Source organism: Bradyrhizobium valentinum (assembly GCF_001440405.1).
GTDB classification, from domain to species: Bacteria; Pseudomonadota; Alphaproteobacteria; order Rhizobiales; family Xanthobacteraceae; genus Bradyrhizobium; species Bradyrhizobium valentinum.
On the sequence record NZ_LLXX01000162.1, the window covers coordinates 1 to 40,728 of the forward strand.

The 40,728-nt window shown below is 62.6% G+C and carries 41 protein-coding genes and 2 pseudogenes; 16 read left to right on the plus strand and 27 right to left on the minus strand.

Features of this window, described 5'->3' with window-relative positions:
• From CP49_RS28995 to CP49_RS29005, 3 genes are all read right to left on the minus strand, one after another.
• A partial coding sequence (locus CP49_RS28995) for a DUF3300 domain-containing protein (protein WP_057853562.1) occupies positions 1-1,065 on the minus strand: 1,065 nt, incomplete at its 3' end.
• Between the two features lie 29 nt (positions 1,066-1,094).
• Positions 1,095-1,397: a hypothetical protein gene (locus CP49_RS29000; RefSeq protein ID WP_057853563.1), complete on the minus strand. Its 303-nt coding sequence runs from the start codon at positions 1,395-1,397 to the stop codon at positions 1,095-1,097.
• 43 nt (positions 1,398-1,440) lie between these two features.
• The gene (locus CP49_RS29005; RefSeq protein WP_057853564.1) at positions 1,441-2,436 is read right to left on the minus strand and encodes a formylglycine-generating enzyme family protein; all 996 of its coding nucleotides are present in this window, start codon (positions 2,434-2,436) and stop codon (positions 1,441-1,443) included.
• Positions 2,437-3,401: 965 nt separating this feature from the next.
• Between CP49_RS29005 and CP49_RS29010 the strand changes: the two genes are divergently transcribed.
• Positions 3,402-4,376 (plus strand): helix-turn-helix domain-containing protein, encoded by a 975-nt coding sequence (locus tag CP49_RS29010; protein ID WP_057853565.1) that lies wholly within the window; start codon positions 3,402-3,404, stop codon positions 4,374-4,376.
• A gap of 228 nt (positions 4,377-4,604) precedes the next feature.
• On the opposite strand, the pseudogene CP49_RS29015 reads toward CP49_RS29010, so the two are convergent.
• Positions 4,605-5,622 (minus strand): annotated as a pseudogene (locus tag CP49_RS29015) (TrlF family ATPase); the annotation flags it as partial.
• A gap of 431 nt (positions 5,623-6,053) precedes the next feature.
• On the opposite strand from CP49_RS29015, the gene CP49_RS29020 reads away from it, so the two are divergent.
• Positions 6,054-6,800: a hypothetical protein gene (locus CP49_RS29020; RefSeq protein ID WP_057853567.1), complete on the plus strand. Its 747-nt coding sequence runs from the start codon at positions 6,054-6,056 to the stop codon at positions 6,798-6,800.
• A gap of 66 nt (positions 6,801-6,866) precedes the next feature.
• Here the strand turns inward: CP49_RS29020 and CP49_RS45320 are convergent, their stop codons facing one another.
• Positions 6,867-7,547: a hypothetical protein gene (locus tag CP49_RS45320; protein WP_156438724.1), complete on the minus strand. Its 681-nt coding sequence runs from the start codon at positions 7,545-7,547 to the stop codon at positions 6,867-6,869.
• Between the two features lie 8 nt (positions 7,548-7,555).
• Between CP49_RS45320 and CP49_RS29030 the strand changes: the two genes are divergently transcribed.
• Together CP49_RS29030 and CP49_RS29035 are read left to right on the plus strand one after the other, a co-directional pair.
• Positions 7,556-8,146: a winged helix-turn-helix domain-containing protein gene (locus CP49_RS29030; RefSeq protein WP_057853569.1), complete on the plus strand. Its 591-nt coding sequence runs from the start codon at positions 7,556-7,558 to the stop codon at positions 8,144-8,146.
• A gap of 10 nt (positions 8,147-8,156) precedes the next feature.
• Positions 8,157-8,960, plus strand: coding sequence for an SRPBCC family protein (locus CP49_RS29035; protein ID WP_057853570.1), 804 nt, complete (start codon positions 8,157-8,159; stop codon positions 8,958-8,960).
• Between the two features lie 223 nt (positions 8,961-9,183).
• Here the strand turns inward: CP49_RS29035 and CP49_RS29040 are convergent, their stop codons facing one another.
• The 3 genes from CP49_RS29040 to CP49_RS29050 form a co-directional block, all read right to left on the minus strand.
• Complete coding sequence (locus CP49_RS29040) at positions 9,184-9,405, minus strand: hypothetical protein (protein WP_057853571.1); 222 nt, start codon at positions 9,403-9,405, stop codon at positions 9,184-9,186.
• 160 nt (positions 9,406-9,565) lie between these two features.
• Positions 9,566-9,946, minus strand: coding sequence for a hypothetical protein (locus CP49_RS45325; RefSeq protein WP_156438725.1), 381 nt, complete (start codon positions 9,944-9,946; stop codon positions 9,566-9,568).
• A 73-nt stretch (positions 9,947-10,019) separates the two neighbouring features.
• Complete coding sequence (locus CP49_RS29050; protein WP_057853573.1) at positions 10,020-10,532, minus strand: copper chaperone PCu(A)C; 513 nt, start codon at positions 10,530-10,532, stop codon at positions 10,020-10,022.
• 388 nt (positions 10,533-10,920) lie between these two features.
• Here CP49_RS29050 and CP49_RS29055 point away from each other — a divergent pair, with 388 nt between their 5' ends.
• From CP49_RS29055 to CP49_RS29065, 3 genes are read left to right on the plus strand one after another with little or no spacing between them, the layout of a single operon-like run.
• Positions 10,921-12,021 carry a transporter gene (locus CP49_RS29055; RefSeq protein WP_057853574.1) on the plus strand — a complete coding sequence of 367 codons (1,101 nt, stop codon included), beginning with the start codon at positions 10,921-10,923 and terminating at the stop codon, positions 12,019-12,021.
• Positions 12,022-12,081: 60 nt separating this feature from the next.
• The gene (locus CP49_RS49450; RefSeq protein ID WP_197423271.1) at positions 12,082-12,330 is read left to right on the plus strand and encodes a type II toxin-antitoxin system RelE family toxin; all 249 of its coding nucleotides are present in this window, start codon (positions 12,082-12,084) and stop codon (positions 12,328-12,330) included.
• A gap of 30 nt (positions 12,331-12,360) precedes the next feature.
• Positions 12,361-12,609, plus strand: coding sequence for a type II toxin-antitoxin system Phd/YefM family antitoxin (locus tag CP49_RS29065; protein WP_057853575.1), 249 nt, complete (start codon positions 12,361-12,363; stop codon positions 12,607-12,609).
• Positions 12,610-12,656: 47 nt separating this feature from the next.
• Here CP49_RS29065 and CP49_RS29070 read toward each other — a convergent pair whose 3' ends face one another.
• Positions 12,657-14,354, minus strand: coding sequence for a methyl-accepting chemotaxis protein (locus CP49_RS29070; RefSeq protein WP_057853594.1), 1,698 nt, complete (start codon positions 14,352-14,354; stop codon positions 12,657-12,659).
• A gap of 214 nt (positions 14,355-14,568) precedes the next feature.
• Here CP49_RS29070 and CP49_RS29075 point away from each other — a divergent pair, with 214 nt between their 5' ends.
• The gene (locus tag CP49_RS29075; protein WP_057853595.1) at positions 14,569-14,892 is read left to right on the plus strand and encodes a hypothetical protein; all 324 of its coding nucleotides are present in this window, start codon (positions 14,569-14,571) and stop codon (positions 14,890-14,892) included.
• 193 nt (positions 14,893-15,085) lie between these two features.
• Here CP49_RS29075 and CP49_RS29080 read toward each other — a convergent pair whose 3' ends face one another.
• The 4 genes from CP49_RS29080 to CP49_RS29095 are packed head-to-tail and all read right to left on the minus strand — an operon-like array spanning position 15,086 to position 19,040.
• Positions 15,086-15,727 carry an arylsulfatase gene (locus CP49_RS29080; RefSeq protein ID WP_057853576.1) on the minus strand — a complete coding sequence of 214 codons (642 nt, stop codon included), beginning with the start codon at positions 15,725-15,727 and terminating at the stop codon, positions 15,086-15,088.
• 58 nt (positions 15,728-15,785) lie between these two features.
• Positions 15,786-16,799, minus strand: coding sequence for an amino acid ABC transporter substrate-binding protein (locus tag CP49_RS29085; RefSeq protein ID WP_057853577.1), 1,014 nt, complete (start codon positions 16,797-16,799; stop codon positions 15,786-15,788).
• A gap of 10 nt (positions 16,800-16,809) precedes the next feature.
• Positions 16,810-18,159, minus strand: coding sequence for an aspartate aminotransferase family protein (locus tag CP49_RS29090; protein WP_057853596.1), 1,350 nt, complete (start codon positions 18,157-18,159; stop codon positions 16,810-16,812).
• A gap of 5 nt (positions 18,160-18,164) precedes the next feature.
• Complete coding sequence (locus tag CP49_RS29095) at positions 18,165-19,040, minus strand: MurR/RpiR family transcriptional regulator (RefSeq protein ID WP_057853578.1); 876 nt, start codon at positions 19,038-19,040, stop codon at positions 18,165-18,167.
• A 101-nt stretch (positions 19,041-19,141) separates the two neighbouring features.
• Between CP49_RS29095 and CP49_RS29100 the strand changes: the two genes are divergently transcribed.
• Together CP49_RS29100 and CP49_RS29105 are read left to right on the plus strand one after the other, a co-directional pair.
• Positions 19,142-20,329: an amino acid ABC transporter permease gene (locus CP49_RS29100; RefSeq protein WP_057853597.1), complete on the plus strand. Its 1,188-nt coding sequence runs from the start codon at positions 19,142-19,144 to the stop codon at positions 20,327-20,329.
• A gap of 4 nt (positions 20,330-20,333) precedes the next feature.
• Positions 20,334-21,455, plus strand: a complete 1,122-nt coding sequence (locus CP49_RS29105) for an amino acid ABC transporter permease (protein WP_057853598.1) — start codon at positions 20,334-20,336, stop codon at positions 21,453-21,455.
• Between the two features lie 59 nt (positions 21,456-21,514).
• On the opposite strand, the gene CP49_RS29110 is transcribed toward CP49_RS29105, so the two are convergent.
• The 5 genes from CP49_RS29110 to CP49_RS29130 form a co-directional block, all read right to left on the minus strand.
• Entirely contained in the window at positions 21,515-22,339 is an 825-nt protein-coding gene (locus tag CP49_RS29110; RefSeq protein ID WP_057853579.1) for a phosphodiesterase, read from the minus strand.
• 81 nt (positions 22,340-22,420) lie between these two features.
• Positions 22,421-23,695, minus strand: coding sequence for an ABC transporter substrate-binding protein (locus CP49_RS29115; RefSeq protein WP_057853580.1), 1,275 nt, complete (start codon positions 23,693-23,695; stop codon positions 22,421-22,423).
• A gap of 35 nt (positions 23,696-23,730) precedes the next feature.
• Entirely contained in the window at positions 23,731-24,567 is an 837-nt protein-coding gene (locus CP49_RS29120) for a carbohydrate ABC transporter permease (protein ID WP_057853581.1), read from the minus strand.
• Entirely contained in the window at positions 24,564-25,466 is a 903-nt protein-coding gene (locus CP49_RS29125; protein WP_156438727.1) for an ABC transporter permease subunit, read from the minus strand. Before CP49_RS29125 ends, CP49_RS29120 begins: the two co-directional genes overlap by 4 nt.
• 40 nt (positions 25,467-25,506) lie before the next feature.
• On the minus strand, positions 25,507-26,664 hold the full coding sequence (locus CP49_RS29130; RefSeq protein ID WP_057853583.1) for an ABC transporter ATP-binding protein: 1,158 nt from the start codon (positions 26,662-26,664) through the stop codon (positions 25,507-25,509).
• A gap of 439 nt (positions 26,665-27,103) precedes the next feature.
• On the opposite strand from CP49_RS29130, the gene CP49_RS29135 reads away from it, so the two are divergent.
• Positions 27,104-29,362: a patatin-like phospholipase family protein gene (locus CP49_RS29135; protein ID WP_057853584.1), complete on the plus strand. Its 2,259-nt coding sequence runs from the start codon at positions 27,104-27,106 to the stop codon at positions 29,360-29,362.
• Between the two features lie 5 nt (positions 29,363-29,367).
• Here CP49_RS29135 and CP49_RS29140 read toward each other — a convergent pair whose 3' ends face one another.
• The 6 genes from CP49_RS29140 to CP49_RS29165 all read right to left on the minus strand — a co-directional run bounded on the left by CP49_RS29140 (position 29,368) and on the right by CP49_RS29165 (position 32,899).
• Positions 29,368-29,730 carry a DUF1428 domain-containing protein gene (locus CP49_RS29140; protein ID WP_057853599.1) on the minus strand — a complete coding sequence of 121 codons (363 nt, stop codon included), beginning with the start codon at positions 29,728-29,730 and terminating at the stop codon, positions 29,368-29,370.
• A gap of 41 nt (positions 29,731-29,771) precedes the next feature.
• Positions 29,772-30,599: a DUF899 domain-containing protein gene (locus CP49_RS29145; RefSeq protein WP_082646299.1), complete on the minus strand. Its 828-nt coding sequence runs from the start codon at positions 30,597-30,599 to the stop codon at positions 29,772-29,774.
• 15 nt (positions 30,600-30,614) lie between these two features.
• Entirely contained in the window at positions 30,615-30,956 is a 342-nt protein-coding gene (locus CP49_RS29150; protein ID WP_057853585.1) for an SRPBCC family protein, read from the minus strand.
• Positions 30,956-31,426: an ArsR/SmtB family transcription factor gene (locus CP49_RS29155; RefSeq protein WP_057853586.1), complete on the minus strand. Its 471-nt coding sequence runs from the start codon at positions 31,424-31,426 to the stop codon at positions 30,956-30,958. The genes CP49_RS29150 and CP49_RS29155 overlap by 1 nt, the downstream gene beginning before the upstream one ends.
• A gap of 157 nt (positions 31,427-31,583) precedes the next feature.
• On the minus strand, positions 31,584-31,838 hold the full coding sequence (locus tag CP49_RS29160; protein ID WP_057853600.1) for a DUF3551 domain-containing protein: 255 nt from the start codon (positions 31,836-31,838) through the stop codon (positions 31,584-31,586).
• Between the two features lie 83 nt (positions 31,839-31,921).
• Positions 31,922-32,899 (minus strand): Bug family tripartite tricarboxylate transporter substrate binding protein, encoded by a 978-nt coding sequence (locus tag CP49_RS29165; protein ID WP_057853587.1) that lies wholly within the window; start codon positions 32,897-32,899, stop codon positions 31,922-31,924.
• Between the two features lie 151 nt (positions 32,900-33,050).
• Between CP49_RS29165 and CP49_RS29170 the strand changes: the two genes are divergently transcribed.
• On the plus strand, positions 33,051-33,470 hold the full coding sequence (locus CP49_RS29170) for a VOC family protein (protein WP_057853588.1): 420 nt from the start codon (positions 33,051-33,053) through the stop codon (positions 33,468-33,470).
• A gap of 222 nt (positions 33,471-33,692) precedes the next feature.
• Positions 33,693-35,271, plus strand: a pseudogene (locus CP49_RS29175) (AMP-binding protein).
• Positions 35,272-35,374: 103 nt separating this feature from the next.
• Here the strand turns inward: CP49_RS29175 and CP49_RS29180 are convergent.
• A complete protein-coding gene (locus CP49_RS29180; protein WP_057853589.1) occupies positions 35,375-36,472 on the minus strand; it encodes an HD-GYP domain-containing protein in 1,098 nt (365 codons plus the stop codon).
• A 333-nt stretch (positions 36,473-36,805) separates the two neighbouring features.
• Between CP49_RS29180 and CP49_RS29185 the strand changes: the two genes are divergently transcribed.
• The 3 genes from CP49_RS29185 to CP49_RS29195 all read left to right on the plus strand — a co-directional run bounded on the left by CP49_RS29185 (position 36,806) and on the right by CP49_RS29195 (position 38,673).
• A complete protein-coding gene (locus CP49_RS29185; protein WP_057853590.1) occupies positions 36,806-37,594 on the plus strand; it encodes an alpha/beta fold hydrolase in 789 nt (262 codons plus the stop codon).
• Positions 37,591-37,935: a hypothetical protein gene (locus CP49_RS29190; RefSeq protein ID WP_057853591.1), complete on the plus strand. Its 345-nt coding sequence runs from the start codon at positions 37,591-37,593 to the stop codon at positions 37,933-37,935. The genes CP49_RS29185 and CP49_RS29190 overlap by 4 nt, the downstream gene beginning before the upstream one ends.
• A 63-nt stretch (positions 37,936-37,998) precedes the next feature.
• Positions 37,999-38,673 (plus strand): dienelactone hydrolase family protein, encoded by a 675-nt coding sequence (locus CP49_RS29195; protein ID WP_057853592.1) that lies wholly within the window; start codon positions 37,999-38,001, stop codon positions 38,671-38,673.
• A gap of 114 nt (positions 38,674-38,787) precedes the next feature.
• On the opposite strand, the gene CP49_RS29200 is transcribed toward CP49_RS29195, so the two are convergent.
• Positions 38,788-39,795, minus strand: a complete 1,008-nt coding sequence (locus tag CP49_RS29200; RefSeq protein ID WP_063791796.1) for a Bug family tripartite tricarboxylate transporter substrate binding protein — start codon at positions 39,793-39,795, stop codon at positions 38,788-38,790.
• Between the two features lie 350 nt (positions 39,796-40,145).
• The coding region (locus CP49_RS29205; protein WP_197423272.1) for a polysaccharide biosynthesis/export family protein at positions 40,146-40,728 on the minus strand (583 nt) is incomplete at its 5' end.

The window sequence follows — 40,728 nt, forward strand, 5'->3', positions numbered from 1 at the left end:
CTTGGCGGCGCGATTGCCGGCGCCTGGCTTCATCGCGTCCCTTCGCCCCGGTCCGGCCTTCGAAAGATCGCGCTGCCCGATGTTGCTGCGGCCTCGCGCGGCCTCGCGCGCCGCTGCCGTGTTGCCCTTGCCGAACCGCGCCGCAACGCCGGCGTCGCGATAAGCGACGGCGCCGCGATGAGCCGGGTTGTGCACCCAGGCATTGTTGACGATATTGGTGCGATTGAACTGGTTGAAGCGATTGACGTTGATGTTCACGCTTCTCCGCCACCAGTCGCATCCGCCCCAGATCGCAGCGCTCACCACGACGCCGGCGGTAAATGCGACCACGCCGCTTGCTACAAAACCGGGCGGATACCAGTAGAATGGCGAATAGGCCGGATATTCCCACGTGCCATAGGCGACGGCGGGATCGTAGACGGGTACATAATAAGTGCCGGGATCGACGGGTTCGATTACGATCGGCGGCTGCGCTCCCGCAGGTACGCTCACGCCCGCCGGCGGCGAGGCGCGCGATACCTTCTGCTGCGGTGTCGATTTGAGATTGCCCGCCGCCTCCGCACGCTCACGCAGCTTTTGCACGGCGCTCATGACATCCTCTTCCTGCGCGAGGAAGGCATCGCCGAGCTGCTGCGTCCATTCCAGCTTGTCGCTCATCATCTGCAGCGTCTGCGGAACTGCAGCGAGCGCCTTAACGCTCGGATCCCACGACTGTTTCTGCATGGCGTCCTCGAGCGTCCTGCCCTTGATGCTCGCATTTGCTTTCGACCAGCGCGCCGCCTCGACCACCTCCAGCGGATAGGTCGATGCCATCAGCACTTGCGACAGCAGCGCATCGGGATAGAGCGCAATAGGCGCCACAAGCTGCTCGATCTGCCCTTCGGGAAGCTTCGCCGAGGCGGGCGCTGGAGTGGCGGTCGGTGGGGTGCCTGAACCCTGGTTTTGCTCGGCCGGGGCCGGGGTCTGCGTTTGAGCGGAGCCTGGCGCGGCTGTCAGGCACAAGCCAAACGTGATAGCGGCACAGGCAACAAGCACGCGCTCCTTCGCGCGGACATTCGGCATCATGGCCTCGTCTCCTCTACTCACAAACAGCTTCACTTTGCGCCCGCCATCTGATTCTTGATGAGGCCGACAATCGCGGTCACCACTGCGCCGGCAACGCCGCCGCCGACTGCCTGACCGGCGAGCGCTGCGATATCGATGTTGCCCCCCGCCGCGCCCTGCAGCATCGGCAGCAACGCGGTAAGGAGCGTTCCGCCGCCCGCTCCGCCGAGCGCGCCGGCAATCGTGTTGCCGAGCGTGCCGAGATCGAGATTTTTCATCGAGGCGCCGGCGGCGTTGCCGCCGATGGCACCGGCGATGAGCTGGATGATGAGATTGATCATGGTAGCCGACATGTCAGTGCTCCCTGTCTTTGAGTGTTGAGTTCTCGCTCCCTTGCTATCTTGTCCTCTCGTTCGTCTTGCCTTCACGCATCACACACCTGAATCCGACGTGACTGGTCGAGGTATCGACCGGCTCGGCATGGCGCGCGGCCGGGCGATAGCGGCGGCAATAGTTCGGCGCGCAGAGATGCGAGCCGCCCTTCAGTACCTTGCGCGGAATTTTGACCTGGGGCTGGCACGGGTCGTAGCTGTCGGCCTCACGTCCGCCACGCGGATCTTGTGGAACGCAGCAGGCTTTCGGCGCGTCGCCTTCATGCTTTGACGACCACCAGTCGGAGGTCCATTCCCAGACATTGCCGATCATGTCGTGGATGCCGTAGCCGTTCGGCAGGAACGCGGTCACCGGCGAGGTGCGCTCATAGCCGTCGTCGTTGGTGTTCTCGACCGGGAAATTGCCCTGCCAGGTGTTAGCCATATGCTGGCCGCCCGGCGTCAAGGCGTCGCCCCAGGCGAATTCTTGATGCTCAAGCCCTCCCCGCGCGGCGAACTCCCATTCCGCCTCTGTCGGCAGATCCTTGCCCGCCCATTTGGCGTAGGCCAGCGCATCGCTGTAGGAAACGTGCACGACCGGATGATTGTCGAGCACATTGATGTTGCTCTTCGGCCCATACGGATGCCGCCAGTCGGCACCCTTCATGAAGGTCCACCACTGGCTCCAGTCCTTGAGGCCGGTGACCTGCCGCGGCGGCGAAAACACGAGCGACCCCGCATAAATCATATGCGGCAGAGCGCCCGGATAATCCTTCGGGTCAGGCGGAATTTGCGCCGTCGTGACATGGCCGGTCGCCCTGACGAACGCCTTGAACTGCCTGTTCGTCACAGGCGTGCGATCGATCCAGAAACCGTCGACCGACACGCGGTGCGACGGCGCCTCTTCGGGATAATGGTGATCCGAGCCCATGCGGAACGTTCCGCCGGGAACGAAGATCATATCGGCGGTCCTGCTGTCGTCTGGTGGGCGCTCTTCCGTTTCGGCTCCGGCTTGCAACATCGCGACTTCCCCGCGTACGTCTGCTACCTGGCGGCTTATGGGCAATAGTCCCAAAAGCCCTGCGTGCGGGATGGATCCGTGTAATACCAGCACATGCCCGGCGCCGGTGCGGAGCCCGCCCAGGCAGCAGCTGTTGCGGCAGTCACGAAGCCGATCGCCGCACCTGCCGCGATCGCCCCACCTCTCGGCCACCGGTACCAGCCGGGGCGCGCCCAACCTGCAGCAGGACGTACCGCGGGACGGACCACGCGCGTTCCTGCCCCATGAAATCCCGGCCGCACAACGGTCGTGCGACGGGCCACTACGCCACCACGCGGTCCGACAGCAACGCGGCCGCCCCGTCCGGCAGCGCGGACTTCAATCGCGTCGAGATTGGATTGGCTGGGGATAGCTTGTGCAGCAAGCAAACGGGTCGCGCCGATATTGAACGCTGACGCAGGGGTTGATGCGACGCCGATCCCAATCGTTACGGCGCAAGCGAGAGTGCCAAGTACCCTCGGTATGGCGCGTCTCTGACGATCGAACGTCGTCTTCGATGAACGCATTGGCGAGCCCTTTCATTTACAACTCCACCCAACTATCCGGTGAAGAAAACAAGTCAGCTCCTCTTACCTTTCATGCGCGCGCGCGGCGCAAGCTCCTCCTTCTGCGCGAGTGCCGGTGATGCAACGTCGGCGCGTGTCTGCATCTGGAAATTGCGACGATAGATCAGTGCCAAGCGTCTGTGATGTGCAGATCGTGCCAAATGTTGGCTGCGTCCCGCCACACCCCGTTCGCGATTCTACGAGGGTAAATATCCCCACTCGGGTCTTGCGATATCTTAATGAAAACTTGCGGGAGTCTTGCACGGGAAATGCGAGGGAAACGGTGCACGTCAAATCGCGCATCAGACGTATGCAGAAAGTCGCTATCGCCGGAGGGTTGCAGGTCTTATTCTACTCACGTGACAGTTAGGGGCTGATCACATGGGCGGTCGCCTTTCGGTCAGCAGTTGCGACCTAGATGGCTTCGAGGGACTGCACCATGCGGTGCAGGGCTCATATGTCGATGTCATGCAGCTCCGGCGTGGCAAGCTGCGCGGCACGCTGTCGCATATCGGCATCGGCGATTTCTCCCTCAGCGTCGGTTCGTTCAACCTCGGCGTCCGCACCCAGCGCACCTCCAGCGACGACAAGCTGATCGTCGGCATGTTGCTTTCGGCAGAAGACCGCGTCACCCACTTTGCCTTCGACATGCGCCCTGCGGACGTTCTGGCGATTCCGCCCGCGATCGAGCACGACGGCACTTTCCACGGCGCCTCGTCCTATGCGGCGCTGCGCTTCGATCTGTCCGAGGTCGCGTCCATCTTCGCCGGCGAAGCGCGCCTGAGCGATCCCGCGACTTGGTGCGAGAAGAATCGCTATCGCGCCGATCCCGCCGTCGCGGCCGTGACGGCGCGCCGCCTGTCGCAGATCGTCTCCCGCCTCGCGCAGCACCAGGACGCGCTATCGGAATTCTCCGCCGATTTCTGGAAGCGCGCCATCGTCGATTGCATCACCGCGACGATCTTCCAGTCGTTGCCGCTAGACGAGACCGGCACGCTGCCGTCGGCGCTGCGGCTCGTGCACAATGTCGAGGATTATCTCGCCGCCGCTGGCGCGCGTCCGGTGCATGTGTCGGAGCTTTGCGCCGCGTTTCGCGTGTCGCGGCGCGGGCTGCACCGCGCCTTTCATGATGTGTTCGGTATCGGACCGGTCACGTTTCTTCGTTACAAACGACTTTGCGCGATTCACTCGACGCTGAAGGAAAGTTCGCCCGGCAAGACCACCGTCGCCGAGGTCGCCCTGCAACAAGGTTTTGTCGAACTCGGGCGGTTCTCTCAATACTATTTCGCACTGTTCGGCGAATACCCCTCGGAGACCTTAGGGCTGCGAGGTCGTCGCGTGGCGCTGGCGGCCTGAACGCGTTACGGCGGCGCATCGCCTGAGCAATTCGAACATCTCGTTCGGCGCCGCGACGCACCGCTTGGAGGCCCGGAACAAGGCGGGAGGACCGAATCCGGAAGAGCATTCGCTGGAGAGCTACGACTGAAATCGCAGCAAGCCGATTCCAGATAGCGTCGAGTTTACCCCTGCTGGGCCAGCTATTGGGGGGTTCTTGCATTCCGCCGCTCCAGCTGTCGACGGGCCCCCCCTGTAGTCCAGCAGGAACGACGCCCACTGTTCCGCCGACATGCCACTGTGGGTATGGCGCGCCTGAGCCTGTCTCAGCGCTTCAGGAGCTTGGTTGCGCCGCAGATCCTTCACCTCGTCCTGCATTGCCAAGAAGGTCTGCCGCTGGCCGGCGAACTGGCGCAGCTTCGCCCGAACCTGGTTTGCGGCTCCCGCCAGTTCCGTGTGACGCTGGGCTCGCTTCTCGCTGCCGGCCGATACGAGCTTGGCGCGATCGGCCGTATAGGCGTCGACCAGCTTCTTCTTTTGCACAACCTGCCCCTCGTAGGTCGCGATCAGCTCTTCCTTCTCCAACTCGGTGCCGATGCGCTCGGAGATCTGCGACACGGCCTCAGCTTCGCGTTCACGCGCCAGGCGATGGCGCGATGCGCGGTGGTCGAGAAGCTCCGCGAAATCCGACGTGCCGTCCCGGGCATCGTCTGGATGGGCCTCAAAGATCACGCGTTCAATCTCGCGCAGGAGACCGTCGGTCAGCCCGCTCGACGAGCACAGTTCCTCCACGAACTGCTGCGACAGATACCGCACGCGCTCATAACTAAACGGCCCGTTGGCATCCGAGCCATCGAGCGCACGGACGCTCGGTTCTCCGGAAGCCCAACTCACCTTGACTTTCCCATCACCGACAAGGGGCCGGGCACGAACGAGAAAAGAGGGGTTGGTCCATTCCTCGGCGTTCCAGGACTCGTCCGAAATCGAATCGCATCCCGCCGCGATCATGTCCGCCAGTGCGGTCTTGCCGGAGCCGCGCGCGCCAATGATGGCGACCAGTCCAGAATTGAGCGGAATGACCGGGGTTGTCATCCAGGGCGCATCAAGGATCTCGATTCCCGAGATCACCTGCGACGGTGTTGCCGATGCCGGCGGCTCGGCACCCACATGCGCGGGGCCACTGGGATCGATGCACGCCTGGAAGCATCGAACTCCAACCGCCCTTGATCCACGAGAACCGGTCGCCGAACGGCGAGGCGACATCGTCGAAGGCAGCGCAAGGCCGGCGTGGTTGTCGATCCCAACTAAAATATCGAGAACAACTTCATGCAAAGTAGCCGGTGATCGCCCGCATGGATGCTTTGAGCGATCCCGTGAAAACATTTTGACACGTCGGGCAAATCAGCGGCACTGCTACATCATCGCGCAGTTTATAAGCGCCCATGGCCCTGCCCAACAAGGGCCTCACGGCCTCATCATGATCAGGCTGCGAACCCTGCGGCATGCGGCGACAATCGCGGGGCTGGAAGCTTTGCGGGAGGCGGCGCTCACCCAGCACGTCGCCGCCGCGAACACGCTAGAGTCGAACCCTACACTCAGAAATGATCCGCAACGACAATTTGCACGTCAACCATACGACGTGAAAGGGAATCAATTCCTTTTACGGTTCGTCCACGTTGCTCATGCTATGCTCGCGCCATGGCTATTCACAGACTTTACGGCGAGCTTGCCGCCTCGCTTGTGCGCGCGATCACGGATTGCTGGGCGCCAAGTGCGGTGCCCGCCCGCGCCGGGGCCAAACTCGACGATATGTGCCAAACTGCATTCGAATGCGCTCGCAGTACGCTCGCAAGGCTAGGGCTGGCGACTGATGAGTACAAATTGGCGATCGATGCTGACCGAGTTGCACAGTTCGTCATGGATCGATCACGGGCTGGCCAAATCACGCTGCCGCCCATCGACGATGTATTGACAGCATGGATATTGTTGTGTGGAAGCCAGTTGGGCCTTGCGTCTCTAAGACGCCTACCCTTTACGCCGCACGACGATATCAGGCCCGTCATGGATGCGCTTGCGGCGTTGGGCTACGCCAAGCCACTCGGCAATGCCTTCATATGGATGGACAAGATCGGCCCCGCGATGCAGATGAGCGGTTACTGGGACGAGAATAACCTGTCGCGTGAAGAGCTCGAACAACGGGACGTCGATTTGGACATGCGCAATGCTCTCGCCTCCATTCCCGAGGATGTCAAGCATGCTGCTCTGACGGACAATCGAACTGCCGTGGTCAAAGCTCTGGCCGCGCGTTGGGTCGACGGTGCGTGGCTGCCCGATAGCGTTGACGGGGACCCATGGTGGCGTTGGGCCGCACTCGCTCCTGAGGCAAAGCGATTGATGGAGCTGGTCCAGGGTGCTGACGGCCCACTGACGCGCGACGTCAACTAGTTGTCTCAAACGATGATCGATCAACCATCAGCACGCCTTCGATTGGCTGCGGAACTTGCCGTCGGCCTAGCGCGTCGCCTTTGGATGACGCTCCACCATGAGATCGCCGCGCTCGTCGAATGCGGATACGCCGAACGTTGTGGGAACATGGTCAAGTGGACTGACAAAATCGCTTCTGTGATGCGCGCAGAGCATTGTTGGGATGATCCCAGACCTCAGGTCAAAACGCTGCCACACGATGGCGCCGCGCTCGATGCCGATGCCTTCTACATACGCGGAGACGTGCCGGAGCGCGTGAACAGACTGGTGCAAGACGGCAACCCCATCGCGGCAATGGCTCTTATCCGGGCGGAAACGGGTGCCGGCCTCCTGGAGTGCAAGGCGTATGTGGACGACCTTGTGCGAAAAAGCCACCGGAGCGAATAAGAGCACCTGCCTTACGGACATATGATCCCTGAAACCGGCAGCCGGATAAGGCGAAGTTAGCTCTGGCACATCACGTCGATCCCCGGATTGATCGGTACGGCCGCTATCGAAGGGTAACCAGACTTTCGAAAATCGCGAAGACGCCCACCCATGAGGCGTGGTGCATCGCAGGCCGTCGCAGTTTTGCTGATTGGGACGCGGGCAGGCCCCGCTATCATAGGGAATGGCGAACGAATAGTGCCCATCTTCCATCGACGGTGGCGCGCCATTTCTGCGATTTTGAGTGGCCACGCCCTTGACAAAAAAATTTGTCAATGCCACTAGAGCGCATGCTTGAACTTGATGTCATTGAGGCCCCTGCGGCCGCGGCTCTCGCGCTGGACCCGATAAAGACCCGATTGCTGGCGGCACTTTCGCAGCCTGCCTCGGCTGCCGCGCTCGCCGGGCGGGTTGGCCTCACGCGCCAGAAGGTGAACTACCACCTGCGCGCCTTGGAGGACCACAAGCTGATCAAGCCGGCCGAAGAGCGCCAATGGGGCGGCCTCACGGAACGCCTTATGATCGCGACGGCATCGTCCTATGTCGTCTCGCCCGCTGCGCTGGGTCCAATCGGGGCCGATCCGGCACGCAACAACGACCGTCTATCAGCCAGTTATCTCATCGCCCTGGCGGCACGCATCGTCCGCGAGGTCGGCGACCTCTGGCGGACGGCCCGCCAGAACGACAAGCGTCTCGCCACCCTTTCGATCGACACCGTCATCCGCTTCCGATCACCTGCAGATCGCGCGGCCTTCACCTCCGATCTCACCAACGTCGTCGCGGCGCTGGCGGCACGTTATCACGACGAGAGTGCGCCGGGCGGACGACCCCACCGGCTCGTTGTGGCGTCCTATCCTGCGCCCCGCGACGCTCGGCCCTGAAAGGATCCCCATGCCCCTCAAGAAAGATGAAACCGGAAAGCGCTGGGTCGAGATGGAGTTGATCGTGAATGGCACGCCTGAGCAGGTGTGGCAGGCGATGGCGACGGGACCCGGCAATACGGCCTGGTTCACCAAGACCAGGATTGACGAGCATATCGGTGGCGCCATCCACTTCGACTTCGGTCCAAATGGAAGCTCCACAGGCGAAGTCACGGCCTGGGAGCCGCCATTCCGCTTCGGTTATGTCGAGCGCAACTGGAGCGAAGGCGCGCCGCCGGTCGCGACCGAGATCACCGTAGCCAGCAGGTCGGGCGGCCGGTGTGTCGTTCGCATGGTCCATTCACTGTTTGCCTCGACAGACGATTGGGATGATCAACTGGAAGGCTTCGAAAGCGGCTGGCCCGGCTTCTTTGAAGTGCTGCGCGTCTACCTCGCGCATTTCGCCGGCAGGAAGGCGGCGTCCTTCCACGCCATGGCCAGCGACGAAGGCGCCCAGTCCGGGGTCTGGAAACGGCTAACCGAGAAGCTCGGTCTCGCCGCCGCAAATGTCGGCGAAGAGCGGACGACACCACAACAGCCAGAGAGCCTGTCCGGCATGGTCGAACGCGTGCAGCAGGATGCCAAGCAGCGCTACATCATGCTGCGCCTGAACGCTCCGGCCCCCGGCATTGCCCTCATAGGCACCTACGGCACCGACAGCGGTACAAATGCGAGCATGGTTCTCTATTATTATGGCGACGACGCAGAACAGTACGCTGCAGCGAGCGAGCCGAGATGGCGGCATTGGTTCGGCGAGAGCTTCAAGCGGCCTTAGGTGCGGCAACGGCCGGACGGGGCAGGAACGGAAGTTGATAGGCGTGACGCGAATGACCGTCTAGCGGGACGGTAGCTTGACTGATCAAGCCATCCGCCTGGGACGGCGAAGGAACACAATTTGCCGGCTAATCTTGTCGTGCCGGCGGATCTCACCCCACGCCGCCGCAATTCTTAATAAACCCGAGGCGCGCCCCTTTCCGGAAACGCCCGCCGCCGTCAGCTTACGCTGCGCAGCTTGCGGAGTGGTTCGGCGCATTGCCCGTAGCCGCGTAACAGAAAGCCTCATAATAGGCTTCCAGCTCCGCAACGGCGCGATGTTCCCATTCCCTGGCTTGCGCCAGGAGGGAGCCGCTATGAAGCGGCCGGAAGGCTGCGGTTTGGCGGCACAACGATGCGATGGTGCGGTATCGGCGAACGTTTTCCATGATGGCCAGGCCGTTCATGTTCGGATCTCCCCTTTCTTTCCCGGCCACGAACTTGCGGCAGAACGATTTTCGATTAGTTAGCGGGACTGGAAGAGAATTCGTGTGGTTTCCGAACGGTTGACGGCGGACGCTCACATGCGGACGCGGCGCTCCCTCGGAGTCCGGAGGCTCGACAGCTTCACTCGTCCATGCGAGTTGTCTGCGGCGAGGTCGAAGAATTCCCGTTCGAACAGACGACGTCGTTCGGCAAGAAAAACGCGCTGGCCCCCTCGATCCCCCATGCGGGTAGCAGTGCGCGGGCACAAAATGCCAGCCCGATCCCAAGAAGCGATGCGGACAACATCGTGGCAGCGAACGGCCAGGCCACTCGCCTTCTTTGCTGCGATGGCTGCAGGCTGGCGGCTGCGATGGCTGACATCTGGTTCGAGCTGGACACTGGTGAGAATCCCGGCTGGAGAATAATGAAGAGTTCGAGACCAGCCATCGCCGATCGCGATGGCCCGGCGTTGTTGGTCCGGCGCGTGACGCCGAACACCATGCCGTCGCGGCTCGCGGACATGGCGCGATCTGCCGAGAACCTATTCGATGCTCAAGAACGGAGAGCCTTTCCCAGGCAGAGCAGGTGAAGCGCCCTAGTGGTGCTTGTGCTGCATGACGCCGCTGACGGCGGCTCCAGGATTTTCCTCAACGTTATAGACGATCTCGACAGGCCCGGCCTTCTCGAACACCAGCGTGGCCTTTATCTTCTGGCCGAGCTGGAACGGCTCCTTGAGTCCGAGCATCAGGAGACGATACGAGCCGGGCTTGAGCTCCACGGTCTTGCCTGGCTTGATCTCAATGCCGTTGGCGAGCGCGCGCGTCTTCGACATGCCGTCCACGTCGACCACCTCGTGCACCTCGATCTGACCAGCCGCGGGCGAAGCGCCTCCGATCAGGCGATCCGCAGTCTTGCCCTTGTTGGTGATGGTGAGATAGCCGCCTGCAATGTTGGCGTCTTTCGGGGTCGGGCGCGACCAGGGGTGGCCGATGTCGATGGCGCCGACCTTGAACTCGTGCGCGCCGGCCCCGGTCGCAATGAGCATACTCGCTGCGACAAAAATGGCCGCTGTGAGGAACACAAAGATATCTCTGACGATGGTTGTCATAATTGTCCTACTCCGATACGCGCGCTGGACCATAAGGCGTGTAGAGAAACAATCAGACGCGATTACGGCTGGTGCTCGCCGTGATTGCGGCTACTGCCGGACGTGATTGCGACTGCCACTACGCGGCGCGAGAAAAACGGAAGCACAACCGACAATCGGTCCACGCTCCTTTCGCCACTCGCTCGACACGCGACAGCCGCACCGATGCCGCGCCCGCGATGACGCCTTCGCTTTTTTGCTTCCCTTCCGTCGCGAGCAGGCCGCGCTTCTCGCATGATCCAGTCAATCTCGCGCCCGATTGCGATGGCTAATCGTCCGACAGTGAGTAAAGGGGGCGTATGTGTGTGCGTATCGTGTAAGGCCGGCTGCCGGCGTCTTTTCATCCATCATGTTTTTGCTCGCAGCTCCTGCGGAAGCGCATCATCCCGGCGGCGGCGGCAATACCGGTAGCGGCGGACCCATCAACACCATCTCGGCCGATACGCTTTCCGAAGGATTGATCGCCGCATCCATCCGCTACGAATTCATCCGGCTGGGCCAGCTCAGCGACGCCGACCTGCTCGCCGCGGCAGCTAAAGGCACGCACGCGCATTCGATCCGCTCGATCGACGCCGTCTCGATTTCGGCCGCCTACGGCATCACCAACGACTTCACCGTTGCCGTTCGCGCCGGCGGCGTCCGCCGCTCGGACATTCGCGAACCCGGCGAGGACATGCTGAGCGGCGGCCACATGGGCATGATGAATGCGGGCGACATGAGCGGCCTGATGAGCCCCGACGGCATCAACCGGCGCGGCAACTCGGCAGGCTTCGGCGACGTGACCATGCTGGGGCAATACCGCTTCCACAACAACGCGCAGACCGGAACGTCGGCCGCCGTGCTGTTCGGCTTCAAGGCGCCGACCGGCAGCACCGACCGGCGCGACGCCGCCGGCCAGCTTTTCCAGGCCGAATTTCAGCCGGGCTCGGGCTCGTGGGACGGCCTGTTCGGCGCCGCCTTCACCAAGCGCACGGGCCGCTGGTCGTTCGACGTGAGCGGCCTCTATTATCTGATCAGCAGCGGCACGCAGAACACCAATCTCGGTGACCGCTTCCTGTTCGGCACCGCGGTGTCGTATCGCCTGGTCGGCGCCACCGGGTCGGCAAAAGAGGTCGAGCTGCACGAATACTGTATGCAGCCCCGCAATCAGTTGCAGGAGCATTGTCTCTATCATGCCAACCACGACCACAGCGACATGAAGAAGACGCCCTACACGCTCGATCTCGTTCTCGAGCTCAATGGCGAGTGGCACGACAAGCAGCGTATCGCCGGCATTCCGGATCCCAATTCGGGCGGCACCACGGTCTATCTGTCGCCCGGCGTACGCGTAGGCTTCGATCGCTTCTCGGGCTTCGTCTCCGTCGGCGTGCCGATCATCAACCAGCACAACGGCATTCAGTCCAAGCCCGATTATCGCATTCTCACGGGGATCGGCGCGCGGTTGAACTGAAGCCTGCGATAGGTGATCGCCATTTGACGCCTCCGCCAATCTGGCTATAATCTGGCCAGAATGCCTTTCGCCATCATACTTGCTCCGGAAGCCGTCGAAGACCTCGGGAGGCTGACGGCGAATGTTCGGACAACGGTGCGGACTGCGCTCGAAACGCATCTTCGACACGAGCCCGAAAAGGTAAGCCGCAGTCGCATCAAACGGTTACGAGGATTGCGCCGTCCGCAATATCGGCTGCGGGTAGACGAAGTCCGGGTGTTCTATGATGTTTCCGGCACGACCGTCGAAGTTTTGGCGATCGGAGGCTGAGTCATGGCTCGCACAATTCGGAAATCCGGAATGAAGGAAGTCCCCCTATCGGAAATCAAGGACGATCTATCTCGATTCCTCCGCGAGGCGGAGACCCAGGAAATCGTCATAACCCGCCATGGTAAGCCGGCAGGCGTGCTGATCGGCTTTGAATCCGAAGACGACTGGTTCGAATACCGTCTCGAACATGACCCACGCTTCCTGCGCCGCATCGAACAGGCGCGCAGCAGCTTGAACGCTGGACTTGGGGTCAGGCTCGAAGACATCGAGCAGGAATAGCGCGCCTGCCATGATCCTCCGCCCGCCGCGCGAGGCTTAGCTGGACGTCACGCAGCGCGGATGTTGCCGAGGAATTTGCCGGTTTCGGTCTCAAGCTGCTCGGATTGCGAGGTGAGCTGCGCTGCGGCGTTCAAGACGAGAGTGGCGGCAGCGTCGACCTTGCTCGAAGCTTCGCGTACGCCCGTGATGTTCTGCATCACCTCCTGGGCGCCTTGTGCCGCCTGCTGCACGCTGCGGGCAATCTCGTTGGTCGCTGCGCCCTGCTCCTCGACAGCGGCCGCAATGGAGCCGGTGATCTCGTTCATTTGTCCGATCGTGGTGCCGATCTCGCGGATTGCGTTGACCGTCGAGCCGGTCGCATCGCGAATTTCCTGGATCTGGCTGGTGATTTCGTCGGTAGCCTTGGCGGTCTGCGACGACAGCGCCTTGACCTCGTTGGCCACGACGGCAAAACCCCTGCCGGCCTCGCCGGCCCGGGCGGCCTCGATGGTCGCGTTCAAGGCCAAAAGGTTGGTCTGTCCCGCGATGGTCTGGATCAGCGCCATGACCTCGCCGATCTTTTGCGAGGCCTCGACCAGGCGTCCGACCATGGCCTCGGTTCGGTTGGCCTGCCCGACCGCGTTCTGTGCAATCGACGAAGACTGGGTGACCTGCCGCGCGATCTCCTGGATCGAGGACGACAGCTCCTCCGCCGAAGCCGCAACTGTCTGGACGTTCGACGCCGTCTGTTCGGCGGCTGCCGCAACCTTCGCGCTCTGGTCCGTCGTCCCCACGGCGATCGTGGACATCGACGAAGCGGAATTCTGCAGCTCGTCGGCGGCGGTGGCGGTGCCCCGGATTACCCCGCCGATGCTGCGCTCGAATTCGTCGGCGATACGCGACAGATCCGTCCGCCGCTCGTCGGCCGAACGCGTCTTCATCGCTTCCTGCTCGGTGCGGAGCCGCGTCGATTCGACCAGATGATCCCTAAAGACCTGCAGGCTGCGCGCAATCCGGCCGATTTCGTTGGTCCGGTCAATGAACGGAATCTCGGCCGCAAGGTTGCCTTTGACCAGTTCGTCCATCGCCTCGCAGGTTCGATTGAGCGGGCCGACCAGGCCGCGGCCAAGCCAGAAGGCAGCGAATGCCGCGATGGCCAGTCCAGCCAGCCCGGCGATCCCGGCCCAGATCATCCGGCGGAAGACCACGGCGTCGATATCGTCGACATAGGCGCCCGCCTGAAGCGCCAGAAGCTTGTCGCCCGCGCCAAAAGCCCCGACATAGGAGACCTTGCGGAGTTCGGCGCCGCCGGCCGACCGGGGCGACAGATATTCGACAAAGCCGCCGCCGGCGCGCGCCGTCCGCACGATGTCCTGGATCAGCAGCTTGCCGCTTTTGTCCTTGAACTCCCAGCGGTTGACATTGATGTATTTGGGATTGGCGTGCACGTAGGTGACGCCGGCGTCAGCGCTTCCCGTGCCGTAAACGCCGATATAGTCGGAATATTCGCCCCAGCGCATGGCACTGATCGAAGCAAAGGCCATCTGTCGCGCCTGGTCGGGGCTGATCCTGCCGGCCTTGGCCTCGCCGTCATAGTGGGCGAGCATCTTCGTCGCGGCTTCGACCAGATTTCGGACCGTGGTGCGCCGCTCGTCCAGCACTGCATCACGCAACACCAGGATCTGCAGGGCGGAGACGGCAAACACCACGATTGTCAGCGCCGCGATGATCATCGCAAATCGCTGATAGACTGAGAGGTTACGCATGCCGCTGGTCATCCTGTTGGTTGATGACCAGTAGCAATACAACGTTAATCGACTGTTATCGGCGGGTTGCGCAGATGGCCCGCGACGTCCGATCGCGAGAATCGGCGCTTGAAATGACGGCGCTGCGGCGACACAATGGCGCACCTATCCTTCCAACATGCCGCGCCAGATCGCCGCACCTTGCGGACGGCTTGCCGCGGTAAGAGTGACCATAATGGCTGAAGCCGATCTCGACCTCGTCATCCGGCAAATCGCAAAGGCGCAGAACAAGAGCCTGATGGCCGCCGTCAAGAAACGGCGCGACCAGATCATGGCTCGCGCCGCCAAGGCCAAGGACCGGGAAACCCGGGACCAATTCCGGCTGATCGCCAAGAGCACGATGCTGCTCGGTGCGGCCGCGGCCAAGCGGCTGCAAAACTCGGCGGAGAACACCGCCGACAGCTACGCGCGGGCGATCAGGAGCGCGGCCGAGGAAGCGGCGGCGCAAAAACAGGCGAAAAAGCCGGCCAAAACGGCCGCCAAGAAGAAAGAAGCCTAGCCACCAGGCTAAACGTCGCGCCGCATCGCGAATTTCAAGGGGCGGTGATTTCGCGCGGCTCTCTCAACACGTCGTCCCTGCGAAAGCAGGACCCATACGCCGCGGCCGTCATGTCGAAACGACGACGGCAGACATATTCTTTAAGCAATTGCGCCCTGTGGTTATGGGTCCCTGCGTTCGCAGGGACGACTTGCTAGCCCGGCGCACCGCCCAGCATTTTCTTCAGCTTCAGCACCGCGCTGTCGGGCGTGGTGAGCACCGGCCGTCCTGTCGCTTCAGCGACCTCGTCCGCCGCCGGCGCCATGCTGTACTGGGCGAGCGCGATCAGGTCGCAGTCGCGCAAGCTCCTTGACGCTTCCACGACCAGGCGGTCGTGGGTGGCGCGGTCGCCGCGATCGAGCGCGGCCATCGCGCCCTCGGCCAATTTCGGCACCAGCTCAATCGACGGCGGAAATTCCGGCGGCATCGAGACGAGCGTCGGCGGGAACGTCGACAACAGGCCGACCTTGCGGCCGCGGCCGGTCGCCTGCTCGATCATCGCCTCATTGGGCTTGAGCACCGGCATCGGCGCGTGCGCACGGGCAACCGCCTCGATGCAGGGACCGAACGCCGAGCAGGTGAACAGGATCGCATCCGAACCGGTATCGGCCGCGTAACGTCCAAGCCGGAGGAAACGCTCCGTCATGGCATCAGTAAGCCCACCATCGCGCGCCAGATCGGCCGAAAGGCTGTCGTCGAGCAGGTTCATCAGCCGGGCTTCCGGCCAAAGCCTGGCGAACGAGGCTTCGATCGGCACAATCGAGTGTTTCAGGGCGTGGATCAGGGCAATGCGCATGCGCGTCAGTCTCGCTGCAGGACGGTTGGTGTCAACCTGCCGTGCCGCAGCGTAATTTTTACTTAAACGGCAGAGCGTACATCAGGCCGCCCTTGGTCCAGGTCGCGTTCAGACCGCGATCAAGCTTCAAGGGGCTTGCCTTGCCGACATTGCGCTCAAAAATCTCGCCGTAATTGCCGCCCGCCTTGATCGCCTGCAGCAGCCATTTGTTGCCGAGGCCGAACCGCGATCCAAGGTCGCCGGACGCCCCTAGCAGCCGCTGGATGGCCGGTACGCTGCTGGACTTTGCCATCTCGTCGGCATTGGCGGCGGTGACGCCGAGTTCTTCCGCCTCGATCAGGCCGTAGTGCAGCCAGGCGATAATGTCGGTCCATACGTCGTCGCCGTTGCGGGTGAACGGCCCAAGCGGCTCCTTGCTGATGGTCTGCGGCAGCACGACGTAATCGGCGGCGTTCGACGCCGCCGTCGTCACCGCGCCCGCAAGCGCGGAAGCGTCCTGGGTCATGGCATCGCAGCGCCCACCGAAGAACGTCTGGTACATGGTATCGATGCGATCGAACACCAGCGGCTTCCATTCGATCCCGTTGGCGCGGCCGTAATCGCCGAGCGTGACCTCGTGGGTCGTGCCCTGCGCGACGCAAACGGTGGCGCCGTTCAGGCCCTTCAGGTCCTTCACCCCGGCGTCGGTTCTCACGACAAAGCCCTGGCCGTCATAGAAATTGACCGGGCCCTGACGCAGCCCCAGCGTCACGCCGCGCAGATAGGTCTGGGTGGAATTGCGGTAGAGCACGTCGATCTCACCGGATTGCAGGGCGGTGAAGCGGTTCTGCGCCGTCAGCGCCACGTAACGCACCTTGCTGGCGTCGCCCAGCACACCGGCCGCTAATGCTCGGCAGTAGTCGACGTCGAGTCCCTTGTAGTTGCCTTGGGAATCCGGCGTGGAGAAGCCGGCAAAGCCGGCGCTCACGCCGCACACCAGCATGCCGCGCTGCTTGACCGTGTCGAGCGTTGCGGCCTGCGCGCTCCAGCATGACGCGACGAGCAAGCCTGTAGCGATGACGATTCTCTTCATTCTGCTCCTCCTAATGGCCCACACTCTGCAACGCGGCGTCGACGGCCCGGCCAAGCCTGTCGACGATCATGTCGATATCGTCGGACGTCGCGATATAGGGCGGCGCGAGCAGGACGTGGTCGCCGCTGCGGCCGTCCACGCATCCGCCTGCGGGATAACAGCCGAGGCCGCCTTCGAAGGCGATGGCCTTGATGCGCTGATTGAGTTTGAGCGACGGATCGAACGGCACGCGGGTGGCGCGATCGGCAACCAGCTCGATGGCCTGAAACAGGCCGCGGCCCCTGATATCGCCGACATGCCGGTGATTGCCGAAGCGCTCGGTGAGCCGCCGCTCGAGCTGGCGGCCGAGATCCTTCACCCTGTCGAGCAATTGCTCGTCATCGATCACGCGCTGGACCTCAAGCGCCGCCGCACAGGCGATCGGGTGCGCCATATAAGTATGGCCGTGCTGGAACGCGCCCGAGCCGTCGCGGATCGAATCGACGATGGATGCGCCGGCGAGCATGGCGCCGATCGGCTGGTAGCCGCCGCCCAGCCCCTTGGCGATCGCCTGGATGTCAGGCGCAATACCTTCCTGCTCCCAGGCGTGGCGTGTGCCGGTCCGGCCCATGCCGCACATCACCTCATCGAGGATGAGAAGCGCACCGTGCCGATCGCAGATGTCGCGGACGGCCCGGAAATATCCCTCCGGGGCAGGAACGCAGCCTGCGGTCGCGCCCACCACCGGCTCGGCAATGAACGCCGCTACATTGTCCGGGCCCAGACGCTGAAATTCCGCCTCCAGTTGAGCCGCCAGGCGAGCGACGAAATCCGCCTCGGATTCGCCGGCGCGCATTTCGTGATAGGCGAAGGCCGGTGTCACATGGCTGAACGCTGCCGATAGCAGCGGCGCATAGGGTTCGCGCCGCCAGGCGTTGCCGCCGGCGGCCAGCGCGCCCAGCGTGTTGCCGTGATAGCTCTGGCGACGGGCGATGAAGCGCTGGCGTTGCGGCTGGCCGATCTCGATGAAATATTGTCGCGCCAGCTTGATACCGGCCTCGACCGCCTCCGATCCGCCGCTGACAAGGTAGGCGTAAGCCAGACCGCCGGGCTCATGGCCTACGAGCTTTTCGGCCAGCGCTTCGGCCGGCTCCGACGTGAAGAAGCTGGTATGGGCATAAGCCAGCTTCGAGGCCTGCCGCGACATCGCCTCGAGCACGCGCGGATGCTGGTGGCCGAGACAGGAAAGGGCAGCGCCGCCGGACGCGTCCAAGATCCGCCGGCCATCCTCGGCAATCAGCCAGACGCCGTCGCCGCCGACGGCCCTGGGAGGCGTTTCACGCAGGCTTCGGTGCAGCACACGGCTCTTGCCGGCTCCCATGGCGATCAACCTTTCTCGGCGACATATTGCGACATCGCAGCCAGCCGGCCTTCGGTCTCCTCAAGGCGGCGCTTCGTCTTGGCGCCGCCGAGCACGAAGGTGACCGCGGCCAGCGACTGCGCAATGGCAATGGCGCCGGTCAGGCTCGGGAAGAATCCCGGTGATGCGGCCGCTTCATAGAGCAGCAGATGATCGGCGCCCTCCGCCATCGGCGCGGTGATCGCGTCGGCAATCGCGACCAGCGTGGCGCCGGAATCATGCGCCGCGCGCGCCGACAGCACGCTGGCCCTGGAATAGGGCGCAAAGCCGATGACCACGACCGCGTCACCGCTCTGGAAGGCGCCGAGATCAAGATCTTCCGGACCGGAGCCGCCGACCAGTTGCACCTCGTCGGAGCGGAACAGGCGGAGTTGATAATTGAGTAGCTCGGCCACGCTGCGGCAACTTCGAAAGCCGGCGATCCAGATTCGCCGCGCTGCATGCAGGGCCTTGGCTGCTTCGGCCACCGAGCCCGTCGAAATGCGCGCAAGGCCTGCCGCCTCGGCTTCGAGCTTGTCGGCGACCAGCGATATCTCGGCGTGGGGTCCCTTGCGGCCGGCGCGGGTGCGTGCCGAGAAGGGCTGAGCTTGCGCCGGACGACGCGATTCGGTCAACGCGGCGCGCAATTCGTCCCATCCCGAATAGCCTAGCGCTTTCGCCAGCCTAGTGAAGGCGGCGGGATCGGCGCCGGCCTCGGCCGCCAGGTCGCGCATCGAACGGGTGGTGGCGTCATAATCATTGGCGGCGACGAAGCGGCCGACCTGTTGCAGCCGCAAGGGTAGCGACGGCAAGGCGCTGCATAGTTCGCTGAGCGGCGAGGATTTCGGCTGGGGCTGCGCCATGAAACAAACGTTGCATGAAACTACTTTTGGTGCAACATTTGAAATGCGCCCTCCCGGGGCGCATGGCCGAAGATCGCTGTCGCCAGAAGGATCCTTGTGCTGTGACGACATCCACGCCCGACCTCCCACGCCGCAGGCGGCAGCGCTTCTCGCTGAATCGCCAGCAGCTTGTCGGCCTTGCCTGGCAAATCTTGGTGGTCGGCATCGCAGTCGCGATCGTTGGCTGGCTGTGGTCGAACGCCCTCCACAATCTGTCGGTACGCCGAATTTCAACCGGCTTCGCCTTTCTCGGCCGCGAGGCCGGGATGCCGATCGCGGACACTTGGCTGGCCTACAGCCCCAAGGACCCTTATGTCCGCGCCTTCATCGTGGGCATCGTCAACACGCTCCGCGTCGCGGTCATCGGCATCGTGCTTGCGACCGCGATCGGCACGCTGATCGGCATCGCGCGGCTGTCGTCGAACTGGCTGCTGTCGCGCCTTGCGGCGGTCTATGTCGAGCTGCTCCGCGACATTCCCCTGCTGCTGCAGCTTCTGTTCTGGTACGTGCTGATGCAGGGCCTCCCGGCGGCGCGCGCCGCATGGAAGCCGATCGAGGGGGTTTTTCTTTCCAACCGGGGCCTGGTGCTTCCATCAGTTCCGATCGCGGAAGCAAACCTTTGGGTGATCGCAGCCGTCGTGGCCGGGCTGATCGCACTCTATGTGCTGCGGCGGCACCTGATGGCGCGCCAAGTGGCCGACGGCAAGGTGCGCCATCTCTGGCCGTACGCGCTGGCCTTGCTCGCCGGACTGCCGGCGCTGGTGTCGTGGAGCCTCGGCGCGTCGTGGACGGTCACGATGCCAGAGCTGCGCGGGTTTAATTTCGTCGGCGGGCTGACGCTGGCGCCGGAATATTTCGCGCTGCTGATCGCGCTGGTCACCTATACGTCGGCCTTCATCGCCGAGATCGTACGCAGCGGCATCCAGGCCATTCCCCGGGGACAATGGGATGCGGCCGCAGCCCTCGGCCTGCGCCGGCGCTTCGTGCTTCAACGCATCGTCTTGCCACAGGCGCTGCGCGTCATCATTCCGCCGATGACCAGCCAGTATCTGAACCTCACCAAGAATTCCTCGCTTGCCGTCGCGGTCGGCTATCAGGACGTGGTTTCGATCGCGAACACGACGCTGAACCAGACCGGCCAGGCCATCGAAGCCATCGCGCTGATCATGATGGTGTTCCTGACGATCAGCCTCGGCATCAGTCTGTTCATGAACTGGTACAATGCGCGCATCGCGCTGGTGGAGCGCTGATTCCATGACGTCGATTACGGACGCGCCGGAAAGTCCGCTTCCATTCGGCAGCGCGCGATCGCGCAAGACTACCGGCCATCACGTCATCCGATGGCTGCGCGCGAACCTGTTCGCTTCAATTACCTCAAGCGTCATTTCCCTGATCCTGATCGCGCTGCTCGCCAAGGCCTTCGTCAGCCTCGTGCAGTGGGGCTACTGGAATGCGATCTGGAGTGTGCCGAGCGACCAGACCGGCGCGTGCCGGTCGATCCGCGGGCTCGGCGCCTGCTGGGCCGTGATTCCCGAAAAATACCGTTTCATCCTGTTCGGCACCTATCCGTTCAGTGAGCAATGGCGGCCAGCACTGGCGACGCTGGTCTTCATCGCGCTGTTCTACGTGTCGAGCCGGCGCCGCTGGTGGCGAAAGGAACTGATAGCGGTGTGGGCGGCCGCACTGATCCTGATCGGCGTGCTGATGTGGGGTGGCATCGCCGGACTGACTTATGTGTCGCAGGACCGTTGGGGCGGCCTGCCGGTAACGCTGATCCTTGCCACCTTCGGCCTCGCCTTCGGCTTCCCGCTCGGGATTGCCGTGGCGCTGGGCCGGCGCTCAAAGCTCCCCGCGATCCGGTCGCTCTGCGTGCTCTATGTCGAACTGATCCGCGGCGTTCCGCTGATCAGCCTGTTGTTCATGGCGAGCGTGATGTTTCCGCTGTTCATGCCCGATGGCGTCAACGTCGATAAATTGCTCCGGGCCCAGATCGCCTTCGTGCTGTACGCCGGCGCCTATCTCGCCGAAGTCATCCGCGGCGGCCTGCAAGCCATTCCGAGAGGTCAGCACGACGCCGCCGATGCGCTCGGCCTGTCCTACTGGAAGAAGAACGGGCTGATCATCCTGCCGCAGGCCATCCGCCACGTCATCCCGCCGCTGGTCAACACGTTCATCGCCTTCTTCAAGGATACCAGCCTGGTGCTGATCATCGGCATCTTCGACCTGCTGACGACGGCAAAGACGTCAATCATCGATCCGGCCTGGCAGCCCTTCAGCGTCGAGGTCTATGTATTCGTGGGCCTGATCTATTTCGTCTTCTGCTTTGCCATGTCCAGCTATAGCCGGCAGCTCGAGGCGCAGGCGCACCCGAACTGACGGGAGAACTCAGCGACGGCGCTGCCGAACCTTGAAGGCCATGCGGCATGCATCCGCCGCTATCGGTCGATCCACTCGATCGCCGCGCGGTCCTGCAACGAGAACAGCGGTCCGTCGTAGAGGAAGGAGCATTGATGGATCACGATCTGGCCGGCGTCGACGGTCACGTGCGAATAGTCCGGCGGCTCATGCGAGCCGGGAATATGATCCGCGGTCTCAAGATCGAACGCCACCTGATGCGACAAGGCGCGCTGGATGTGAAAAGGAATGCCGCGCCAGATCCCGGAGATCGGTCGGTGCAGATGCCCCATGAACAGGTAGTCCGGCTTTCGCGTGCGCGCGATCACCTCCCACTCGTCCCTGGGATTGGCGAGCTTGATGCCGTCCATATAGCGCAGCCCGGTGTCGAACGGCGGATGATGCTGGAAGAGAAGCAGCGGGCGATCGGCCGGCGCTGAAGCAAGCGCCTGTTCGAGAAAGGCGAGCCGCGCCTCGCACAACAATCCGGCATGGTCCGGCGCGGCCTCATTCAGCGTGTCGAGCGTGACGACGGTCGCAGCGTCGAACGTCTGGACGCCCTGCACGAAGCCGCACGGGTCGCGCGCGACGCCCGGAAAGTAGCGGCCGAACGGATCGCGCTTGTCGTGATTACCCATCAAGAGAATGGTCGGCGCGTTCAGGCGGGCGAGGACGGAAGCGAGGTTTTCGTAGGCTGCATCTTCGCCCCAATGGGCGAGATCGCCGGTGACGATCACGAAGGAAATATCCGGATGATCGCGGTTGATCCGATCGACGGCGGCGGCAAGCCGCTCCGCGGGGTCGAGACCGTAAAGCTTGCGGCCGCGCGCAACGAAATGGGTATCGGTGAGAATGACGAATTTCATCGCGCTATGACCTCCCTATTGGCTGCCGCTGCGGCGCGGCAAAGCGCACAGCAGCGGCCATTGATCGTCAGACTACTGATGTCAGCGGACCGAACCGACCGTCTTGGGCAGCAGCTTCTGCACGTCGGCCGTCATGTCTGATAGCACGGCCTCCGGCTCCTTGGCGCGGGCACCGGTGACGATGCTGTTGAGATGGTCCTTGATCACGTCGGTGATCTTGAGGCCGTTGTCGCCGGGGAAGGCGTACCATTTGGTCAGCAGCGCGAGCTGGCTGACCGCAGTGTAGTTGTTCGGATTCTTGACGTAGAAGTCCTTCAGATAGACTTCGTTGGCGACCTTGTTCGGCGGCATGTAGCCGGTGGTTTCAGCCATGATCGCCGCGCCTTTCGGGCCGGTCCAGAATTTCACGACTTCCCAGGCCGCATCGCGCTTGGCCTTGTCCTTGGCGAGGATCAGCACGACGTTGCCACCCGCCGGCAGCCGGCCGTTCGGCGATACCACGTCGGGGAAGGTGTGGGTCTTCAGCGCGAACTTGCCGCCGATCATCTGCGTGGTCTTGTTGAGATCGGAGGTCGAGGTGATGTGAATGCCGGTCTTGCCGGCGGCGAAGGTCGCGCGCATCGCCGGCTGATCGAGGTTGGGCATGGCGGCCTCGGTGACGAGGCGCGCCAGCGTCCGGATCGCGAACTGGCCTTCCGGTCCGTTGAACGCCACCTTGTTTTCATCGGCGTTCAGCATGGAGCCGCCGCGCGAGAATACCGGCGCCTGCCACAACCAGTTGCCGGTGATATCCCAGGCGTAGGTGATACCGTTGATGTCGGGGCCCAGCGCCTTGATCTTCCTGGCGAGATCGATCAGTCCGTCCCACGTCTTCGGCAGGTTGGCCGGATCGGCGCCCGCCTGCTTGGCCAGGTCAAGGTTGACGTAGACGACCGGCAGCGAGATCGCGAACGGCAGCGCGTAGACCTTGCCGCTCGCGGTGCCGATATCGAACATCGCCTGGTGGAAGCCCTGCTTGTCGAAATCCTTCTCCGCCGCGATGTAACCGTCGAGTTCGGCCGGGATGTTCTTGTCGACCAGCACGCGGATGCGGTTGAGGCCCTGGAACGTCACGTCGGGCATCTGGTTGGTCACCGCCTCGCGCAGGACTTTCTGGGTACCATCCTCATAGGAGTCGTAAGGCGCGCGCAGCGTGACCTTGATGTCGGGCCGCACCTTGGCGAATTCCTCGATGATCCGCTTGTGGGTGCCTTCGAACAATTCGGCATAGGGGTACTGAACGACGACCTCGGTCTGCGCATGCGCGAGACCGGCGACAAGCGAAAGGGCGGCTCCGGCAATCCATGTTCTGAACATTGACGTCTCCTTAAGGGTTTGAAAGACAACGCGGGTTACTTGATGCCGGTCAGCGTGATGCCTTCGATGAAGCGGCGCTGGGCGAACAGGAAGGCGATGACCAGCGGCGCGATGATGACCATCGCGGCCGCCATCAGCGGGCCGTAGTTGGTGCCGGCCTCGTTGTTGCGGAAGTGCGCGACCGCGAGCGGCGGCGTCTGCAAATGCTCGCTGTTCAGCACGATCAGCGGCCAGAAATAGTCGTTCCAGTGCGCCACCACCGAGAAGATACCGAACGCGGTCACTGCCGGAATGGCGGTCGGCAGCATGACGCGCCAGACAATGCCGAACTCCGAAATCCCGTCCATCCGCGCTGCGTCGATCAGGTCGTCGGGTACGGTCTTGAAGAACTGGCGCATCAGGAAGATGCCGAACACCGAGATCGTGAACGGCAGCACCAGCGCTATGTAACTATCCAGCACGCCCAGTTTGTGCAGCAGGAGAAACACCGGAATCGCGGTCGCCTGCGGCGGAATGAGGATGCAGAACACGACCAGCGCAAACAGGACGTCGCGCCCGAGGAAGCGCAGCTTTGCGAAAGCATAGGCGGCCGGCAGAGCGACCAGCACCTGAAGGGCGAAGATCAAGATCGTGACGATCAGCCCGTTGAGCAGATAACGCCACAGATCGGCCTTTGCAAAGGCGATCTTGAGATTGTCCCACAGCGCGAAGTGGTAGGGGATGAGATGCAGATCGGAAGAGAATATCTCGGTTTGCGGTTTTGACGCGGTCGACAGCATCCAGATGAAGGGAATGAGCATGACGAGCGCGCCTGCGAGCAGCAGCACGTGCCGGACGGCGGACCAGGGATGAATGCGGCCCAGTGCCCTCATGCGTAGTGCACTTCCCGTCTGCCGAGGACGGACTTGAGCAGCGTCAACGATAGCACGAAGGCGAGAAATACGACCGTGACGGCGGCACCATATCCGGAGCGAAAGAACTCGAATCCTTCGGTGTACATCGTGTAGATCAGCACCTCGGACGATTTCGAAGGTCCGCCTTTGGTCAGCACCTGCACGGTGTCGAACACCTGGAACGAACGGATCGCGGAGATCGCGACCACGAACAGGGTGACGGGGGCGAGCATCGGCCACGTCACCAGGCCAAAGCGCGACCACGCGCTCTCGGCGCCGTCGATCTCGGCCGCGTCATAGAGGTGCTTCGGGATCGACACCAACCCTGCGAGGAACAGCACCATGTTGAAGCCTGTGGCCTGCCAGATGCCGATCACGCACAGCGAATAGAGCGCGGTGCCGCGGTCCTGCAGCCAACTATGGCCTTGCAGTCCAGCGGCGCGCAGAAGCCCGTTCACCAGCCCGAACTGCGGGTGCAGCATGAATTCCCAGACGATCGCCATCGCGATCAGCGTTGCCATCACCGGAAGGAAGTAGACCGTGCGGTATAGGCTTCGCAGGCCGGCGCCGCTCTGGATCAGGAGCGCGACGCCGAGCCCGAGCGCTACCGCACCCGGCACCACGATGGCGACATAGGCCAGCGTATTCTTCAGCGAAATCCAGAACACCCGGTCGGCGAACATCTCCTGATAATTCGACAGCCCGATCCAGGAGAACGAAGGTGCGCCGAGCTGGTAGTCCGTAAGCGAGAGCGCGATGACGCCGGCGAGCGGTCCGAGCAGCATCATCAGCATCAGGATCAAGGCCGGCGCTGCCAGCGCGTAGGCGGCTCCCGATCGCCCAGCCGTGCCTGACTTGACAAGTATCCGCGCACGCATGCGTGGCGCTGCGGCCACCTCTTGCAGCGCGGCGACGGCGTCAGACAATGGCCATCTCCCGTGGCCGCTCAATGCGCGACGGAACGGAAGTCGCGATGCGCTTGCCGCTGGCGTCGAACGCGCGAATCGCCTCCGGCGCAAAGCCATAGGAGATTGCAGCGCCGATCGCCGGCAACTGGCTGGGATCGTTGACACGCGCCACCACGGGCGCATTCATTCCCGCGCTGCCGATATGGACGAAGGCTTCCGATCCCAGATTTTCCAGATGCACAACGGTGCCGGAAAGGAGGCCGGACGCTCCGAGTTCAATCCGCTCCGGGCGGACGCAAACGCGACATTCGCCGGCCGGCGACGGCGTAGTCGCATGCAAGACATGTCCGAGCGCTTCCAGCCGGCCATCGCTGCGGACGCGGGCTGGAAACGCATTGATCTTCGGCGTGCCGATAAATTCGGCCACACGGATGTCTTGCGGGTCGTCATAGACGGCAGCCGGCGCACCCACCTGAATGAGCTCGCCGCCGATCATGACCGCAATCCGTCCCGACATGGTCATGGCTTCGGCCTGGTCGTGGGTGACGTAGATGAAGGTCGTCTTGAGCTGGCGGTGCAACTGAGCGATCTCGGCGCGCATATGCACGCGAAGCTTGGCGTCGAGATTGGACAGCGGCTCGTCGAACAGAAACGCACGGGGTTGACGCACGATGGCGCGACCGACCGCGACGCGCTGGCGCTGACCACCGGACAATTGCCCGGGCTTGCGCTTCAGTAGCGGCGAAATCTCGAGCTGCCCGGCGACTCGCTCAACATCCTCGCGAATAGTGCGCTCGGCGCGGCGGCGGCTCGGCATCAGCCGGCCGATCAGCGGCATCCGCTCCAGCGCCGACAGGCGTTTCATCCGGAGCGGGACGGCGATATTGTCGAACACGCTGAGATGCGGATAGAGCGCGTAGGACTGAAACACCATTGCCAGATTGCGCGCGCTCGGCCTGACGCCGTCAGCATTGGCTCCGTCGATCCATATCTCGCCGGAAGACTGCGGTTCGAGACCGGCGATGATGCGCAGCAGCGTGGATTTGCCGCATCCCGACGGGCCAACGAGCGAAATGAATTCGCCGTCCTCGATCGTGAGATCGACGCCTTTCAGCACGTCGGCGCCGTCAAAAGCCTTGTGAAGAGCCCGAATCCCGATCTCGGCCATGTCAATCCGGTATCCGCAGGTGCGATACCGGATCGTCGTAAACGGCTAATTTGACAGCTACATCACAGCAGGACCAAGCGCGCGGATTAACCCCAGCTTTCCAGCAATTGGCCGGTGTGCGGGAAAGTCCTGCGGCGCAACCAGGCCTGCTCTTCACCAAACTCGAACCGCAGCGCTGCACCGCGCACCGCGAACGGCCTGGCGGGTTGACCGCGCCGCACTGGTTGAAATATCATTCTCTTCAACTTGAGCGTTTTCGATTTCGATGAACGTTGTTCCGGCCGGACGGCGTCGGCCGACCTACAAATCGCGGTATTTCAAATAGCGGCACGCCCGTTTCATTTATCCCGGCATGGCTCGCCGGCTTGACGCGCGCTCTTTCAAAGGGGCGATCCGGCACTTCGCAAGGGATTTTAGATTTCAGCACGTAGAGGCAACGATGAATTCCTTTCAGACACGCAAACAATCGTTCACCCGCTGGCTCGGACATATCATCGAATGCATCAAGGACTTTTACCGTCCGCTTGAAGACCTCCGGATCATTTTCTTGTCGCTGCTCGCAGGCGGCTTCGTCCTGCTCTATCTGGATCAAGGCCGCGACGTCATCCGGGGACTGGTAGATTCCGCCAACGCGGTAATCATGAACTGGCCGCCGCAAGGCGATGTCCTGCCGGTTATCTTGCGGTGGGTCGCGTTCATGCTTGCCTGCGTCTGGTCGGGGATCAACGCCTGGTACTGGGCCAATCTCCTATACAAAACCGACAGCAACAGAAAACAGCAACAGCCGCGCTGGTTTCTTTACGTGCGCCGCACGTTCGGCGTGTTGCCATTGCTGGCGGCGCTTGTCGCCATGCCTTTGAGTGCAAGACATGGCGTCGATGACACTTGGTTCGGCATGGTGTGTTTTGCGATAGCCATCGCGCTCCTGCTCTGGTTCTTTGCCTACCGAACGACCTGGTTCGATGAAAGGAGGGTTCCGAAGGCATACGAAAAAGTTGATCCGGACAACAATCTAGTCCAGGGCGACCGCTGGTTCATTCGCGCGACGCTCGCGATATCCGCCCTTATTCTCGTATCGCTGCTGATCCCCCATTGGCGCACCAATTTTGCCTGGTTGTTCGGACCTGCCGCGCTGGCATATGGCGCCATCGGCTGCATTGTTCCCGTCACGAGCTATCTGATCTGGAAGACGCGTAGCCAGAAAATCCCTGTGATCATGTTGGGCGGGCTAGCGTTCGTCCTGTTCAGCCTGCTCAACGATAATCATAAGGTGCGAAGCATCGACGTCCCGATCCAGACGGTCAATCGCCCGACCGTCGAGCAGGCATTGAGGCGCTGGGAACAGGGCCGAAGCAGCAACGAGCCGCTTGTTCTCGTCGCCACCGCCGGCGGCGCCTCGCGTGCCGCCTACTGGACCGGAACGGTGCTCCGTGCACTCGACGATCGCAGCAACGGTCAGTTCTCCGACCATGTGTTTGCGATCAGCAGCGTGTCCGGCGGCGCACTCGGAGCGATAGGCTATGCGGCCTGGCTGGCCGACCGCCCCCTGGATAGCGAGAGCTCACCGGCCGCAGCGAAAGCACGCCTGAATTTCGTCCAGACCTTCTTCGGGCAGGACTATCTTGGCCCCGCCGTCGGCGCCTTGCTGTTCCCGGATCTGATCCAACGATTCCTGCCGGCCCCGCTGTTTCCTGACCGCGCGGCTTCGCTGGAAGAGGCGTTTGAATTGGGCTGGCAGCAGAGCGCCACGCGATGCACGGAGCAGCCGTGCCCCAAATCAACGCGCCTTGCCGACGAATATACCCAGATCTGGAGTAAATCCCGGCTCCATGAGGACAGCGGCCGATGGGTGCCTATCGTGCTTGCGAACGGCACACATGTCGAAACCGGTAAGCGGATCATCACGGCACCCGTGCGGATAGATACGTCGGTGTTCGAAGATACCTATGATTTTTACCAGCTCGCGCCGGCCCAGATCCGCGCGTCAACGGCGGTGCTGAATTCGGCCCGGTTTACGGTCGTCAGCCCGCCCGGGCGGCTTATGCGCGGCGACGTCATTACCGGACGCATCATCGATGGCGGCTATTTCGAGAATGGCGGTATGGAGACGGTCTACGACCTCGCGCGGTATTTGCAACGAGCAATGCAGCCGAAGCGTCCGATCATCATCGTTGAAATACTTAACGACGACACAATGAGCAGTGAGGACCTCAGGAGGCATAACGAAAATGCAGCGGTGCCGATTGAGCCGCCACCCACATCGGAATGGCCGTCGCCGCTGTTGCTCGAAGCGACCTCCATCATCGGCGGCCTTTATCATACGCGCAGCGCACGCGCCGTGCTGGGAGCGAAGCGGATATCCGACGCAACAGCGTCCGGTCTCAGCGATACCAAGTTCTACTCGTTCGATCTCAGGACGCTGAACAAGGGCTGGTACACCGCGATGAGCTGGGCTCTCTCCCTGGGGACTCGCGATGCCATGGACGTGGCCCTTAACGTCACCGAGCAGCAGATCGGCGATTTCCTCAAGGATCGGAACTATACGGAAAAAATGCAGCGCACGTTGACTGAGGACCTTCTTGAGGTTCTTGGCAATTCAAAGGAGAACAACCGACAGCTCGACGCCGTGCTGGGTGCATTAAACGCCAACATCAAATCGCAGGGAGCAGAACCGGTCACCGCAGCGAAGCGGAAGTGACGCGCCTAAACTTTCACCAGGCTTTCGAAACCGCCAAAGATCATCCGCTTGCCGTCGAACGGCGGCTTCGCTTTCGGATCCATCAGTTCGCTGAGCCGCGGATCCGCCATCACCTTGGCATTGATCTTGTCGCGCTGGGCGCGCGACTTGTAGGTGATCCAGGCGAACACGACGGTCTCGCCGGGCTTCAGCTTGACGCTGCGCGGGAACGAGGTGAACTTGCCGACCTTGACGTCCTCGGCCACCCATTCGCGATAATCCAGCGCGCCGTATTCGCGCCAGATCTTGCCGGCCTTCTTCGACAGGCGGGAGTAGGCTTCGAGATTCTTCTTTGGTACGGGGACGATGAAGCCGTCGACGTAGGGCATGTTGTTCCTCTTGTTCTTTGTCGTCGCGCGAACACTTTCGGTCATTCCGGGATGGTCCGAAGGACCAGACCCGGAATCTCGAGATTCCGGGTTCGATGCTGGCGCATCGCCCCGGAATGACGGCAACTGATTAAGCTATGACAGCAGGATGCCTGAACCTGTGACGGTTGGTATTGGTCACGTAGCCGCACCCAGTCCATCGGATACGGCAGGCCTTCCTCGTGGCGCCCGAGCGGGGTGAGGTCGAGATAGTGGTAGGCAGCGTTCATCATGTCGAGGCCGCGCGAAAAACAGGAATAGGTGTGAAAGATGTTCCCGGCTTCATCGCGATAAAACACGCTGATGCCCGGCGCCTCCTCGCCTCCGAAGGGAGTGGTGCCGAAATTGTAGGGCGTGGCGCCCGACTTGAGCTGCTCGGACGTGAATGAGACACCAAAATCGTAGTTGAACTCGTTGCCGCCGGACGACAGCCAGTCGAACGTCCAGCCCATGCGCTGCTTGAATGAGGCAAGCTTTTGCAGCGGCGCGCGTGAGATCCCGACCATCGCGGTGTCGCGGGCGGCGAGATGCGGAATCATGCGCTCGAACCCGTCGGCCCAGAACGAGCAGCTCTTGCAGGCTTCGTTCCAGTCGGGCGCGAACATCAGATGCTGCACCACGAGCTGGCTGCGTCCCCTGAAGAGGTCGCCGAGCGACATTTTGCCGTTGGGCCCGTCGAAGACGTAATCCTTCTCGACCTTGACCCACGGCAGCGCGCGGCGCTCCTCGTTTAGGCGCTCGCGCGCTTTGGTGTATTCCTTCTCATGCGCAAGGTGCGCCTTGCGGGCGGCGATCCATTCCTCGCGGGAGACGATGGGGTGCGGCTGCATGGGCGGCTCCTCTGTTCAGGCCAGGTAGCTTTCAAGCTTGCCAAGGAATTCCGTCCATCCGCGCTCGTGATTGTCGCGCGCTTTCTCATCGACGAACTGCGCGTGATTGAAGACGAGCAGCGTGCCGCTGCCTTCCGGCTTGATCGAAATGGTCACGAGCGATTCCCGTTCCGGCGTGGAATGCCACGCCCAGCTAAAGACCAGCCGCTGGTTCGGAACGACCTCGCGATAGACGCCGCCAACCTCGTTGTAACTGCCGTTGGCGCTGAAGCTGATGCGGTAGCGGCCTCCGATGCGCAGATCGATGTCGGCCTTGACCGAGCCCTCCTCGACCGACGCCGGCCCGAACCACTGCACTAGTTTTTGCGGGTCGGCCCACGCGGCGTAGACTTTTTCGGGCGCCGCGCTGAGACGTCGCGTGATCGTGAGGCTCGGCCGCGCGGCGAGTTCGGCGTCGCTGATAGCGTCGTGCTTGGCAAGGCTTGACTGGGTGGCCATGGGTCTTCCTCCACAAAAGCGGCAAGGCGGTCGAGTGCGTCGGACCAGAAGCGCCGGTAGCGGTTAAGCCAGTCCATCGCCTGCTCCATCGGCTGGGCAGTCAACCGGCACGCGACCGTGCGGCCGGTCTTTTCGCGCGCGATCAACCCGGCATCCGACAGCACATCGAGATGCTTCATGATCGCAGGCAGCGACATCGAAAACGGTTGCGCCAGTTCGCTGACCGACAGGCTTTCGCGATCGCCGAGCCGCGCCAGCAGCGCGCGCCTGGTCGGATCGGACAGCGCGGCAAAAGTACGATCGAGAATTTCTTCTTGATACTTAACCATATGGTTTAGTATAGGCACAAAAGAAACGCCGTCAAGCCGGCGTTTGCATCACGAATTTGAGAGCTGTGACAACGGAAGTTCGGATGGCCGGATCATTCAGCGCAAATATTTTTCGCGCGTCAGTCCGGCCATCCCGAGAAGAATTCGCGAGCCGCAATCAGTAATCCCGATAGACCCGCATCCGCCGCTGCTGTCCAAAGGCAGCGCGCGGGTTGAGATTGCAGTAGAGGCCGCGTCCGGAGGCGGATGCCATGCACTGGGCGTAGCTGCTGTACGAGCAGTCGCCGGGGATACCGATGCCCCGGCCCTGGACGCAGTACGGGTAATCGTAAGCCGCCGCCGGAGAGCTACCCGCCACCGTGGCGACTGTCGCCGCCGACAGCGCCAATATCGCTAACATTGCATTACGCATCATCGATCTCCTTCACGTGACGCAAAAGCCGCGTCGCCTTTGCCATGAAACACCGCGATTACGCCAATGTTCCGTGAGGTAGATCACTGCACTTTCTCGACCTTGGCTTCCTCGATCACCTTCTTCCACTTGTCGGTTTCGGCCACGATCATCGCACCGAACGCTTCCGGCGTCCCGATCAGCGGTTCGCCGCCGAGGTCGAGCAGGCGCGCCTTGATCGCCGGCTCGGCGAGCACGGCGTTGATCTCCTTGTTCAGCTTCTCGATGACCGCCTTTGGCGTGTTCTTCGGTGCTCCCACGCCGAACAGCGCGCTCGCCTCGTAGCCCGGGATGGTGTCGGCGAGAACAGGCACGTCAGGCAACAGCGGCGACCGCGCGGTACCGGTGACCGCCAGCGCCCGCACCGAGCCGGCGCGGACATGCTGGAGAATCGAGGGCATGTTGTCGAAGATCAACTGGACCTGACCGCCGAGCAGGTCGGTGATCGCCGGCGCCGCGCCGCGATAGGGCACGTGCTGCATCTTGACGCCTGCCATCGCCATGAACATTTCGCCGGACAGATGCACCGACGTGCCGTTGCCCGACGACGCCAGGTTCACCTTGCCGGGATTGGCCTTCACATAGGCAATGAACTCCGCGGCCGTCTTGGCCGGCACGTCCTTGTTGACCGTCATCACGTTCGGCACGCGGTTAAACGCGGCGATCGGCGCAATATCGCGAATCACATTGAATTTCAGATTGGCGTAGAGCGAGGCGTTGATGTAATTCGCCGGGTTGACGAACAGCAGGGTATAACCATCGGGCTCGGCGTTAATCACCGATTCGGTGGCGATGTTGTTGCCGGCGCCGGGTTTGTTCTCGATCACGAATTGCTGGCCGAGCCGTTCCGAGAGCCGCTGGCCGAGCAGCCGCGCGATAATATCGGTCGCGCCGCCCGGCGGATATCCGACAACCCATTTCACCGGTCGGGTCGGGTAATCCTGCGCCGAAGCGCTGCCCATCGGGGCGGCAGCAGAAAGGCCGATGACGGCCAGACAAATCGCAGTACGGCGTGAAATCATTAAGCTTCTCCTTGGAGGCCGGGATTCAAAGCCCAGTCCGTTTCTATTGAGGCGCGGTTCTATTGAACCGAACGCGGCCCGCGTTGTAACAAACAAACCCCGGTGCGGCCAGTGCGACCCGGCGCCTTCGACCGCGACGAAAGGATAAGGCATGTCTGTCAGGGTTAACGCTCTCGACCATCTCGTCATCAACGTGTCCGATGTGGCCCGTTCGGCCGAGTGGTACCGGAAAATTCTCGGCATGGAGGTCAAGGTGTTCGATCCCGGCGCCGGCAAGACGCCGCGAACTTCGCTGGTGTTCGGCAACCAGAAGATCAATGTGCGGCCGCGCGATGCCGACAAGGTCGAATGGTTTACAGCCGATAACGAAACCGCCGGCAGCGACGATCTGTGCTTCCTGACGTCGAGCACGCCGGACCAGGTCGTGGCCCATCTGAAAGCCAACGGGGTCAGAATCGAGGAAGGCCCCGTGGCAAAGCAGGGCGCCCGCGGCACGCTGCGATCGGTCTATTGCCGCGATCCGGACGGGAGTTTGATCGAGATTTCGTCGTATGAGGATGGGGCGAAGTAGGCGCTGCTCCCTCCCCGTCATTGCGAGCGAAGCGAAGCCATCGAAGTCTTCTGTCATTCCGGGATGGTCCGAAGGACCAGACCCGGAATCTCGAGATTCCGGGTTCGATGCTGCGCATCGCCCCGGAATGACCGCCCCGATTTGCCCATCGCGTCGTCCGATGGCAGAACTACTCCCAAGCAAGAACCAAAAGCCGCCATAACGCGGCACGGGAGGACATCCATGCCGATTTCACAGGCAGCGCCGGGCATTGTCGGACCATTCGCGGGCCTCGACGTGCCATGGCTGCTGCGGATGCGCGCCGAAAGCCGCCGCAACCATCCGTTCCTGATCTGGGCGCCCTTTGAGGGCCCAGCGCGGGGCTGGTCCTACAGCGAATTTCACCAGCGCGTCGGACAGCTTTCCGCCGGCCTCGTCAAACGCGGCGTCAAGCCCGGCGAATATGTACTGATCCATCTCGACAATTGCATCGAGGCCATGCTGGCATGGTTTGCCTGCGTCGAACTCGGCGCGATTGCCGTCACCACCAACACCCGCTCGGCGGCGGCGGAGATGGAGTATTTCGCCGGCCATTGCGGCGCAGTCGCCGCCATCACCCAACCTGCTTACGCCGAGCTGATCTCGGCCAATTGCCGAAGCCTGCGCTGGATCGCCGTCATCTCGCATGATGCCGGCGGCACGCCTGCGCAAAGTGCGCCGCGCAGCGACAGCTTTGAGCAGCTCTTCGCCGACAGCACCGACCGGCCGCGCCGTGTGACCGATCCGTTCGCGCCATGCAGCGTTCAATACACGTCGGGCACCACGTCGCGGCCAAAGGCCGTGTTGTGGACGCGCCAACGCATTGTGGGGCGCCAAGGTCAACGCCGCGCATGAAGACCTGCACGCCGGCGACGTGCACCAGACCTATCTGCCGCTGTTCCATACCAACGCGCTGGCCTACTCGATGCTGGCGACGCTGTGGGTCGGCGCGAGCTGCGTGATCCAGCCGCGGTTCTCCGCCAGCCGCTTCTGGGGCGTGGCGCTCGAGCACAACTGCACCTGGACCTCGACGATCCCGTTCTGCATGAAGGCGCTGCTGGAACATGAGATTCCGAAGAGCCACAAGTTCCGGCTCTGGGGCACCGCGGTATCCGAGCCGCCGCCGTTTGCCGCCTTCGGTGTCAAGACGATCGGCTGGTGGGGCATGACCGAAACCATCAGCCACGGCATCGTCGGCGAGGTCGATCAGCCCAACACGCCGATGTCGATCGGCCGCGCCGCGCCGGAATATCAGATCCGCATCGTCGAGGATGACGGCACGCCGACAGACGTCGGCGACACCGGCAATCTCTTGATCAAGGGCATTCCCGGCCTGTCGCTGTTTGCAGAATACCTGCACAACGAAAAAGCGACGCGCGAAAGCTTTGACGAGCACGGCTATTTCATCACCGGCGACCGCGTCACGCTGCTGGAGAACGGCTTCATCCGCTTCGGCGACCGCACCAAGGACATGCTGAAGGTCGGCGGCGAGAATGTCGCAGCGTCCGAAATCGAGCAGGTGATCGCGGTAGTGCCCGGCGTGCGCGAGGCCGCCGTGGTGGCCAAGAAGCATCCGATGCTGGATGAGGTGCCGGTCGTGTTCATCATTCCGCAGGCCGGCGTCAAGGGCGCACCGGCCGATCTGCATGACACCGTGATGGCCGCCTGCCGCAACGGGCTCGCCGATTTCAAGGTGCCGCGTGAGATTCACTTCGTCGACGACATGCCGCGCTCCACGCTGGAGAAGGTGGCGAAGGCGGAGCTAAGGAAGATGTTGGAATGAAGGTGATCATGTCATTCCGGGATGGTGCGTTAGCACCAGACCCGGAATCTCGAGATTCCGGGTCTGGTCCTTCGGACCATCCCGGAATGACGATGGAGGGGAGTCAATAATACCCGAACGCCACCGGGCGGAAGGCGTGCAGCAAATGCTGGTCGAGCTTGTCGCCCATTTCTTCCATCATGCCGAACGCCCGGGAGTGGGTGAACTGCAGGCGGTAGGCGCGCTTCTCGACCAGAGCCGCATAGATATCCACGATCGTGGTCAGCCTCACGATGTCGCTGATCTGCTTGCCGCTGAGGCCGTTGGGATAGCCGGTGCCGTCGAGGAACTCGTGGTGGTGCAGCACCACGTCGAGCATTTCAGGCGGGAAACCGCCTTGCTCGGCAAGGGCGTCATAGCCGCGGCGCGGATGCTGTCGCATCTCCTCCATCTCTTCCAGCGTCAGCGGGCCCGGCTTGTCCAGGATCGCCACCGGAATAAACGCCTTGCCGACGTCGTGCAGCAGCGCGGCGCGGGCGAGACGGCGCTGGTCGTCCTCGCGCATGCCGAGATGCTGCGCGTACGCGACCGCAAAGCCGGTGACAAAGAGACAATGACGGTAGCTGCCGCTGTGATGGCAGCCGACCGTCGTCAGCCACTCCCGCAAGGACGAATGCTTGATCGCCTTGAGAATCTTGTTCTCGGCCTCGACGATGTCGCTGAATTTAAGGGGAACGCCGGCCGGAATCTTTTCAAAGATCTTGACCATCACGGCATGCGCCGCCTCGACGCCCCGGTTCAGGGCTTTGCCGCGGTCGGTCTCGTCATATCCGTCGCTGTCGGGAAACGCGGCGCGGATCCGCTGCAGGATACCTTGCGCGTCGAACGGCCGCGCGATCGTGTCGGTGGCGCCGAGCGCCCATGCCTGCATCGATCCGTGATGAAGCGCGTCAGCCAGCACGAACAGCCGCGGCATTTCGCGATAGGCTTCGGTCCGCAGCTTGTTGCGCACCAATTGCACGCTCTCGGCGGAGCGCAGGTTGATGTCGACCACGATCCCGGCAAGGTCACGCTCCGGCGCGTCGGGAATATCTGAAGTCGCTATTGTGTCGACCTGACCGACGGATCGCAGAATGCTGGCGAGTTCGCTGCTTTGATCGCTCCGATCCGAAGCCAGCAACAGCCGGCGCTTGGTCGAAGTCTTGTTGGCTACCGATGTCATGAAACCCCAGACCCCTAGCAGTGATGACCTGCAACCGAAGCTAGCGGAAAATGGGTTCCCCGCGGCTTAAGAGGGATGCTGAACACGAACTACCGTAGACGTTACAATTTTAGCCATCCGGTTTGCGATGCGCCGCGTCCAGACCGTCATCCTCTGCAAAAGCGCATTCGCGAGCCGCGGTTTGTGCGCCGCGGTAATGTCCGTCACGTGCCTTGTCAATCAAGCGGGCCGCCGTAGACGCACATTCCGTTTCCGCATTTCCCAACGGCGCACCGATCGCGCTAGGATGAAGCGAGACCGGAATTTCGCGCTGTTTGCTCTAGGAAATCGAGAATGCCGACAATCGATCGCGACGGGGTCAGCATCCACTACGAGGTTCACGGCTCCGGCCCACCGCTATTGCTCACCCACGGCTATTCATCGACCAGTGGGATGTGGCAGGGCCAGATCACGGCCCTGTCGGAACATCACAAGCTCGTGTTGTGGGACATGCGCGGCCATGGCCAATCCGATTATCCCGATGATCCCGCGGCCTACAGCGAAGCATTGACGGTCGCCGACATGGCGGCGCTGCTCGATGCCGTTGGTGCCGAGACGGCGATCGTCGGCGGGCTCTCGCTCGGCGGCTACATGTCGCTGGCGTTTTATCGTGCCCATCCGGACCGCGTGCGCGCGCTGCTGATCATCGACACCGGCCCGGGCTTCAAGAAGGATGAGGCCCGCGAGGTCTGGAACAAGCGCGCGCATGATACCGGCGACCGCTTCGAGCGCGAGGGACTGGAAGCCCTGAAATCGGCCAGCCGCGAACGTTCCAGCGTCACCCATAGAGATGCGTCGGGACTGGCGCGCGCCGCGCGCGGCATGCTGACCCAGCGCGATGCCCGCGTGATCGAGACGCTTCCGGATATCAAGGTGCCGTCGCTGATCGTGGTCGGCGCCGACGACACGCCGTTTCTCGCCGCCTCCGATTACATGGCGGCCAAGATTCCCGGCGCGCAGAAGGTGGTGATCCCGGCCGCCGGCCACGCCGTCAACATCGACCAGCCGCAGGCCTTCATCGATGCCGTGCTGCCGTTCCTTGACGGCCTTGATGCCAAGGCAACAGAGAAGGCCGCGTCATGAAGATCACCGCAGTGGCACTCACCCTGATCGCAAGCAGCATCACGCAAGCCGCAGCACAACAACTGCCGCCGATTGGTGGCCCCTTCCTGCCGCCCTTCACTGAAACGCTGTCGAACAACATCCCGCTGGCATTCGGCATGGATGCCAATGAGGCCGCGCACGCGCTCGGCGTCCCGCTCAATCACGTTCGTGGCCGGCCGGGCGAAGAAATCTTCCTTGCGTTCCGCAACATCGGCGGCAGCGGGTTGTTCTACAAGAAGGACCGCCTCTATCTGCAATTCCGCAAGGGCAGGCTGGCCGGCTGGAAGGGCGACTGGGGTCACAACTGGATGTGGCAGTAGTAGCCTCTCGTAGATATCCTCATGCGAGCGACTTCGTGCAACTCAAACGCAAATGGATGACCCGTGGGACAGGATATCAAACTGACGGCTTCGGACGGTTTCAAACTGGGCGGCTATCGTGCCGACCCCACAGGCACGCCGAAAGCGGCCATCGTAGTGATCCAGGAGATCTTTGGCGTCAATCACCATATTCGCTCGGTCTGCGATCGGCTGGCCGGCGAAGGCTATGTCGCGATTGCGCCGTCGATCTTCGATCGCACCCAGCCGGACTTCCAGTGCGGCTATTCGCCTGACGAGATTGCGACCGCGCGAAAGTTCATCGCCAATCCCGATTGGGCCGCGATGCTGCGCGATAGCCAGGCCGCGATTGATGCCGTCAAGGATGTTGGTCAGGTCGGCATCATCGGATTCTGCCTCGGCGGCAGCGTCGCCTATGCTGCGGCAACCAAGCTGTCGGGACTATCGGTCGCGGTCGGCTATTACGGCGGCGCCATCGTCCGCTTTGCCGACGACAAGCCGAAGGTGCCGACGCAACTGCATTTCGGCGAGAAGGACGCGGGCATTCCGCTGACCGATGTCGAAACCATCAAGGCCAAGCGGCCGGAAGTCGAAGTCCATATCTATCCCGGCGCGCAACACGGGTTTCACTGCGACGAGCGCGCAAGCTACGACAAGGCCAGCTCCGACATCGCCTGGCCGCGCAGCCTGGCGTTTTTCGCCAAGCATCTGGGCAAATAGCGCGCAAATCTCTCCGCCGTCATTCCGGGGCGTGCGCAGCACGAACCCGGAATCTCGAGATTCCGGGTTCGATGCTCTCGCATCGCCCCGGAATGACGGACCGCAACTAACGCCTCACTCGCCCTTGACGCCGGTGGCCTTCACGACATCGGCCCACCGTTCGTAATCGCGGCGCAGGACCTTCTCGAACGTTTCCGCCGATCCGCCCACCGGCACGAGGCTGAGCGTCTCGATCCCGGCGACGCCCTCGGGCGAGGCGATGATGCGGGCGAGTTCGTCCGAAAGCTTCTTCACGATCTCCTTGGGCGTTGCGGCGGGCACGAACACGCCGAGCCAGCCTTCGATCTCAAAACCGGGGTAACCGAGTTCGCCCATCGTCGGCACGTCGGGCAACGCTTTCCTGCGCTTTTCGCCGCCAACCGCCAGCGCCCTGAGCTTGCCCGCCTTGATTTGCGAGCTCGCCGTGGTCAGGTCCTGGAACGCCGAAGTCACCGTGTTGGCGAGCAAGTCGTTCGTGAGGGGCGCCGAGCCGCGATAGGGGACATGGGTCATGTCGATATTGGCGTTCTTCTTGAGCAATTCGCCGTAGAGATGCGACGTCGTGGCGTTGCCGAAGGTGCCGTAAGGCTTGCCGGGGTTCGCCTTGGCATAATCGATCAGTTCCTTGACGGACTTGATCGGCTGCTGCTCGGGGACCACCAGAACGATCGTCGACAGCGCGATCTGGGTGACCGGCGCGAGATCCTTGAAAACATCGTAAGGCAGTTTCGCAACAAGGCTCGGCGCCTGAATAATCTGCGTGATGCCGATCAGCACGGTGTGGCCATCCGGCTGCGCCTTGGCCACGTGGTCGTTGCCGACCACGCCGCCGCCGCCCGACTTGTTCTCCACGACGACGGCTTGCTTCCACGACTCCGATAATTTGTTGGCAAGCAACCGGGCCAGGACGTCGGTGGCTCCGCCCGCGGGATACGGCACGACGAAGGTGATGCGCCGGCTCGGATAGGGATCCGCCGCCGACACCGGATGCGAAGAGGCGCACAAAGCCGTTACGGCGATGGAAGCGAGCAACGCGGCCGCGGTCGCCGCGCGCACCACGCGAGCCGGCAAATGATAGTTCATGGTCATACTCCGGATTGCAGGCACTTAGCCGAACAATCCGGCGCGCCTAGATTTGACGACGTCCTTCTACATCGCTGCAGTGCAACTTGGAATAAGGTTTCGAATGCAGTCAGCGCATAGCGCTAATTTATCGCAACCAAAGCGGCTCGACACCAACGTACGGGCGCCAACGAGACCTCCAGACACGTGCGAAGCCGCATGCCCGCTACTGCAAGTTAGATGCGGAACGCAGAACCCGCTGGCGCGAAACAGATAATGAATTTTCTTGGTCAAATGCGAGGCATTTGCCTGACACAAATGCTCAAGGAAAGAGCCCGCTCAAATGACGGCCCGATGAAGGGCTTCACGCCCTAGAACCATCGCTCGCTGACGAGCACAGTGTCGCCGGGACTGATCGGATTGCCGGGCGGGACGACGAAGCGCGACGTTCCCGACGAACCGTTGTGGGTGACTGTGACGCGATCGCGCCGGGCGCGCGGCGAGAAGCCTCCGGCGATTGCGACCGCGGTTTCGGCCGTCATGTTGGGTACGTACGGATATTGCCCGGGCGCGGCAACCTCACCCAGAATGAAGAACGGCCGATATGCTTCGATCTCCACGGCGACTGACGGTTCCCTGATGAAACCGCGGCGCAGCTTCGCTGATATCTCCGCCGCGAGTCCGGCGGTGGTGCGGCCACGCGCCGGCACCGAACCGATCAGCGGCATCGTGATCGAGCCGCCGGCGTCGATCGCGTAGGTATTGGTCAGGCCTTCCTGGCCGTAGATAACGACGCGCAGCTTGTCGCCGGCATCGAGATGATAGGCGGAGTCGTATCGCATGGGTGCGGGTTCGACATAGGCCGCGGGTGCGGCAACGATGACGGGTGCCGGCGCTGTGCGCGGCGCCGCGGCGAAGGCGGCGCGAAGCGCGCCGATGGCGCCGCCGGAATCG

Bases quoted from the DNA above. Each gene is read 5' to 3' on its own strand.
- CP49_RS29000 (WP_057853563.1), bottom strand. From the start codon at position 1,397: ATGTCGGCTACCATGATCAATCTCATCATCCAGCTCATCGCCGGTGCC.
- CP49_RS29005 (WP_057853564.1), bottom strand. From the start codon at position 2,436: ATGTTGCAAGCCGGAGCCGAAACGGAAGAGCGCCCACCAGACGACAGC.
- CP49_RS29010 (WP_057853565.1), top strand. From the start codon at position 3,402: ATGGGCGGTCGCCTTTCGGTCAGCAGTTGCGACCTAGATGGCTTCGAG.
- CP49_RS29020 (WP_057853567.1), top strand. From the start codon at position 6,054: ATGGCTATTCACAGACTTTACGGCGAGCTTGCCGCCTCGCTTGTGCGC.
- CP49_RS29030 (WP_057853569.1), top strand. From the start codon at position 7,556: ATGCTTGAACTTGATGTCATTGAGGCCCCTGCGGCCGCGGCTCTCGCG.
- CP49_RS29035 (WP_057853570.1), top strand. From the start codon at position 8,157: ATGCCCCTCAAGAAAGATGAAACCGGAAAGCGCTGGGTCGAGATGGAG.
- CP49_RS29040 (WP_057853571.1), bottom strand. From the start codon at position 9,405: ATGAACGGCCTGGCCATCATGGAAAACGTTCGCCGATACCGCACCATC.
- CP49_RS45325 (WP_156438725.1), bottom strand. From the start codon at position 9,946: ATGTCCGCGAGCCGCGACGGCATGGTGTTCGGCGTCACGCGCCGGACC.
- CP49_RS29050 (WP_057853573.1), bottom strand. From the start codon at position 10,532: ATGACAACCATCGTCAGAGATATCTTTGTGTTCCTCACAGCGGCCATT.
- CP49_RS29055 (WP_057853574.1), top strand. From the start codon at position 10,921: ATGTTTTTGCTCGCAGCTCCTGCGGAAGCGCATCATCCCGGCGGCGGC.
- CP49_RS49450 (WP_197423271.1), top strand. From the start codon at position 12,082: ATGCCTTTCGCCATCATACTTGCTCCGGAAGCCGTCGAAGACCTCGGG.
- CP49_RS29065 (WP_057853575.1), top strand. From the start codon at position 12,361: ATGAAGGAAGTCCCCCTATCGGAAATCAAGGACGATCTATCTCGATTC.
- CP49_RS29070 (WP_057853594.1), bottom strand. From the start codon at position 14,354: ATGCGTAACCTCTCAGTCTATCAGCGATTTGCGATGATCATCGCGGCG.
- CP49_RS29075 (WP_057853595.1), top strand. From the start codon at position 14,569: ATGGCTGAAGCCGATCTCGACCTCGTCATCCGGCAAATCGCAAAGGCG.
- CP49_RS29080 (WP_057853576.1), bottom strand. From the start codon at position 15,727: ATGCGCATTGCCCTGATCCACGCCCTGAAACACTCGATTGTGCCGATC.
- CP49_RS29085 (WP_057853577.1), bottom strand. From the start codon at position 16,799: ATGAAGAGAATCGTCATCGCTACAGGCTTGCTCGTCGCGTCATGCTGG.
- CP49_RS29090 (WP_057853596.1), bottom strand. From the start codon at position 18,159: ATGGGAGCCGGCAAGAGCCGTGTGCTGCACCGAAGCCTGCGTGAAACG.
- CP49_RS29095 (WP_057853578.1), bottom strand. From the start codon at position 19,040: ATGGCGCAGCCCCAGCCGAAATCCTCGCCGCTCAGCGAACTATGCAGC.
- CP49_RS29105 (WP_057853598.1), top strand. From the start codon at position 20,334: ATGACGTCGATTACGGACGCGCCGGAAAGTCCGCTTCCATTCGGCAGC.
- CP49_RS29110 (WP_057853579.1), bottom strand. From the start codon at position 22,339: ATGAAATTCGTCATTCTCACCGATACCCATTTCGTTGCGCGCGGCCGC.
- CP49_RS29115 (WP_057853580.1), bottom strand. From the start codon at position 23,695: ATGTTCAGAACATGGATTGCCGGAGCCGCCCTTTCGCTTGTCGCCGGT.
- CP49_RS29120 (WP_057853581.1), bottom strand. From the start codon at position 24,567: ATGAGGGCACTGGGCCGCATTCATCCCTGGTCCGCCGTCCGGCACGTG.
- CP49_RS29125 (WP_156438727.1), bottom strand. From the start codon at position 25,466: ATGCGTGCGCGGATACTTGTCAAGTCAGGCACGGCTGGGCGATCGGGA.
- CP49_RS29130 (WP_057853583.1), bottom strand. From the start codon at position 26,664: ATGGCCGAGATCGGGATTCGGGCTCTTCACAAGGCTTTTGACGGCGCC.
- CP49_RS29135 (WP_057853584.1), top strand. From the start codon at position 27,104: ATGAATTCCTTTCAGACACGCAAACAATCGTTCACCCGCTGGCTCGGA.
- CP49_RS29140 (WP_057853599.1), bottom strand. From the start codon at position 29,730: ATGCCCTACGTCGACGGCTTCATCGTCCCCGTACCAAAGAAGAATCTC.
- CP49_RS29145 (WP_082646299.1), bottom strand. From the start codon at position 30,599: ATGCAGCCGCACCCCATCGTCTCCCGCGAGGAATGGATCGCCGCCCGC.
- CP49_RS29155 (WP_057853586.1), bottom strand. From the start codon at position 31,426: ATGGTTAAGTATCAAGAAGAAATTCTCGATCGTACTTTTGCCGCGCTG.
- CP49_RS29160 (WP_057853600.1), bottom strand. From the start codon at position 31,838: ATGCGTAATGCAATGTTAGCGATATTGGCGCTGTCGGCGGCGACAGTC.
- CP49_RS29165 (WP_057853587.1), bottom strand. From the start codon at position 32,899: ATGATTTCACGCCGTACTGCGATTTGTCTGGCCGTCATCGGCCTTTCT.
- CP49_RS29170 (WP_057853588.1), top strand. From the start codon at position 33,051: ATGTCTGTCAGGGTTAACGCTCTCGACCATCTCGTCATCAACGTGTCC.
- CP49_RS29180 (WP_057853589.1), bottom strand. From the start codon at position 36,472: ATGACATCGGTAGCCAACAAGACTTCGACCAAGCGCCGGCTGTTGCTG.
- CP49_RS29185 (WP_057853590.1), top strand. From the start codon at position 36,806: ATGCCGACAATCGATCGCGACGGGGTCAGCATCCACTACGAGGTTCAC.
- CP49_RS29190 (WP_057853591.1), top strand. From the start codon at position 37,591: ATGAAGATCACCGCAGTGGCACTCACCCTGATCGCAAGCAGCATCACG.
- CP49_RS29200 (WP_063791796.1), bottom strand. From the start codon at position 39,795: ATGAACTATCATTTGCCGGCTCGCGTGGTGCGCGCGGCGACCGCGGCC.